59 protein-coding genes and 1 tRNA gene (1 of these 60 only partly in view) are annotated in these 54,947 nt (G+C 62.4%); 42 read left to right on the plus strand and 18 right to left on the minus strand.

Annotated features, from left to right (window positions below; genetic code table 11):
• Positions 1–74: 74 nt before the first annotated feature.
• The 30 genes from AC2FMN_RS02880 to AC2FMN_RS03025 all read left to right on the plus strand — a co-directional run bounded on the left by AC2FMN_RS02880 (position 75) and on the right by AC2FMN_RS03025 (position 28,798).
• A complete protein-coding gene (locus AC2FMN_RS02880; RefSeq protein ID WP_496686100.1) occupies positions 75–1,538 on the plus strand; it encodes an AMP-binding protein in 1,464 nt (487 codons plus the stop codon).
• Complete coding sequence (locus AC2FMN_RS02885) at positions 1,528–2,328, plus strand: hypothetical protein (protein ID WP_496678926.1); 801 nt, start codon at positions 1,528–1,530, stop codon at positions 2,326–2,328. The genes AC2FMN_RS02880 and AC2FMN_RS02885 overlap by 11 nt, the downstream gene beginning before the upstream one ends.
• Positions 2,325–3,929 carry a carboxyl transferase domain-containing protein gene (locus AC2FMN_RS02890; protein ID WP_496686102.1) on the plus strand — a complete coding sequence of 535 codons (1,605 nt, stop codon included), beginning with the start codon at positions 2,325–2,327 and terminating at the stop codon, positions 3,927–3,929. Before AC2FMN_RS02885 ends, AC2FMN_RS02890 begins: the two co-directional genes overlap by 4 nt.
• 13 nt (positions 3,930–3,942) lie before the next feature.
• Entirely contained in the window at positions 3,943–4,359 is a 417-nt protein-coding gene (locus tag AC2FMN_RS02895) for an ASCH domain-containing protein (RefSeq protein ID WP_496686105.1), read from the plus strand.
• 5 nt (positions 4,360–4,364) lie between these two features.
• On the plus strand, positions 4,365–6,296 hold the full coding sequence (locus AC2FMN_RS02900; RefSeq protein WP_496686106.1) for an acetyl/propionyl/methylcrotonyl-CoA carboxylase subunit alpha: 1,932 nt from the start codon (positions 4,365–4,367) through the stop codon (positions 6,294–6,296).
• A gap of 57 nt (positions 6,297–6,353) precedes the next feature.
• Positions 6,354–7,208: a hydroxymethylglutaryl-CoA lyase gene (locus tag AC2FMN_RS02905; RefSeq protein ID WP_005984063.1), complete on the plus strand. Its 855-nt coding sequence runs from the start codon at positions 6,354–6,356 to the stop codon at positions 7,206–7,208.
• 9 nt (positions 7,209–7,217) lie between these two features.
• The gene (locus tag AC2FMN_RS02910) at positions 7,218–8,006 is read left to right on the plus strand and encodes a crotonase/enoyl-CoA hydratase family protein (protein WP_496686108.1); all 789 of its coding nucleotides are present in this window, start codon (positions 7,218–7,220) and stop codon (positions 8,004–8,006) included.
• Between the two features lie 187 nt (positions 8,007–8,193).
• Positions 8,194–8,559 (plus strand): NADH-quinone oxidoreductase subunit A, encoded by a 366-nt coding sequence (locus AC2FMN_RS02915; RefSeq protein WP_093964903.1) that lies wholly within the window; start codon positions 8,194–8,196, stop codon positions 8,557–8,559.
• Positions 8,550–9,083, plus strand: coding sequence for a NuoB/complex I 20 kDa subunit family protein (locus AC2FMN_RS02920; protein ID WP_093964904.1), 534 nt, complete (start codon positions 8,550–8,552; stop codon positions 9,081–9,083). Before AC2FMN_RS02915 ends, AC2FMN_RS02920 begins: the two co-directional genes overlap by 10 nt.
• Before the next feature lie 12 nt (positions 9,084–9,095).
• Positions 9,096–9,701, plus strand: a complete 606-nt coding sequence (locus AC2FMN_RS02925; RefSeq protein ID WP_496686109.1) for an NADH-quinone oxidoreductase subunit C — start codon at positions 9,096–9,098, stop codon at positions 9,699–9,701.
• The gene (locus AC2FMN_RS02930; protein WP_068347518.1) at positions 9,702–9,875 is read left to right on the plus strand and encodes an NADH dehydrogenase; all 174 of its coding nucleotides are present in this window, start codon (positions 9,702–9,704) and stop codon (positions 9,873–9,875) included. It abuts the gene before it with no gap.
• Between the two features lie 213 nt (positions 9,876–10,088).
• Complete coding sequence (locus AC2FMN_RS02935) at positions 10,089–11,303, plus strand: NADH-quinone oxidoreductase subunit D (protein WP_496678951.1); 1,215 nt, start codon at positions 10,089–10,091, stop codon at positions 11,301–11,303.
• Positions 11,303–12,451 carry an NADH-quinone oxidoreductase subunit E gene (locus AC2FMN_RS02940; protein WP_496686111.1) on the plus strand — a complete coding sequence of 383 codons (1,149 nt, stop codon included), beginning with the start codon at positions 11,303–11,305 and terminating at the stop codon, positions 12,449–12,451. Before AC2FMN_RS02935 ends, AC2FMN_RS02940 begins: the two co-directional genes overlap by 1 nt.
• 32 nt (positions 12,452–12,483) lie before the next feature.
• Positions 12,484–12,711 (plus strand): DUF5337 domain-containing protein, encoded by a 228-nt coding sequence (locus tag AC2FMN_RS02945; protein WP_496678937.1) that lies wholly within the window; start codon positions 12,484–12,486, stop codon positions 12,709–12,711.
• 6 nt (positions 12,712–12,717) lie between these two features.
• On the plus strand, positions 12,718–14,016 hold the full coding sequence (gene nuoF, locus AC2FMN_RS02950) for an NADH-quinone oxidoreductase subunit NuoF (protein ID WP_496678939.1): 1,299 nt from the start codon (positions 12,718–12,720) through the stop codon (positions 14,014–14,016).
• Positions 14,017–14,021: 5 nt separating this feature from the next.
• Entirely contained in the window at positions 14,022–14,438 is a 417-nt protein-coding gene (locus AC2FMN_RS02955) for an MAPEG family protein (protein ID WP_496686113.1), read from the plus strand.
• On the plus strand, positions 14,438–14,815 hold the full coding sequence (locus tag AC2FMN_RS02960; RefSeq protein ID WP_496686115.1) for a hypothetical protein: 378 nt from the start codon (positions 14,438–14,440) through the stop codon (positions 14,813–14,815). Before AC2FMN_RS02955 ends, AC2FMN_RS02960 begins: the two co-directional genes overlap by 1 nt.
• Positions 14,812–15,318, plus strand: a complete 507-nt coding sequence (locus AC2FMN_RS02965) for a DUF5333 domain-containing protein (protein WP_496686118.1) — start codon at positions 14,812–14,814, stop codon at positions 15,316–15,318. The genes AC2FMN_RS02960 and AC2FMN_RS02965 overlap by 4 nt, the downstream gene beginning before the upstream one ends.
• Before the next feature lie 3 nt (positions 15,319–15,321).
• On the plus strand, positions 15,322–17,307 hold the full coding sequence (gene nuoG / locus AC2FMN_RS02970; protein WP_496686121.1) for an NADH-quinone oxidoreductase subunit NuoG: 1,986 nt from the start codon (positions 15,322–15,324) through the stop codon (positions 17,305–17,307).
• Positions 17,308–17,544: 237 nt separating this feature from the next.
• Positions 17,545–18,582, plus strand: coding sequence for an NADH-quinone oxidoreductase subunit NuoH (nuoH, locus tag AC2FMN_RS02975; RefSeq protein ID WP_496686123.1), 1,038 nt, complete (start codon positions 17,545–17,547; stop codon positions 18,580–18,582).
• Positions 18,583–18,584: 2 nt separating this feature from the next.
• Complete coding sequence (gene nuoI, locus AC2FMN_RS02980; RefSeq protein ID WP_005984030.1) at positions 18,585–19,079, plus strand: NADH-quinone oxidoreductase subunit NuoI; 495 nt, start codon at positions 18,585–18,587, stop codon at positions 19,077–19,079.
• The gene (locus AC2FMN_RS02985) at positions 19,076–19,498 is read left to right on the plus strand and encodes a carboxymuconolactone decarboxylase family protein (protein ID WP_496686126.1); all 423 of its coding nucleotides are present in this window, start codon (positions 19,076–19,078) and stop codon (positions 19,496–19,498) included. The genes nuoI and AC2FMN_RS02985 overlap by 4 nt, the downstream gene beginning before the upstream one ends.
• Positions 19,495–20,097 (plus strand): NADH-quinone oxidoreductase subunit J, encoded by a 603-nt coding sequence (locus AC2FMN_RS02990; RefSeq protein ID WP_496682814.1) that lies wholly within the window; start codon positions 19,495–19,497, stop codon positions 20,095–20,097. The genes AC2FMN_RS02985 and AC2FMN_RS02990 overlap by 4 nt, the downstream gene beginning before the upstream one ends.
• Positions 20,098–20,101: 4 nt before the next feature.
• Positions 20,102–20,407 (plus strand): NADH-quinone oxidoreductase subunit NuoK, encoded by a 306-nt coding sequence (nuoK, locus tag AC2FMN_RS02995; RefSeq protein WP_171096971.1) that lies wholly within the window; start codon positions 20,102–20,104, stop codon positions 20,405–20,407.
• Positions 20,408–20,413: 6 nt separating this feature from the next.
• Entirely contained in the window at positions 20,414–22,540 is a 2,127-nt protein-coding gene (gene nuoL, locus AC2FMN_RS03000) for an NADH-quinone oxidoreductase subunit L (protein WP_496686128.1), read from the plus strand.
• Positions 22,540–24,081, plus strand: a complete 1,542-nt coding sequence (locus AC2FMN_RS03005) for an NADH-quinone oxidoreductase subunit M (RefSeq protein WP_496682807.1) — start codon at positions 22,540–22,542, stop codon at positions 24,079–24,081. The genes nuoL and AC2FMN_RS03005 overlap by 1 nt, the downstream gene beginning before the upstream one ends.
• Positions 24,082–24,096: 15 nt before the next feature.
• On the plus strand, positions 24,097–25,539 hold the full coding sequence (gene nuoN, locus AC2FMN_RS03010; protein WP_496686131.1) for an NADH-quinone oxidoreductase subunit NuoN: 1,443 nt from the start codon (positions 24,097–24,099) through the stop codon (positions 25,537–25,539).
• A 54-nt stretch (positions 25,540–25,593) separates the two neighbouring features.
• A complete protein-coding gene (locus tag AC2FMN_RS03015) occupies positions 25,594–26,343 on the plus strand; it encodes a biotin--[acetyl-CoA-carboxylase] ligase (protein ID WP_496686133.1) in 750 nt (249 codons plus the stop codon).
• Positions 26,344–26,354: 11 nt separating this feature from the next.
• Complete coding sequence (locus AC2FMN_RS03020; RefSeq protein ID WP_496686135.1) at positions 26,355–27,134, plus strand: type III pantothenate kinase; 780 nt, start codon at positions 26,355–26,357, stop codon at positions 27,132–27,134.
• Entirely contained in the window at positions 27,131–28,798 is a 1,668-nt protein-coding gene (locus AC2FMN_RS03025; RefSeq protein WP_496686138.1) for a ribonuclease J, read from the plus strand. The genes AC2FMN_RS03020 and AC2FMN_RS03025 overlap by 4 nt, the downstream gene beginning before the upstream one ends.
• A gap of 7 nt (positions 28,799–28,805) precedes the next feature.
• On the opposite strand, the gene AC2FMN_RS03030 is transcribed toward AC2FMN_RS03025, so the two are convergent.
• A complete protein-coding gene (locus AC2FMN_RS03030) occupies positions 28,806–29,507 on the minus strand; it encodes an NUDIX hydrolase (RefSeq protein ID WP_496686140.1) in 702 nt (233 codons plus the stop codon).
• Positions 29,508–29,531: 24 nt separating this feature from the next.
• Positions 29,532–29,930 (minus strand): DUF983 domain-containing protein, encoded by a 399-nt coding sequence (locus tag AC2FMN_RS03035; protein WP_496686141.1) that lies wholly within the window; start codon positions 29,928–29,930, stop codon positions 29,532–29,534.
• Between the two features lie 219 nt (positions 29,931–30,149).
• Here AC2FMN_RS03035 and AC2FMN_RS03040 point away from each other — a divergent pair, with 219 nt between their 5' ends.
• From AC2FMN_RS03040 to AC2FMN_RS03055, 4 genes are read left to right on the plus strand one after another with little or no spacing between them, the layout of a single operon-like run.
• Complete coding sequence (locus tag AC2FMN_RS03040) at positions 30,150–30,617, plus strand: EF-hand domain-containing protein (protein ID WP_496686143.1); 468 nt, start codon at positions 30,150–30,152, stop codon at positions 30,615–30,617.
• 6 nt (positions 30,618–30,623) lie between these two features.
• Positions 30,624–31,241: an RNA polymerase sigma factor gene (locus AC2FMN_RS03045; protein WP_496686145.1), complete on the plus strand. Its 618-nt coding sequence runs from the start codon at positions 30,624–30,626 to the stop codon at positions 31,239–31,241.
• Positions 31,225–31,584, plus strand: a complete 360-nt coding sequence (locus AC2FMN_RS03050; RefSeq protein WP_496686148.1) for a hypothetical protein — start codon at positions 31,225–31,227, stop codon at positions 31,582–31,584. The genes AC2FMN_RS03045 and AC2FMN_RS03050 overlap by 17 nt, the downstream gene beginning before the upstream one ends.
• Positions 31,581–32,054, plus strand: a complete 474-nt coding sequence (locus tag AC2FMN_RS03055) for a periplasmic heavy metal sensor (protein WP_496686150.1) — start codon at positions 31,581–31,583, stop codon at positions 32,052–32,054. The genes AC2FMN_RS03050 and AC2FMN_RS03055 overlap by 4 nt, the downstream gene beginning before the upstream one ends.
• Positions 32,055–32,059: 5 nt before the next feature.
• Here the strand turns inward: AC2FMN_RS03055 and AC2FMN_RS03060 are convergent, their stop codons facing one another.
• The gene (locus AC2FMN_RS03060) at positions 32,060–33,454 is read right to left on the minus strand and encodes a diguanylate cyclase domain-containing protein (protein WP_496686152.1); all 1,395 of its coding nucleotides are present in this window, start codon (positions 33,452–33,454) and stop codon (positions 32,060–32,062) included.
• A gap of 87 nt (positions 33,455–33,541) precedes the next feature.
• Between AC2FMN_RS03060 and AC2FMN_RS03065 the strand changes: the two genes are divergently transcribed.
• The 5 genes from AC2FMN_RS03065 to AC2FMN_RS03085 all read left to right on the plus strand — a co-directional run bounded on the left by AC2FMN_RS03065 (position 33,542) and on the right by AC2FMN_RS03085 (position 37,923).
• On the plus strand, positions 33,542–33,826 hold the full coding sequence (locus AC2FMN_RS03065) for a DUF3572 domain-containing protein (RefSeq protein ID WP_496686154.1): 285 nt from the start codon (positions 33,542–33,544) through the stop codon (positions 33,824–33,826).
• Positions 33,827–33,852: 26 nt separating this feature from the next.
• On the plus strand, positions 33,853–34,542 hold the full coding sequence (locus AC2FMN_RS03070; RefSeq protein ID WP_496686157.1) for an HAD family hydrolase: 690 nt from the start codon (positions 33,853–33,855) through the stop codon (positions 34,540–34,542).
• Between the two features lie 123 nt (positions 34,543–34,665).
• The gene (locus tag AC2FMN_RS03075; RefSeq protein ID WP_496686159.1) at positions 34,666–36,225 is read left to right on the plus strand and encodes a trimethylamine methyltransferase family protein; all 1,560 of its coding nucleotides are present in this window, start codon (positions 34,666–34,668) and stop codon (positions 36,223–36,225) included.
• A gap of 121 nt (positions 36,226–36,346) precedes the next feature.
• On the plus strand, positions 36,347–36,934 hold the full coding sequence (locus AC2FMN_RS03080; RefSeq protein WP_496686162.1) for a heme NO-binding domain-containing protein: 588 nt from the start codon (positions 36,347–36,349) through the stop codon (positions 36,932–36,934).
• The gene (locus AC2FMN_RS03085; protein ID WP_496686164.1) at positions 36,934–37,923 is read left to right on the plus strand and encodes a diguanylate cyclase domain-containing protein; all 990 of its coding nucleotides are present in this window, start codon (positions 36,934–36,936) and stop codon (positions 37,921–37,923) included. Before AC2FMN_RS03080 ends, AC2FMN_RS03085 begins: the two co-directional genes overlap by 1 nt.
• Before the next feature lie 12 nt (positions 37,924–37,935).
• On the opposite strand, the gene AC2FMN_RS03090 is transcribed toward AC2FMN_RS03085, so the two are convergent.
• Genes AC2FMN_RS03090 through AC2FMN_RS03125 form a run of 8 tightly spaced genes read right to left on the minus strand, consistent with a single transcriptional unit; the run spans position 37,936 to position 45,384 of the window.
• Positions 37,936–38,631, minus strand: a complete 696-nt coding sequence (locus AC2FMN_RS03090; protein ID WP_496686166.1) for a CbiX/SirB N-terminal domain-containing protein — start codon at positions 38,629–38,631, stop codon at positions 37,936–37,938.
• 60 nt (positions 38,632–38,691) lie between these two features.
• Positions 38,692–39,624: an AEC family transporter gene (locus tag AC2FMN_RS03095; protein WP_496686169.1), complete on the minus strand. Its 933-nt coding sequence runs from the start codon at positions 39,622–39,624 to the stop codon at positions 38,692–38,694.
• A gap of 52 nt (positions 39,625–39,676) precedes the next feature.
• A complete protein-coding gene (locus AC2FMN_RS03100; protein WP_496686171.1) occupies positions 39,677–40,483 on the minus strand; it encodes an MBL fold metallo-hydrolase in 807 nt (268 codons plus the stop codon).
• Positions 40,480–41,295, minus strand: coding sequence for a TatD family hydrolase (locus AC2FMN_RS03105; protein ID WP_496686174.1), 816 nt, complete (start codon positions 41,293–41,295; stop codon positions 40,480–40,482). Before AC2FMN_RS03105 ends, AC2FMN_RS03100 begins: the two co-directional genes overlap by 4 nt.
• A complete protein-coding gene (locus AC2FMN_RS03110) occupies positions 41,292–42,413 on the minus strand; it encodes a DNA polymerase III subunit delta' (RefSeq protein ID WP_496686176.1) in 1,122 nt (373 codons plus the stop codon). Before AC2FMN_RS03110 ends, AC2FMN_RS03105 begins: the two co-directional genes overlap by 4 nt.
• On the minus strand, positions 42,410–43,051 hold the full coding sequence (gene tmk, locus AC2FMN_RS03115; RefSeq protein WP_496686178.1) for a dTMP kinase: 642 nt from the start codon (positions 43,049–43,051) through the stop codon (positions 42,410–42,412). The genes AC2FMN_RS03110 and tmk overlap by 4 nt, the downstream gene beginning before the upstream one ends.
• On the minus strand, positions 43,048–44,214 hold the full coding sequence (locus AC2FMN_RS03120; protein ID WP_496686181.1) for a D-alanyl-D-alanine carboxypeptidase family protein: 1,167 nt from the start codon (positions 44,212–44,214) through the stop codon (positions 43,048–43,050). Before AC2FMN_RS03120 ends, tmk begins: the two co-directional genes overlap by 4 nt.
• A gap of 15 nt (positions 44,215–44,229) precedes the next feature.
• Complete coding sequence (locus AC2FMN_RS03125) at positions 44,230–45,384, minus strand: SPOR domain-containing protein (protein WP_496686184.1); 1,155 nt, start codon at positions 45,382–45,384, stop codon at positions 44,230–44,232.
• Between the two features lie 205 nt (positions 45,385–45,589).
• Here AC2FMN_RS03125 and AC2FMN_RS03130 point away from each other — a divergent pair.
• Positions 45,590–45,679, plus strand: a tRNA-Ser gene (locus AC2FMN_RS03130).
• Positions 45,680–46,057: 378 nt separating this feature from the next.
• Here the strand turns inward: AC2FMN_RS03130 and AC2FMN_RS03135 are convergent.
• Genes AC2FMN_RS03135 through AC2FMN_RS03145 form a run of 3 tightly spaced genes read right to left on the minus strand, consistent with a single transcriptional unit; the run spans position 46,058 to position 48,377 of the window.
• Positions 46,058–47,737, minus strand: a complete 1,680-nt coding sequence (locus tag AC2FMN_RS03135) for a recombinase family protein (RefSeq protein WP_496686186.1) — start codon at positions 47,735–47,737, stop codon at positions 46,058–46,060.
• Positions 47,734–48,150 carry a DUF2924 domain-containing protein gene (locus AC2FMN_RS03140; RefSeq protein WP_496686188.1) on the minus strand — a complete coding sequence of 139 codons (417 nt, stop codon included), beginning with the start codon at positions 48,148–48,150 and terminating at the stop codon, positions 47,734–47,736. The genes AC2FMN_RS03135 and AC2FMN_RS03140 overlap by 4 nt, the downstream gene beginning before the upstream one ends.
• Positions 48,147–48,377: a DUF3489 domain-containing protein gene (locus AC2FMN_RS03145; RefSeq protein WP_496686191.1), complete on the minus strand. Its 231-nt coding sequence runs from the start codon at positions 48,375–48,377 to the stop codon at positions 48,147–48,149. The genes AC2FMN_RS03140 and AC2FMN_RS03145 overlap by 4 nt, the downstream gene beginning before the upstream one ends.
• Before the next feature lie 399 nt (positions 48,378–48,776).
• Here AC2FMN_RS03145 and AC2FMN_RS03150 point away from each other — a divergent pair, with 399 nt between their 5' ends.
• Positions 48,777–50,123 (plus strand): site-specific DNA-methyltransferase, encoded by a 1,347-nt coding sequence (locus AC2FMN_RS03150; RefSeq protein ID WP_496686193.1) that lies wholly within the window; start codon positions 48,777–48,779, stop codon positions 50,121–50,123.
• A gap of 41 nt (positions 50,124–50,164) precedes the next feature.
• Positions 50,165–50,869, plus strand: a complete 705-nt coding sequence (locus AC2FMN_RS03155) for an IS6 family transposase (RefSeq protein ID WP_496682741.1) — start codon at positions 50,165–50,167, stop codon at positions 50,867–50,869.
• A 206-nt stretch (positions 50,870–51,075) separates the two neighbouring features.
• Here the strand turns inward: AC2FMN_RS03155 and AC2FMN_RS03160 are convergent, their stop codons facing one another.
• The 4 genes from AC2FMN_RS03160 to AC2FMN_RS03175 all read right to left on the minus strand — a co-directional run.
• Entirely contained in the window at positions 51,076–52,686 is a 1,611-nt protein-coding gene (locus tag AC2FMN_RS03160) for a hypothetical protein (RefSeq protein ID WP_496686195.1), read from the minus strand.
• 52 nt (positions 52,687–52,738) lie between these two features.
• A complete protein-coding gene (locus tag AC2FMN_RS03165; RefSeq protein ID WP_496686198.1) occupies positions 52,739–53,998 on the minus strand; it encodes a DNA sulfur modification protein DndB in 1,260 nt (419 codons plus the stop codon).
• A gap of 329 nt (positions 53,999–54,327) precedes the next feature.
• Positions 54,328–54,774 (minus strand): hypothetical protein, encoded by a 447-nt coding sequence (locus AC2FMN_RS03170; protein ID WP_496686199.1) that lies wholly within the window; start codon positions 54,772–54,774, stop codon positions 54,328–54,330.
• Positions 54,771–54,947, minus strand: partial view of a phosphoadenosine phosphosulfate reductase family protein gene (locus tag AC2FMN_RS03175; RefSeq protein WP_496686200.1) — the end only. It continues 663 nt past the right edge of the window; 177 of the gene's 840 nt are visible here — the last part of the coding sequence; the start codon falls outside the window, past its right edge; it ends in the stop codon at positions 54,771–54,773. Before AC2FMN_RS03175 ends, AC2FMN_RS03170 begins: the two co-directional genes overlap by 4 nt.

Genomic DNA, 54,947 nt, shown 5'->3' on the forward strand with positions numbered 1-54,947 from the left:
ATCCATTGCATCCCACTAGACGCATACCAGGTTTGCACCGGGGTGGGGGCTGGGTGATTCCGCCCGGGTTGAACATGGCGCGTCAGTGCCTCTCGCAGCCAGCCGAGCAGGTGGCTATCCTTGATCTATCTTCTGTGGTTACGACCGAGATCACCTATGGTGAACTTGAACAAATGACCGATCGGCTGGCGCGCGGGTTGCTCCGCAGAGTGCAACCCGGCGACCGGGTCGGCGTGCTGCTCAGTCAGTCACCGTGGTGCGCGGCCGCGCATCTGGCCATCTGGAAGATCGGGGCAATCTCGGTGCCGTTGTTCAAGCTGTTCAAGCGCGATGCCCTGGCCTCGCGCATCGGCGATGCGGGGGCCGGGTATGTGCTGACCGACGGCGAGGGCGCAGATATGCTGGGCGATCTGGCGCAGCCGCTGATCGTGTCAGAACTGGGGGCGGACGGGCCCGCCGTGGATTTTGCTGACACCGGTCCCGAGGACCCGGCGGTGCTGATCTATACATCGGGCACGACGGGCAAGCCCAAAGGGGCGCTGCATGGGCACCGAGTGCTGACTGGGCATCTGCCGGGCGTGTCCATCAGCCACAACCACCTGCGTGCGGGCGACTGCCTGTGGACACCGGCCGACTGGGCCTGGATCGGCGGTTTGTTCGACGTCCTGATGCCGGGGCTGGCGCTGGGCATTCCGGTCGTCGCTGCGCGGCTCGACAAGTTCACCCCCGAGGCCTGCGCGGAGGTGATCAAGCGCGGCGGCGTGCGCAACGTGTTCTTTCCTCCCACGGCGCTGCGGATACTCAAGGCTGCGGATATAGATATCCCCGGCCTGCGGTCCGTGGCCTCGGGTGGCGAGCCACTCGGCGCGGAAATGTTGGCGTGGGGGCAGCGGGCCTTTGGCCTGACGATCAACGAATTCTACGGCCAGACCGAATGCAATATGGTCGTCTCGTCCTGTGCCGAGGATTTCCCCGCGCGCCCGGGCTGTATCGGCAAGCCAGTGCCGGGCCACGAGGTCGCGGTGATCGACGCCGCAGGCAAGCCGACCGACGCCGAGGGTGATGTGGCCATCCGGCGTGGCTCGGCCTCGATGCTGCTGGAATACTGGAACAACCCGCAGGCCACGGCCGAGAAGTTTCGCGGCGATTGGCTGGTCACCGGTGACCGCGGCGTGTGGGAGGGCGACTATCTGCGCTTTGTCGGCCGCGAGGATGACGTGATCACCTCGGCGGGATACCGCATCGGCCCGGCCGAGATCGAGGATTGCCTGCTGACCCATCCGGCGGTGGCCACCGTGGGCGTGGTCGGCAAACCCGACCCGCTGCGGACCGAGATCGTGAAGGCCTATGTGGTGCTGAAACCGGGGTCTGAGGCCTCGGAACAAGAGCTACAGGATTGGGTCAAGGACCGTCTGGCACATTATTCCTACCCGCGAGAGGTGGCTTTTGTGCAAGACTTGCCTTTGACCGTGACGGGGAAAGTCATTCGCAAGGAATTGAAACGTCGCGCGTCCGAGGAGATGTGCCATGGCAGATAAATCCAGCGTCCGGACCGGAGTCGAGTTCAGCGCGACCGTCATCGCGGTTATTGGGGCCTTTTGGGCCGGAAAGACCTATTTCGAAACCTGGATGCGCGACACGATCGACAAGGCGGTCGAAGAAAAGGTTGCCGTCATCGAAAAACTGCAAGTGGCTGATCTGCTGATTTTTTACGGCTACCCGGACGAGGCCATATCGGAATTGCGCAAGATCGCCGGTCGGGTCGCCAGGCTGGATGCCGAAGATAAACGCAGGATCGCGTTTTATGACAACTATCTGGATGCGGTGGCCGACTCGGAGGGCACACTGAAATACGAACCGGAAATCCGGATGCTGCACGACGTCTTCAGCAACGAGATGCAGACCGATGGCTGGCATGACGAGAAGCTGGCCTATGTCGCGATGTTCCTGCCTGAGGCGCAGGCGGATGACGGGTATTTCGGTCGTCAGGTCGTTGGGCGGCTCAAACTCGCGGTCAACCAATACGAGGCAGACGACGACTATGAGAGCCTTGGGAGCGCCTATCGCAACCTGTCGCTGGCCTATCTGTGCCGCGGAGAACAGGACAAGGCCGTCGAGGCGATGGAAATGGCGGCCGAGATGCAGCCGTTCGAATATTATTTCATGGTTCCGATGTGGGATCTTGAGGATTTCCTCGAAGAGCCGGAAATCAAGAAGCTGGACACCGTCTGCTCCAGCAACGTGTCGCAGGGCTATGCGCGCATCATGCAGAGCTTTGGCGTCAGCGAAAACCCCGTTCGCGAATTTCTGAGAGAGTATACCAGATGAAGCTGCGATCTTCCGCTTTGCCCTCGTCCGATGGCTTCAAGCAAAACCGTGCCGCGCACCTTGAGGCGTTGGCGCAGATCTCTGACGCCGCCGAGGCCGCGCGCATGGGCGGGGGCGAGAAATCGCGCGAACGCCATGTGTCGCGGGGCAAAATGCTGCCCCGGCGGCGGGTGGCGAACCTGCTGGACCCGGGCTCTCCGTTTCTCGAAATCGGCGCGACGGCGGCGCATGGCATGTATGACGGTGCGGCCCCTTGTGCCGGTGTCATCGCGGGCATCGGCCGGGTGCAGGGGCAAGAGGTCATGGTGGTCTGCAACGACGCCACCGTGAAAGGCGGCACCTATTATCCGATGACGGTCAAAAAGCACCTGCGCGCGCAGGAGATCGCCGAGGAAAACCATCTGCCCTGCATCTATCTGGTCGACAGCGGCGGCGCGAACCTGCCCAACCAGGATGAGGTCTTTCCCGACCGCGACCATTTCGGCCGCATCTTCTACAACCAGGCACGGATGAGCGCCAAGGGCATCCCGCAGATTGCTGTGGTGATGGGCTCGTGTACCGCGGGCGGCGCCTATGTGCCGGCCATGTCCGACGTCACGATCATCGTCAAGGAACAGGGCACGATCTTTCTGGCTGGCCCGCCGCTGGTCAAGGCGGCGACGGGCGAGGTCGTCAGCGCCGAAGACCTGGGCGGCGGCGACGTGCACACGCGCCTTTCGGGTGTGGCCGATTATCTGGCCGAGGATGATGCCCACGCGCTGGCTCTGGCCCGCCGGGCCGTTGGCTCGTTGAACCGGAACAAGCCGCAGACGGTGGATTGGGCCAGCCCCGAAGACCCGGCCTATGACCCCGAGGAAATCCTGGGCGTTGTTCCGGCCGATCTGCGCACGCCGTACGACATCCGCGAGGTGATCGCGCGCTTGGTCGACGGCTCGCGTTTTGACGAGTTCAAGCCTCGGTTCGGCGAGACGCTGGTGACCGGCTTCGCCCATGTCAAAGGCTGCCCCGTCGGGATCATCGCCAACAACGGCGTGCTGTTTTCCGAGGCCGCGCAGAAAGGCGCGCATTTCGTGGAACTGTGCAGCCAGCGCAAGATCCCGCTGGTTTTCCTGCAAAACATCACCGGGTTTATGGTGGGCCGCAAGTACGAGAATGAAGGCATCGCGCGCCATGGCGCCAAGATGGTGACCGCCGTGGCCACCACAAGCGTGCCCAAGATCACCATGCTGGTGGGCGGCTCTTTCGGGGCCGGGAACTATGGCATGGCGGGCCGCGCGTATCAGCCCCGTTTCCTGTGGACGTGGCCGAATAGCCGTATCTCGGTCATGGGTGGCGAGCAGGCCGCCGGTGTTCTTGCAACGGTCAAACGCGACGGGATCGAACGGCAGGGCGGCACATGGTCGGCCGAGGAAGAGGCCGAATTCAAACGCCCGACGCTCGAGATGTTCGAAGAGCAGTCGCACCCGCTCTATGCTTCTGCCCGGCTGTGGGATGACGGCATCATTGACCCGCGCAAAAGCCGCGACGTGCTGGCCCTGTCGCTGAGCGCCGCGTTGAACGCACCCATCGAGGACACGCGCTTTGGCGTGTTCCGGATGTAGAAGGGGCGGTTCGATGCTGGAAAGCTTGAAAGAAAGATATCCGGGGGCCGAGACCTTTCAGTTCGGCGACAGCCGGGCATTGTGCGACGACTTGCTGGCTCTGGTCCGCTCGGGGCGCAAGACCGCGACATGTGGCGCGTTGCGTACCTTTGCGGCGGGTGGCGAGGCAATGCCGCAGGTTGGCCGCCGCGACATCGCTTTGGACTGGGACGGACAGCCCGCGCTGGTCATCGAAACGGTCGATGTGACGGTCCGGCGCTATTGCGAGGTGGACGAGGCGTTTGCCCTGGCCGAGGGCGAAAACGACAGCCTGAAAGGCTGGCGCGAGGATCATCGTAGATATTTCGAAAGAAACGGCGGCTTCGACCCAAAGATGGAGTTGGTCTGCGAACGGTTTCGCCTTGTGGAAGATCTGGCAGGGAAAGGGTAACGGCCATGTTTGACAAGATCCTGATCGCCAACCGGGGCGAGATTGCCTGCCGGGTCATCGAAACCGCGCACAAGATGGGCGTGGCCTGCGTTGCCGTGTATTCAGATGCGGACGCGGCCGCCAAGCATGTGCAGATGGCGGATGAGGCCGTGCATATCGGCGGAGCGGCTCCGGCCGACAGCTATCTGAAAGGCGACGTGATCATTCAGGCCGCGCTGGACACCGGCGCGCAGGCGATCCACCCAGGGTACGGGTTTCTGTCCGAGAACCCCGATTTCGTAGATGCAGTTCAGGCGGCGGGCCTGATCTTCATCGGCCCTTCGGCGGATGCAATCCGCAAAATGGGTCTGAAGGATGCCGCCAAGGCGTTGATGGAGCAGGCTGGCGTCCCGGTCGTGCCCGGCTATCACGGCGATAACCAGGACCCCGAGCATCTGGCCGGTGCGGCCGACACGATCGGCTATCCGGTTCTGATCAAGGCGGTGGCCGGCGGTGGTGGCAAGGGGATGCGGCTGGTCGAGAAACCCGCGGATTTCGCGGCCGCCCTGGACAGTGCCCGGGGCGAGGCCAAGACCGCCTTTGGCAATGATGCCGTTCTGGTCGAGAAATTCGTGGCCAAGCCCCGCCACATCGAGGTTCAGGTCTTTGGCGACGGCACCCATGCCGTGCATCTGTTCGAGCGTGACTGCTCGCTGCAGCGCCGCCACCAGAAGGTGATCGAGGAAGCACCGGCCCCCGGAATGACGCCCGAGATGCGCGAAGCGATGGGCCAGGCGGGCGTGCGCGCGGCCGAGGCCATCGGCTACAAGGGCGCAGGCACCGTGGAGTTCATCGTCGATGCCTCGGACGGTCTGCGCCCCGACCGCTTCTGGTTTATGGAGATGAACACCCGCCTGCAGGTCGAACACCCGGTGACCGAAGCCATAACCGGCATCGACCTGGTCGAATGGCAGTTGCGGGTTGCGGCGGGGGAAAGCCTCCCAAAACAGCAGAGCGAGTTGTCGATCAATGGCCATGCCTTCGAGGCCCGGTTATATGCAGAAGACGTACCCAAAGGGTTCCTGCCCGCGACGGGCACTCTGACCCATCTGGAGTTTCCGCATGGCTGCCGCGCCGACAGCGGCGTGCGGGCGGGTGACACGATCAGCCCATGGTATGACCCGATGATCGCCAAGGTGATCGTGCACGGCCCGACCCGCGCGGTGGCGCTGGGACAACTGCACCGGGCGCTGCGCCAAACGCAGGTGGCGGGAACCGTCACCAACCTGTCTTTCCTGGGCGCACTGACCCGGCACGCCGGGTTTGCGGCAGGCGATGTCGATACCGGGTTGATCGGCCGCGATCTCGACGATCTGGTGCGCGAAACCGCCGTCACCCCGGCAATGACCGTTGCGGCCGCGATGGCCGCGACCGGACTGGACAAACCCGCCGAGGATACCGGGTTTACGCTCTGGGCCCCGCTGCACCGCGCGCTTCAGATGAAGCGCGACGGCGAGGTTCTGGAACTGGACGTCCAGGTCGCAGGGCCGGACCGACAGGACTGGCAGGTTAGCGGGACCAGCATGATCGCCGAACGGGTCAACGGCCGCTGGATCATCGACGGCCAGCCGATGCCGCCGGTTGCGATTGCGGGCCACGATGTCACCGTGTTCGACGCCTATGGCGTGAGTTTCGAGGTGCTGGACCCGCTGGACCGCGACGTCAGCGCCGCCGGTGACACCAAAGTGGTCGAGGCGCCGATGCCTGGGCTGGTCAAGGCGGTTTTTGCCGCGCCAGGACAGGCGGTGAAGGAGGGCGACCGGCTGGCCATCCTCGAGGCGATGAAGATGGAGCATTCGCTGCTGGCCGCCCGCGACGGTGTCGTGGCCGAGGTTCTGGCCGAGGCCGGATCGCAGGTCGAGGCCGGCGCGGCGCTGGTCCGGCTGGAAGACGACTGAAACCCTGAACGCCCGCCCTGAACGGGGCGGGCCGGGACTGAACAGGAGGGCACCGCCATGGCGGAACGTGTCGAGATTTTCGAAGTGGGGCCGCGCGACGGGCTGCAGAACGAAAAGCGCGAAATCCCGGTTTCCGAGAAGATCGCGCTGGTCGACTGTCTCAGCCGGGCGGGGTTCAGCCGGATCGAGGTGGCCAGTTTCGTTTCGCCCAAATGGGTGCCGCAGATGGCCGGCAGCGCCGAGGTGCTGGCCGGGATCACCCGCGCCCCCGGCGTGCGCTATGCCGCGCTGACCCCGAACATGCGCGGCTATGAGGACGCGCTGGCTGCCGGGGCGGATGAAATCGCGGTGTTTGCCTCGGCATCCGAGGGGTTTTCCAAGGCCAACATCAACGCAACCATCGCCGAATCCATCGAGCGGTTCGTCCCGATCCTCGAGGCGGCGCGCCATATCGACCTGCCGGTACGCGGCTATGTTTCCTGCGTGACCGACTGCCCCTATGACGGGCCGACGCCACCCGCCAAAGTGGCCGAGGTGGCCGACCTGCTGTTTTCGCACGGCTGTTACGAGATCTCGCTGGGCGACACGATCGGGCAGGGGACACCCGACAGCATCGCGCGGATGCTGCTGGCGGTGCGTGAATATGTGCCCGCGACCCGCTTGGCCGGGCATTTTCATGACACCAACGGGCGCGCGATCGACAATATCGACGCGTCTCTTGCGCTGGGCGTCCGGGTGTTCGACGCCGCCGTGGGCGGATTGGGTGGCTGCCCCTACGCACCGGGCGCGGCCGGGAATGTGGCCACCGAAGCCGTGGCCGCGCATCTGGAGCGGCTGGGCTATGACACCGGACTGGACGCCGCCGTGCTGAACGAAGCGGCGGAAATGGCCCGCGCAATGCGGGCGGGATAAGAGGCTGACATGTTTGAGACCATCTCGATCTCCACCGACCCGCGCGGGGTTGCCACGCTGACGCTGAACCGGCCGGAAAAACACAACGCGATGTCGTCGCAGATGATCGCCGAACTGACCCAGGCCGCCGCGCAACTGGGGAAAACCGACGACGTGCGTGTCGTAGTTCTGACCGGCGCGGGCAAGAGCTTCTGCGCCGGGGGTGACTTGGGCTGGATGCAGGCCCAAATGGCCGCCGATCCCGAGACCCGCTTTGTCGAGGCACGCAAGCTGGCCGAGATGCTGAACGCCCTGAACACCCTGCAAAAACCGTTGATCGGCGCGCTTCAGGGCAACGCCTTTGGCGGTGGCGTGGGCATGGCCGCGGTCTGCGACGTGGCCGTCGGCGTGGACAGCCTGAAGATGGGGCTGACCGAAACCCGGCTGGGGCTGATTCCGGCCACCATCGGCCCCTATGTCATCGCCCGCATGGGCGAGGCCCGCGCGCGGCGCGTGTTCATGTCGGCCCGTCTGTTCGACGCGGCCGAGGCGGTGGATCTTGGCCTGCTCGCTCGGGCCGTTCCGGCGGATGAGCTGGATGCCGCGATCGAAGCCGAAGTGCAGCCCTATCTGTCCTGTGCGCCGGGCGCCGTGGCCTCGGCCAAGGCGTTGGTTCGGGACCTCGGGCCGCGCATCGACGACGCGGTGATCGACCACACGATCCGGGCGCTGGTCGACCGATGGGAAACGGACGAGGCGCATGAAGGAATCAGCGCTTTCTTCGACAAGCGAAAACCTTCATGGAATAGTGAGGTTTGACCGTCCGCGACCATTTGAAGCCAAGGGCTTGCGCCAAGTGCAGCGCTGGGCGTTGGCAAGCCGAATATTCGGTGCCATGCGCGCTTGTGCTCGGTTGACCCTCTGACCCCGCGCGGATAGAGAATGTCCAGTCAACACGCCAATTGACGGCGCGTCTCGTTCGGGATGCGCAGGAAAGGAGCCACTCGTGGAAGAGCTGTTGCGGGAATATCTCCCGATCCTGGTGTTTCTGGCCGTCGCCGTGGGCCTTGGAATCGTCCTGATTCTGGCCGCCGTCGTTCTGGCAGTCCGCAATCCCGACCCCGAAAAGGTCAGCGCCTATGAATGCGGGTTCAACGCGTTCGACGATGCGCGGATGAAGTTCGATGTCCGATTCTATCTGGTTTCGATCCTGTTCATCATCTTCGACCTTGAGATTGCGTTCCTGTTTCCTTGGGCCGTGGGCTTCAAGGATATCAGCGATGTCGGCTTCTGGTCGATGATGGTGTTCCTGGGCGTTCTGACCATCGGCTTTGCCTATGAATGGAAGAAGGGGGCCTTGGAATGGGAGTGATGACGGGTGCAAACACCGCGGGCGTTGACAAGGAAGTCGCCACCCAGGCCCTGAACGCCGAGTTGCAGGACAAAGGGTTCCTGCTGACCTCGTCCGAGGACATCATCAACTGGGCGCGCACCGGCTCGCTGCACTGGATGACCTTCGGCCTGGCCTGCTGCGCGGTCGAGATGATGCACACCTCGATGCCGCGCTACGATGCCGAACGCTTCGGCATCGCGCCGCGTGCATCCCCGCGCCAGTCGGACGTGATGATCGTGGCAGGCACTCTGACCAACAAGATGGCGCCGGCTCTGCGCAAGGTCTATGATCAGATGCCCGAGCCGCGCTATGTCATCTCGATGGGATCCTGCGCCAATGGCGGCGGTTATTACCACTATTCCTATTCGGTGGTGCGCGGCTGCGACCGCATCGTTCCGGTGGACATCTACGTTCCCGGCTGCCCGCCGACCGCCGAGGCGCTGCTGTATGGTCTGTTGCAGTTGCAACGCAAGATCCGCCGCACCGGCACCATCGTGCGCTGAGGAGGAACCCTGATGAGCGAAGCACTCAAGGAACTTGGCGCACTGATCGAAATCAAGCGGCCCGACTGCGTCCTGTCATGGGACGTCAGCTTTGGTGAGTTGAGCGTCGATGTGGCCCCGTCGAACCTGATCGAATTCGTCGAGTATCTGAAGTCTGACCAGAACTGCAAATTCTCGACACTCGTCGACATCACCGCCGTGGACTATCCCGAGCGGGCCAAGCGGTTCGACGTCGTCTATCACTTCCTCTCGATGTATCAGAACCATCGCATCCGGCTGCGGGTCTCGGTCCGCGAGGACGAGATGGTGCCCTCGATCGTCGATGTGCACCCGTCCGCCAACTGGTTCGAGCGCGAAGTGTTCGACATGTTCGGCATCCTGTTCTCGGGCCACCCGGACCTGCGGCGCATCCTGACCGACTACGGGTTCCGGGGATACCCACTGCGCAAGGATTTCCCGACCACCGGTTACACCGAGGTTCGCTATGACGAGGCGCAGAAGCGCGTGGTCTATGAGCCAGTCTCGCTGGTTCAGGAATACCGCCAGTTCGACTTCATGAGCCCGTGGGAGGGTGCGAATTACATTCTGCCGGGGGACGAAAAGCAGGAGACCAAGTAAATGGGCGGCATCTGGTGGCTGATCCTTTCGGCGCTGACCATAATCCCGATGGTCAAGCTTCTGCCGTTTTTCGGGATCAACAAATACTGGGCGCTGGCCTGTCTGGTTCCCTTCGGCACGATCGCCCTTTTGTGGTGGATGGGTCTGAAGCTGCAGGAACTGGAGCGCCGCTGAGATGCTGACGATGCTTGGAGAACTGGTTGTAATTGGGGCTCTGGGCGCGTTGTTGGCCGGGGCGGCGGTGAAAGCGGCAGACGCCGAAAGGGTCCGGGTTCGGGCCGAGGCAAAAAAGAAAAACCGGGGGCGGCGCTGAGGCCCTCGCTTGCCGGACCGGTCCGGCACGAACGGAACAGCCGGGGTTGATCCCCGGACAGGAGAGACACGATGATGGATGGCGGCAAGGGCTTCGAAGACGCTCTGACGGGCGAACAGAAGATCCGCAACTTCAACATCAATTTCGGCCCGCAGCACCCTGCGGCCCATGGCGTTCTGCGTCTGGTGCTGGAACTGGACGGCGAGATCGTCGAACGCTGCGACCCGCATATCGGCCTGCTGCACCGTGGCACCGAAAAGCTGATGGAAAGCCGGACCTATCTGCAGAACCTGCCGTATTTTGACCGTCTGGATTACGTGGCGCCGATGAACCAGGAACACGCCTGGTGCTTGGCCATCGAAAAGCTGACCGGGGTCGAAGTGCCGCGCCGCGCCTCGCTGATCCGGGTTCTGTATTCCGAGATCGGGCGCATCCTGAACCACCTGCTGAACGTGACCACGCAGGCGATGGACGTGGGCGCGCTGACCCCGCCGCTATGGGGCTTCGAAGAGCGCGAAAAGCTGATGGTGTTCTATGAGCGCGCCTGCGGCGCCCGCCTGCACGCCGCCTATTTCCGCCCCGGTGGCGTTCACCAGGACCTGCCGCCCGAACTGCTTGACGATATCGAGGCCTGGAGCCATGCTTTCCCCGCTGTTCTGGATGATATCGACGGCCTGCTGACCGAGAACCGCATCTTCAAACAGCGCAACTGCGATATCGGTGTCGTAACCGAGGATGACATCCAGAAATACGGATTCTCGGGCGTGATGGTGCGCGGATCGGGCCTGGCCTGGGACCTGCGACGCGCGCAACCCTATGAATGCTACGACGAATTCGAGTTCCAGATTCCCGTCGGCAAGAATGGGGACTGCTATGACCGCTATCTCGTCCGCATGGAGGAGATGCGCCAGTCGGTGTCGATCATTCGTCAGGCCATCTCCAAGCTGCGCGACTGCCCCGGAGACGTTCTGGCGCGCGGCAAGATCACCCCGCCGAAACGCTCGGACATGAAGACCTCGATGGAAAGCCTGATCCATCACTTCAAGCTGTACACCGAAGGCTTCCACGTTCCGGCGGGCGAAGTCTATGCCGCCGTCGAAGCGCCCAAGGGCGAGTTCGGCGTCTATCTGGTCGCCGACGGCACCAACAAGCCGTACCGCGCCAAGCTGCGCGCGCCGGGCTATCTGCACCTGCAAGCCATGGACCACGTCGCCAAGGGCCACCAGCTGGCCGACGTCGCCGCCATCATCGGCACAATGGATGTCGTATTTGGAGAGATTGACCGCTAATGCTCCGCCGCCTGCACCACGAACAACCCGAAAGCTTTGCCTTCACGCCCGCCAATCTGGACTGGGCCAAGGCTCAGATTACCAAGTACCCCGAGGGTCGTCAGGCCAGCGCGGTCATCCCGCTGCTGTGGCGCGCGCAAGAGCAGGAGGGCTGGCTCAGCCGCCCGGCCATCGAATATGTGGCCGAGATGCTGGACATGTCCTATATCCGGGTGCTTGAAGTTGCATCCTTCTACTTCATGTTTCAACTGCAACCAGTTGGTTCCGTTGCGCATATTCAGGTTTGCGGCACCACGTCCTGCATGATCTGCGGGGCCGAGGATCTGATCGCGGTCTGCCGCGAAAAGATCGCGCCCAAGCCTCATCAGCTGTCGGCGGACGGCAAGCTGAGCTGGGAAGAGGTCGAATGCCTGGGGTCATGCTCGAACGCGCCGATGGCGCAGATCGGCAAGGACTACTACGAGGATCTGACCGCCGAGAGCTTTGCCCGCATCATCGATGATCTGGCTGCCGGCAAGGTGCCGGTTCCGGGGCCGCAGAACGGCCGCTATGCTGCCGAGCCCAACGGCGGCTTGACCAGCCTGAAAGAGTACGAGGCCGGCAAGTCCAAGTACAATGCCAGCGTTCAACTGGCCGCCGATCTGGGCGATACGGTCAAGCCCATCGATGGGACCGAGGTTCCGATCCTGACGCCATGGCTGGGCAAGGACGGCAAGGCCGCCGGCGCGAAAGCCGCGCCCAAGCCGCCCAAGGCGGCGGACCCGGGCAAGCCCGCGGCCCGTCAGGCCGCGCCCAGGAAATCCGCCAAGGCCGAGCCATCTTCGCCCGAGGGCGCCGCAGCTAGGCCCGCAACCGCCGAGACTCAGCCCGAAACGCTGACTGGTCCTCGTGGCGGCAAACCCGACGATCTGAAGCTGCTGAAGGGCGTAGGCCCGAAGCTCGAGCAGACGCTGAACGAACTGGGCTTTTACCACTATGACCAGATCGCGGCCTGGACGCCCGAACAGGTGGCCTGGGTAGATGCACGGTTGAAATTCAAGGGCCGGATCGAACGCGACGGCTGGATCGAACAGGCGGCCAAGTTGGCGGCCGGCGAGGAAACCGAATTTGCCAAACGTGCCAAGAAAGAAGGCACTTACGAAGACTGAGAGACGGTGCCCGATACGGGCATCGGAGTGTGATGGACAAGGACAAGGAACAGGCCATCGCCCGCAAGGGCCGACATATCGGCGTGGTCATCGCGGTGACCATGCTGATGTGGCTTGCCGTGACCCTGTTCATCGGCCCGGCGCTGGAACTGCCGGGACGCTATGCGCTGCTGTTTGATTTCGCCGCGATCGCGGCTTTCATCTATGCGGGCGTCAACATTTTTCAACTCTGGCGCATGCGTCAGGACAGCCAAAGGTAACACGCGATGCTGAAGGATCAGGACCGGATCTTTACCAACATCTACGGGATGCACGAGCGCACGCTGAAGGGCGCCCAGGCCCGCGGGCATTGGGACGGCACCGCTGACCTGATCGCTAAAGGGCGCGACTGGATCATCCAGACGATGAAGGATTCGGGATTGCGCGGGCGTGGCGGCGCGGGCTTTCCGACCGGTCTGAAATGGTCGTTCATGCCAAAAGAAAGCGATGGCCGTCCGTCTTACCTTGTTGTGAACGCTGACGAATCCGAACCGGGCACCTGCAAGGACCGCGAGATCATGCGCCACGATCCGCACACGCTGATCGAAGGCTGCCTGATCGCGTCGTTCGCGATGAACGCGCATACCTGCTACATCTACATCCGGGGCGAGTACATCCGCGAGCGCGAGGCGCTGCAGGCCGCCATCGACGAGGCCTATGATGCCGGCCTGCTGGGCAAGAACGCCGCCGGCTCGGGCTGGGATTTCGACCTGTTCCTGCACCACGGCGCCGGCGCCTATATCTGCGGCGAGGAAACCGCGCTGCTGGAAAGCCTCGAAGGCAAGAAGGGCATGCCGCGCATGAAGCCGCCGTTCCCGGCGGGGGCGGGTCTGTATGGCTGCCCGACCACGGTGAACAACGTGGAATCCATTGCCGTCGTGCCCACGATCCTGCGCCGCGGTGCCGACTGGTTCGCCGGTTTCGGCCGCCAGAACAACGCGGGCACCAAGCTTTTTGCGATCTCGGGTCACGTCAACAACCCCTGCGTGGTCGAAGAGGCGATGTCGATCAGCTTCGAAGAATTGATCGAGACCCATTGCGGCGGCATCCGCGGTGGGTGGGACAACCTGTTGGCCGTGATCCCCGGTGGCTCGTCCGTGCCTTGCGTGCGCGGCGAGAACATGCGCGATGCGATCATGGATTTCGACTATCTGCGCAACGATCTGGGCTCGGGGCTTGGAACGGCGGCTGTGATCGTGATGGACAAGTCCACCGACATCATCAAGGCGATCTGGCGCCTATCGAAATTCTACAAGCACGAAAGCTGCGGCCAGTGCACGCCCTGCCGCGAAGGCACGGGCTGGATGATGCGCGTGATGGATCGCCTTGTCCGCGGCGAGGCCGAGCTGGAAGAGATCGACATGCTGTTCGAGGTGACCAAGCAGGTCGAAGGCCACACGATCTGTGCACTGGGGGACGCGGCCGCATGGCCGATCCAGGGCCTGATCCGCAACTTCCGCGAAGAAATCGAAGACCGCATCAAGGCCCGCAAATCGGGCCGTATGGGTGCGATGGCGGCGGAGTAGATCCGATGGAAGTATATTCTGAATACTCGCACACGATTGCCGCGCTGGTGATCTTTACGCTGGTGGTCCTGCTGCTGGCGCCGTTCTCGGCGCTGGCCAAGCAGGGCAAGGGCCTGGCGCCAGGGGCGACGCCGGAACAGAACTATGCCGACAGTGCCTATCGTCTGAACCGCGCCTATCTTAACGGAACCGAAACTCTGCCCGCGTTCCTGACCGTGACTCTGGCGGCCATGCTGCTGGGGGTCAGCCCGGTCTGGGTGAACTGGCTGGCCTCGATCGCCTTGGTGGCGCGTCTGGTGATGCTGGTGGTTCATATCCGCGGCATTGGCAAACCGCACAGCGGCCTGCGAAGCGTTCTGTACGTTGTGGCCTGGGCATGCATGGCTGTGCTGGGCGTCATGGCTTTGGTGGCGGCGATCTGATGGCAAGGCTGATCCCTATTGTTGCCCGTGGTAGGGCCATTGCTCCGTTGACCGGTGTTTTGGCGGTTCTTGCGGTGCTGTCGGCCTGCGGTGGCAAGGCCGAGGATCGGGTGCTGTTCGATGGGCAGGCATTTCGCGCCAAAGCGAAGGCGGTCGACAAGAAAAGGTCGCCGGCCGATTTCACCGTGACGGTCAAGGGCGTGTCGGCTTCGTTGGACGGCGCGCGCGAAGCGGGGCGCTATGAGGCCACGCGGTTCTGTGTGCAGAATTTCGGGTCTTCCCGCATCGCCTGGAAAATCGGACCGGATGCCGAGCCGCAGACTCTGCGGATCGACAATGACAGCCTGACTTTTGCCGGGAAGTGTCAGCGGCCATGACCCATGCCATGTCATATCAGGTTCCGGCAGGCCGCGCGTTATTGCATAGCGGTCGAGGGAAGTGTCGTCTTGGGGAACCCAAGACGAAAGGATATGTCATGAAAGCTGCGAAACTTGCCGCCGTTGCCTGCGTCGTCGCGCTGCCTGCCGTGGCCGGAGCCAAACCGCCCTTGCGCGAAGTTAAAGAGATCGACGACTCGCTCTACTACATCGCCATCGCCAACGAGATTTCAGAAATCTGCCCGACAATCAGCGGGCGTCGTCTGAAGGCAATAGGCGTGATGTGGGGGCTGCGATCCAAAGCGAACCAGCTGGGATATTCGGATGCCGAGATCCGGGCCTATGTGGAATCGGATGCAGAAAAGGCGCGGATGCGCGCCAAGGGCGAGGCATACCTGGCTCAGAACGGCGTAAGCTATGCCAACACCGAAACTTTCTGTGCGCTGGGGCGCAGGGAAATCGAAAGAAACAGCGCCATTGGCGTGTATTTGAGGGCGAACTAGACCATGTCTGACCTCCGCAAGATCGTGATCGACGACAAGGAAATCGAAGTCGATGGTGCCATGACCCTGATCCAGGCCTGTGAACAGGCCGGGATCGAAGTGCCGCGTTTCTGCTATCACGAGCGCCTGTCGATCGCAGGCAACTGCCGCATGTGCCTTGTCGAGGTCGTGGGCGGCCCGCCCAAGCCCGCCGCCTCGTGCGCCATGCAGGTGCGCGATCTGCGCCCGGGGCCGGAAGGCCAGCCGCCGGTAGTCAAGACCAACTCGCCCATGGTCAAGAAGGCCCGCGAAGGCGTGATGGAGTTTCTGCTGATCAACCACCCGCTGGATTGCCCGATCTGCGACCAGGGCGGTGAATGCGATCTGCAGGATCAGGCGATGGCCTATGGCATCTCGGCCAGCCGGTTTCGCGAGGCCAAGCGCGCGGTCGACGATCTGGATCTTGGGCCGCTGGTGGGCACCGCCATGACCCGCTGCATCAGCTGCACCCGTTGCGTCCGCTTCACCACCGAGGTGGCGGGGGTCGATCAGATGGGGCAGACCGGTCGGGGCGAAGACGCCGAGATTACGACCTATCTGAACCAGACGTTGGACTCGAACCTTCAGGGCAACATCATCGACCTGTGTCCGGTGGGCGCGCTTACTTCCAAGCCTTATGCGTTCACCGCCCGTCCGTGGGAGCTGACCAAGACCGAATCAATCGACGTGATGGATGCTCTGGGCTCGAACATCCGGGTTGACACCAAGGGCCGCGTCGTGATGCGCATTCTGCCACGCAACCATGACGGCGTGAACGAAGAGTGGATTTCCGACAAGACACGCTTTGTCTGGGACGGGCTGCGCCGCCAGCGGCTGGACACGCCCTATATCCGCGAGAACGGCCTTTTGCGCCCGGCCAGCTGGACCGAGGCGCTTGCGGCCGCGGCGGACGCGATGAAGGGCAAGACCGTGGCCGGCCTGGTCGGCGACCTGGTTCCGGTCGAGGCCGCCTTTGCCCTGAAGCAGATGATCGAAGGGCTGGGTGGTAAGGTCGAGTGCCGAACCGACAATGCCCGCCTGCCCATCGGCAACCGCTCGGCCTATGTCGGAAACGTGGCGATCGAAGAGATCGACACCGCGAAAGAGATCATCCTGATCGGCACCAACCCGCGGCACGAAGCCCCGGTGCTGAACGCGCGCATCCGCAAGGCGTGGCTGGCCGGGGCTACGGTCAAGGTGATCGGTCCGGCGGTGGATCTGACCTATGATTATGACCATTTGGGTGAGGACCGCGCGGCTCTGGCGAAGGCAAAGGCAGGCAAGGATGCCATCGTGATCGTCGGGCAGGGCGCCGTGACCGAGGCCGACGGCCTAGCCGTTCTGGCTGCGGCCCAGGCCTTGTCGGGCCGCCTGTTCGTGCTGCACACAGCTGCGGCGCGGGTTGGTGCGATGGATGTGAGCGCCGTCACCGAAGGAGGAATCGAGGCAGCGATCGATGGGGCCGAGGTGATCTACAACCTCGGGGCCGACGAAATCGAGATCGAGGACGGCCCCTTCGTGATCTATCAGGGCAGCCACGGTGACCGCGGTGCCCACCGCGCCGACATCATCCTGCCCGGAGCCGCCTATACTGAGGAAAACGGGCTGTTCGTGAACACCGAAGGTCGCCCGCAATTGGCGATGCGCGCCGGGTTCGCCCCGGGCGAGGCCAAGGAGAACTGGGCGATCCTGCGGGCGCTTTCAGCCGAGCTGGGGCAGGCGCTGCCCTACGACTCGCTGGCGCAGCTGCGCACGGCGCTGGTCGCGGCGGTGCCGCATCTGGCGCAGATCGACCAAGTGCCCGAGAACGAAATGCAGCCGCTCGAGGCCGGGCCGTTGGGGCAGGCGACCTTCCGAACTGTGATCAAAGATTTCTATCTGACCAACCCAATCGCGCGGGCGTCGCAGCTGATGGCAGAGCTTTCGGCGCTGGCCAAGGCGCGCGGCAACCAGAAGATCGCGGCGGAATGAGTCTGGCGGCGTTCATACGGCAGAACAACGGCGCGCCGTTGCCCGCCGGCTCGTATGACGGGGCGGCGGCCGCGTCGTGTGCGCGACCGTTGAAACGGAAGAAAAAAGGTGGCGTACGGGCGGCGGATGCTGTTTACACCGACACGCCAAACCAACCGCTTGCGGTGCGAGTCTCTGGCCGTCGGGCTGGGCTTGGCGGCCACGGCGGCAAACGGAATACCCACGGTGTGAGGACCAATGGCTGAATTCTTTGACACCCCGGGCGGAATAGCCCTGATCATACTGGCACAGGTGCTGGCCGTCGTCGCCTTCGTGATGATCTCGCTGCTGTTCCTGGTCTATGGCGACCGCAAGATCTGGGCGGCGGTCCAGATGCGTCGCGGCCCCAACGTCGTGGGCGCGTATGGTCTGCTGCAATCGGTGGCGGATGCGCTGAAATACGTGGTGAAAGAGGTGGTAATCCCCGCCGGGGCTGACCGGACGGTGTTTATCCTGGCGCCTCTGACATCCTTCGTGCTGGCCATGATCGCTTGGGCGGTGATTCCGTTCAACGATGGCTGGGTGCTGTCGGATATCAACGTGGCCATCTTGTACGTTTTCGCCGTATCCTCGCTCGAGGTTTACGGCGTGATCATGGGGGGCTGGGCGTCGAACTCGAAATACCCGTTCCTCGGGAGCCTGCGCTCGGCCGCGCAGATGATTTCCTACGAGGTTTCGATCGGCCTGATCATCATCGGGGTGATCATCTCGACCGGCTCGATGAATTTTGGCGACATCGTGCGGGCGCAGGACGGCGCGTTCGGGTTCTTCAGCTGGTACTGGCTGCCGCATTTCCCGATGGTGTTCCTGTTCTTCATCTCGGCGCTGGCCGAAACCAACCGCCCGCCCTTCGACCTGCCCGAGGCGGAATCGGAACTGGTTGCCGGCTACCAGGTGGAATATTCGGCCACGCCCTTCCTGCTGTTCATGGCGGGCGAATACATCGCCATCTTCCTGATGTGCGCGCTGACTTCGCTGCTGTTCTTCGGCGGCTGGCTGTCGCCGATCCCGGGCCTGCCGGATGGCGTGCTGTGGATGGTCGCCAAGATGGCGTTCTTCTTCTTTCTGTTCGCGATGGTCAAGGCGATCACGCCGCGCTACCGCTATGACCAGCTGATGCGGCTGGGCTGGAAAGTTTTCTTGCCGTTCAGTTTGGTTTGGGTGGTCTTCGTGGCTTTTGCAGCAAAATTCGATTGGTTCTGGGGCGCGTTTGCCCGCTGGAGCGTAGGAGGCTGACAATGACCCAGATCGACTATACCCGTGCGGCCAAGTATTTCCTGCTGCAGGACTTCTGGCAGGGTTTTAAGCTGGGGATGAAGTATTTCTTCGCCCCCAAGGCCACGGTGAACTATCCGCATGAAAAGGGCCCGCTGTCGCCCCGGTTCCGGGGCGAACATGCTCTGCGTCGTTATCCGAACGGCGAGGAACGCTGTATCGCCTGCAAGCTGTGTGAGGCGATCTGCCCGGCCCAAGCCATCACCATCGACGCCGAACCGCGCGAAGACGGCAGCCGCCGCACCACGCGTTATGACATCGATATGACCAAGTGCATCTATTGCGGCTTCTGCCAGGAGGCCTGCCCGGTCGATGCGATCGTCGAAGGGCCGAATTTCGAATTCGCCACCGAGACCCGCGAAGAGCTGTTCTATGACAAGCAGAAACTGCTAGAGAACGGCGACCGCTGGGAAGCCGAGATCGCCCGCAACCTGGAACTGGACGCGCCGTACAGATGAGTGATCCGGTCAAGAACCCATTCGAGCAGATGCTGAAACAGGCACATGACATGGCCAAGGCGTTCAACCCGGCGCTCGAGAGCTATTCGCCCGTCGACGCGATGCGCGGCTTCGAGGCGCTGTGGCCGACCATGCCCAAAGAGGTCATGGAGATGATGTTCGGCAACACCGTCAATCCGGGCGGACTGGATGCCAAGACCCGCCTGTTGCTGACGCTGGCGGGGCTGACCTGTCAGGGCGCGCAGGCCGATACGGCCGTGCGCCAAACGGTGCGCCATGCCATCGAGGCAGGGGCCAAGAAACAAGAGATCGTGGAAACGATCGGTCAAATGTCGGTCTTTGCCGGCATCCCGGCCGTGACCCGGGCGCTGGAACTGGCGCAGGAGGCCATGGGCGAAAACGAGGATGATGACCAATGAGCGTATTTGCCTTTTACCTCTTTGCCATCAGCGCCATCACCGGCGGGCTGTTCACCGTGATCAGCCGGCAGCCGGTGCATTCGGTGCTGTGGCTGATTTTGGCCTTCCTGTCGTCTGCGGGGCTGTTCGTGCTGCTGGGGGCGGAATTCGTCGCCATGCTGCTGATCATCGTCTATGTCGGCGCGGTGGCGGTGCTGTTCCTGTTCGTGGTGATGATGCTGGACGTGGACTTTGCCGAGCTCAAGGCCGAGATGGCGCGCTACATGCCTTTGGCCCTGCTGATCGGTCTGGTCATCCTGATGCAGTTCGTCATGGCCTTTGGCGCCTGGGACAGCGCACAGGGCGCGGCGGCCAACCTGGCCCAGCCGATCCCGGCCGATCGCCACAACACCGAAGCGCTGGGTGTCATCCTTTACGATCAATACTTCCTTCTGTTCCAACTGGCGGGCCTGATCCTGTTGGTGGCCATGATCGGTGCCATTGTACTGACGCTGCGCCACCGCCAGGACATCAAGCGGCAGGACATCATCGCCCAGATGATGCGCGACCCGGCCAAGGCGCTGGAGTTGAAGGACGTGAAACCGGGGCAGGGACTTTGAGACCATGATCGGACTTGAGCACTATCTTACCGTCGCGACGACGCTGTTCGTCATCGGCATCTTCGGTCTCTTTCTGAACCGCAAGAACGTCATCATCCTGCTTATGAGCATCGAATTGATGCTGCTGGCGGTAAATATCAACCTCGTGGCGTTTTCCAGCTTTCTCGGCGATCTGGTCGGGCAGGTGTTCACGCTGTTTGTGTTGACCGTGGCCGCGGCCGAGGCGGCGATCGGGCTGGCTATTCTGGTCTGCTTCTTCCGCAACCGCGGCACTATTGCGGTTGAAGACGTCAACATGATGAAGGGGTAAGGGATCATGGAAACCACAATCCTCTTTGCCCCGCTCGTGGGCGCGCTGATCTGCGGCTTTGGCTGGAAATTCATCGGCGAAAAGGCCGCGCTGTGGACGGCCACGGGCCTGCTGTTCCTGGCCTGTCTGCTGTCGTGGATCGTCTTCTTCAGCTTTGATGGACAGACCCAGCAGATCGAGATCATGCGCTGGATCGAAAGCGGCTCGCTGTCGACCTCGTGGGCCATTCGTCTGGACCGGCTGACCGCGATCATGCTGATCGTGGTCACTACGGTGTCGGCGCTCGTGCACCTTTATTCGTTCGGCTACATGGATCACGACCCGCAGTGGCGCGAGGGCGAAAGCTACAAGCCGCGCTTCTTTGCCTATCTGTCCTTCTTCACCTTCGCCATGCTGATGCTGGTAACGGCGGACAACCTGGTCCAGATGTTCTTTGGCTGGGAAGGCGTGGGCGTCGCATCCTACCTGCTGATCGGTTTCTACTACCGCAAACCTTCGGCCAATGCGGCGGCGATGAAAGCGTTCATCGTCAACCGTGTGGGCGACTTCGGCTTTGCGCTGGGGATTTTTGCGCTGTTCTTCCTGACCGACAGCATCAACTTCTCGGATATCTTTGCTGCCGCACCCCAGCTGGCGGAAACGCAGCTGACTTTCCTGTGGGGCGAATGGTCTGCGGTCGAGGTCGTCTGCGTGCTGCTGTTCATCGGTGCGATGGGCAAATCTGCGCAGTTGATCCTGCACACCTGGTTGCCGGACGCGATGGAGGGCCCGACGCCCGTGTCGGCGCTGATCCACGCCGCCACCATGGTGACGGCCGGTGTGTTCCTGGTTTGCCGTATGTCGCCGCTGATGGAGTTCGCGCCGGGTGCGACCGGGTTCGTCACTGTGCTGGGGGCCTCGACCGCGTTCTTTGCCGCGACCGTGGGTCTGGTGCAGACCGACATCAAGCGCGTGATCGCCTATTCGACCTGTTCGCAGCTGGGATACATGTTCGTGGCCGCGGGCGTGGGCATGTATTCGGCGGCGATGTTCCACCTGTTCACGCATGCCTTCTTCAAGGCGCTCTTGTTCCTTGGTGCGGGCTCGGTGATCCACGCCATGCATCACGAACAGGACATGATGAACTATGGCAACCTGCGCAAGAAAATCCCCTATACCTTCTGGGCGATGATGATCGGCACGCTGGCCATCACAGGCGTCGGCATCCCGCTGACCACGATCGGCTTTGCCGGCTTCCTGTCCAAGGACGCCATCATCGAAAGCGCCTATGCCGGCGGGTCGGCCTTTGGCTTCTGGGCGCTGGTGATCGCCGCCGCGATGACCTCGTTCTATAGCTGGCGCCTGATCTTCCTGACCTTCTATGGCGAGGAGCGGGGCGACAAGCACACGCATGAGCACGCGCATGAAAGCCCGATGGTCATGCTGGTGCCGCTGGGTGTTCTGTCGCTGGGCGCCGTGTTCGCGGGCATGATCTGGTACAACAACTTCTTCGGTCACGCCGATCAGGTGGGCAAGTTCTATGGCATTCCGGTTGCCGAGGCGCATGCCGAGGCCGGTGACCATGCCAAGGCCGATGATCATGGCGACGACACGCATGCCACAGAATCTCATGACGACGAAGCTGCGCACGGTGACAAGGCCAAGGGCGGCGACCACCACTATGCTTTTGTCGGCAAACCGGGCGAGGGCGCGCTGTACATCGCGCCGGACAACCATGTTTTGGACGACGCGCATGCTGCGCCGAAATGGGTCAAGATCTCGCCGTTCATCGCAATGGTTCTGGGCTTTGGACTGGCCTACCTGTTCTACATCGTGAACCCGGCGCTGCCGAGCCGCCTGGCCGAGAACCAGCGTCCGCTGTACCTGTTCCTCAAGAACAAGTGGTACTTTGACGAAATTTACGACGCGATCCTTGTCAAACCGACCGTGGCCCTGGGCCGGTTCCTGTGGAAGGGCGGTGACGGCAAGGTGATCGACGGTTTCCTGAACGGAGTAGCAATGGGCGTCGTTCCCTTCTTCACCCGCCTCGCAGGCAAGGCACAGACGGGCTACATCTTCACTTACGCCTTCTGGATGGTTCTGGGCATCGCAGCCCTGGTCACCTGGATGTCGATCGGCGGAGGCGCACACTGATGGACAATATCCTATCCATTGTCACATTCATTCCGGCCATTTCCGCCGGTCTGATGGCGCTGTTCCTGCACGGGAAGGATGCGGCAGCTCAAAGCAATGCCAAGTGGATCGCGCTGGTAGCAACCACGGTCACCTTTCTGGTCTCGATCGGTATCTATACCGAGTTCGACCCCTCGAACACCGGCTTTCAAATGGTGGAAGAGGGCGAATGGCTGATGGGCCTGAAATACAAGATGGGCGTGGATGGCATCAGCGTTCTGTTCGTGCTGCTGACCACCTTCATCATGCCGCTGACCATCCTGGCCAGCTGGAACGTGACCGACCGGGTCAAGGAATACATGATTGCCTTCCTGCTGCTGGAAACGCTGATGCTGGGCGTATTCATGGCTCTGGACCTGGTGCTGTTCTACCTGTTCTTTGAGGCCGGGCTGATCCCGATGTTCCTGATCATCGGGATCTGGGGCGGCAAGGACCGGATCTATGCCAGCTTCAAGTTCTTCCTCTATACCTTCCTCGGCTCGGTTCTGATGCTGGTGGCGATGGTGGCGATGTATGCCGACGCTGGCACCACCGACATTGCCGCGCTGATGACGCACCAGTTCTCGTCCGAGAGCTTCAGCGTGCTGGGCGTCCACATCGTCGGCGGCATGCAGACCTTGCTGTTCCTCGCGTTCTTCGCGTCCTTCGCAGTGAAGATGCCGATGTGGCCCGTGCACACCTGGCTGCCTGACGCCCACGTTCAGGCGCCGACGGCGGGCTCGGTCGTGCTGGCGGCGATCCTGCTGAAGATGGGTGGCTATGGCTTCCTGCGCTTCAGCTTGCCTATGTTCCCCGTCGGCTCGGCCGTGATGACCGATCTGGTCCTGTGGCTGTCGGCCATCGCCGTGGTCTACACCTCGTTGGTGGCGCTGGTGCAGGAGGACATGAAAAAGCTGATCGCCTATTCCTCGGTCGCGCATATGGGTTTTGTGACCATGGGCATCTTCGCCGCCAACCAGCAGGGCATCGACGGGGCGATCTTCCAGATGCTCAGCCACGGTTTCATCTCGGCCGCGCTGTTCCTTTGCGTTGGCGTGATCTATGACCGGATGCACACCCGCGACATCGAGGCCTATGGCGGCCTGGTGATCCGCATGCCGGCCTATGCGCTGGTGTTCATGCTGTTCACCATGGCAAATGTGGGCCTGCCGGGCACCAGTGGGTTCATCGGCGAATTCCTGACGCTGATGGGCACTTTCCAGGTCAACACCTGGGTGACAGCAGTGGCGGCCAGCGGTGTGATCTTCTCGGCAGCTTATGCGCTGTGGCTGTATCGCCGCGTGGTCTTTGGCGACCTGATCAAGGAAAGCCTCAAGTCGATCACCGACATGAGCACACGCGAACGCCTGATCTTTGCGCCGCTGATCGTCATGACCATTCTGCTGGGGGTCTACCCGTCACTGGTCACGGACGTGATCGGCAATTCGACCGCCGCGCTGATTTCGAACTATGACACGGCTCTGGCCGCGGCCGAGGCCGCGACCCAGGTCGCCTCGCACTAAGGGAGCTTTGGAGACATGATCCAGGCTGATCTGATTGTAATCCTGCCGGAAATCATTCTGGCGATCTATGCGATGGTGGCGCTGATCGGGGCGGTCTACACCTCGAAAGACGCGCTGGCCCCCGTGCTGATCTGGGCCACGGCGGGACTGATGGCCGTGCTGGCCTTCTGGATCGCGGCAAACGGTGAGGGCACGAACGTAGCCTTCAACGGAATGTTCGTCGATGACGGGTTCTCGCGCTTTGCCAAGGTTGCCATCCTGTTGTCGGCGGCCGCGGTTCTGGTCATGAGCCAGGACTATATGGCGCGCCGCAATATGCTGCGGTTCGAATATCCCCTGCTGGTGGCGCTGGCAGCGGTCGGCATGATGATGATGGTCAGCGCGGGCGATCTGATGTCGCTATACATGGGGCTCGAGCTGCAGTCTCTCTCGCTGTATGTCGTGGCCGCGCTGCGTCGCGACAGCGCCAAATCGACCGAGGCGGGCCTGAAATATTTCGTGCTGGGCGCGCTCAGCTCGGGCCTGCTGCTGTTCGGGGCGTCGCTGGTCTATGGCTTCTCCGGGACCACGCTGTTTTCGGGGATCGTGTCTACGGTGCATCATGGCGAGGTCTCGGTCGGCCTGCTGATCGGGCTGGTTCTGCTGATCTCGGGGCTGGCGTTCAAGGTGTCGGCCGTGCCGTTCCATATGTGGACGCCGGATGTCTACGAAGGCTCGCCCACGCCGGTCACGGCGTTTTTCGCCACTGCGCCCAAGGTTGCGGCCATGGGTCTGTTCGCGCGGGTGCTGCATGACGCCTTTGGCGGCGCGGTCGCCGACTGGCAGCAGGTGATCGTCCTGCTGTCGGTCCTGTCGATGCTGTTGGGCGCCATCGCGGCCATCGGTCAGCGCGACATCAAGCGGCTGATGGCCTATTCGTCGATTGCACATATGGGCTATGCGCTGATCGGTCTGGCGGCGGGCACGGCGCTGGGGATCAAGGCGATGCTGATGTATCTGGCGATCTACGTGACCATGAACATCGGCACCTTCGCCTTCATCCTGATGATGGAGCGCGACGGCAAGCCCGTGACCGACATCGACGCTCTGCGCCAGTTTTCTAAGCGTGACCCGGGCAAGGCGCTCGCCGTTCTGATCCTGATGTTCAGCCTGGCGGGTGTGCCGCCGATGCTGGGTTTCTTTGCCAAGCTGGGCGTCTGGCAGGCCGGTGTCGATGCCGACCTGATCGGGTTGGTCATCGTTTCGGCCATCTCGTCAGTCATCGGTGCGTTCTATTATCTACGGATCGTGTTCTACATGTATTTCGGGGACGAGAACGAAGACCCGATCGACACTCGGTCGTCGCCCGTTCTGTGGGCGGCGCTGATGGGGTCGGCGGCGCTGATGTTAATCGGCGTATTCTATCAGTTCGGGATCGAGGGCGCGGCCACCGCCGCCGCGGCAACGCTTGTCAACTGATCTGCTGTCCGTACGAAACAGAGGGGCTCGGTCGCAGGACCGGGCCTTTTTGCGATGAGTGACTGGCCCAAGGGATACGGCCTGCACGTCGTGCAGGAGGTGGACAGCACTTTGAACGAGGCCACCCGTATCGCGCCCACCGCAACCGGGCCGGTCTGGATCATGGCGCATCACCAGACGGCCGCGCGCGGACGCCGGGGCCGGGTCTGGGCCAATCCCAAGGGGAATTTGGCCGCAACCTTGCTGATGCGCCCCGAAGGCAACCCGGAACAGGCGGCGCTGCGCAGCTTTGTTGCGGCGCTTGCGCTGTTCGATGCTGTGGTCTCGGTGACCGGGCGGGCGGCGGGGATGTCGCTGAAATGGCCCAATGACGTGCTGCTGAACGGCGGCAAACTGGCGGGCATTCTGTTGGAAAGCACGGGGCAGGGGCGCGGCGTGTCGCATCTGGCGATCGGCATCGGGGTGAACCTGGCTGACGCTCCTGCGCCCGACACCGTCGAGCCCGGCGCGCTGCGACCGGTCTCGCTGCTGTCGGAAACCGGCGCTCAGGTCCTGCCCGAGGATTTCCTGACGGAACTGGCCGCCGCCTATGCCCGATATGAGGCGCAGTTCAGTACCTATGGATTCGAGCCCATCCGCACGGCCTGGCTGTCTCGTGCCGCAAAGCTGGGCGAGGTCATCACGGCCCGTACCGCCACGTCCGAGACCGTCGGAACCTTTGAAACGGTGGACGCGGGCGGCAACCTTGTCCTAAACACCGCCAAGGGCCGAGTCAGCATTCCGGCGGCAGACGTCTATTTCTGAAAGGGGCGCAGATGCTTCTGGCCATTGATTGCGGCAATACCAACACCGTGTTCTCGATCTGGGATGGCGAGAAATTCCTGTGCACCTTGCGCACCTCGACCCACCATGCGCGCACGGCCGATGCCTATTTCACCTGGTACTCGACTCTGGTGAAACATTACGGGATCGAGGCCGACATCACCGATGTCATCATCGCCTCGACCGTGCCGAGGGTGGTGTTCAACCTGCGCGTCTTTGCCGACCGGTTCTTTGGATGCCGGCCGTTGGTCGTGGGCAAGCCCGATTGCCTGCTGCCGGTTCCGCCGCGGATTGATGAAGGCACGATTCCCGGCCCGGACCGGCTGGCCAATGCCGCGGGTGCCTTCGACCGTCATGGCGGCAACGTCGTGGTGGTGGATTTTGGCACCGCCACCAATTTTGACGTGGTCGCGGCTGATGGCGCCTATGTCGGCGGCGTGATCGCGCCGGGGGTGAACCTCAGCCTCGAGGCGCTACACCAAGGCGCTGCCGCGCTGCCGCATATCGATGTGTCGCGGCCCGACAAGGTGATCGGTACGAATACGGTTGGCTGTATCCAGTCGGGGGTGTATTGGGGATATTCCGGCCTGATCGAAGGCCTGATCGCCCGTATCAAGGCCGAATACGGCATGCCGATGAAGGTTGTCGGAACCGGCGGCCTAGCCCCGCTGTTCGATCAGGCCGATGTGGGTTTTGACGCAATTGAAGATGATCTGACGATGCACGGTCTAACCGTGATCCATCGCTACAACAAGGAAAATGGCTCGGCATGAGCAGTGAACGACTGATCTATTTGCCGCTGGGCGGCGCGGGTGAAATCGGCATGAACGCCTATGTCTACGGATATGGCGCGCCCGGCGAGGAACGGTTGATCCTGGTCGATCTGGGCGTGACCTTCCCCGACATGGACACCACGCCGGGCGTCGACCTGATCTATGCCGACATCTCGTGGCTGAAAGAACGCGCCGACCGGCTCGAGGCGATTTTCATCACCCACGCACACGAAGACCATGTCGGCGCCGTGGCGCTGTGCCATGAAATGCTGGGTGCGCCGATCCATGCGCGGGCATTCACCGCCAACATCGCCCGCAAGAAGATGGAAGAGGCTGGCCACCCCGAGGATGCGGTGCGCACCGTTTCGGCCTGGCCCGAGCAGGTCAAAGCCGGGCCTTTCACCGTGGGGTTCCTGCCGGTGTCGCACTCGATCCCCGAAAGCGCCGCGCTGGTGATCGACACGCCCGCCGGGCGCATCGTACATTCGGGTGACTTCAAACTGGACACGAACCCCGTGGTCGGCGAGCCCTTTGACGAGGCCCTGTGGGCCGAGGTGGCAAAACCCGGCGTCAAGGCGCTGGTCTGCGACAGCACGAACGTGTTCTCGCCCCATCCCGGCCGGTCGGAATCCGAGGTCGGGCCCGCCATCACTCAATTGGTCGAGCAGGCCAGCGGGATGGTCGTGGCAACCACCTTCGCCTCGAACGTGGCGCGGGTGAAAACCCTGGCCGAGGCCGGCCACCGGGCCGGGCGGTCGGTCGTGCTGCTGGGTCGGGCCATGCGGCGGATGATCGAAGCGGCCACCGAAACCGGGATTCTGACCGATTTCCCGCGCGTGGTCAGCGCCGAAGAGGCGTTGGACCTGCCGCGCCAGAACCTGATGCTGATCGTCACCGGCAGCCAGGGGGAACGCCGTGCGGCCAGCGCACAGCTGGCGCGTGGCAAATACCGGGGGATCGAGCTGAAAGAGGGCGACCTGTTTCTGTTTTCATCCAAGACCATTCCGGGTAACGAACGCGGCGTGATCCGCATCATGAACCAACTGAGCGAGAAAGGCGTGGACGTCGTCGATGACAGCAATGGGCTGTATCATGTATCCGGCCACGCCAACCGTCCGGATCTGGAACGGGTGCATGCGCTGATCGACCCGCAGGTGGTCATCCCGATGCATGGCGAACACCGGCACTTGCGCGAACATGCCAAGCTGGCCGAGGCCGGTGGACGGGCTGGTGTGCTGGCCGTCAACGGCACCATGCTGGACCTGTCGGGGAACGCGCCGCAGGTGGTCGACTATGTCGAAACCGGGCGCACGTACCTGGACGGATCGGTCAAGATCGGGGCACTGGACGGTGTGGTGCGCGACCGCATCCGCATGGCGCTGAACGGGCATGTGATCGTGACCGTCATCCTGGACGAAGACGACGAGCCCCTCGGCGAGCCCTGGTGCGATACGATGGGCCTGCCGGAAACCGGCGCGTCGCGTGCCGGGCTGGTCGAGGTGCTGGAAGAGGACCTGAATCAGTTCCTGATGCGGGCCGACGTCAAGACGCTGCGCGACGACGACAAGCTGGAAGAGGCCATGCGCCGCATCGTGCGCCAAAGCGCCCAGATCGAGATCGGCAAGAAGCCCGAAGTGACTGTGGTGATCAGCCGGATGAAGTGATCTGGCCTCAGCCCGTTTCGGGCATCGGGCGGCCTTTGAGACGCTGGAACAGGCTGGCTTCCTCGTTGTTGAGGAAGAAGGGCACCGAAGCTGGCGGGGCCGGGTCGGTGACCCGTGCTTCGACCTCGGCCAGCACCACCTCGGTGATGAAGGGCAGGTCGAAATCGCGGGCCTGATCCAGCGGGATCCACTGCAGGTGCGACAGCTCGTCCGAGGCTTGGCTGAAGTCGTCCGGGTCGTTGGCGATGGCGTCGGCATCCACCAAGAAGAACCGCGCGTCGAACCGGCGCGGCCGGCCCGGTGGCGTGACTGCCCGGAACACGAACTGCAAGGGCTGCGCCGAAGGCAGGAACCCGCGCTCAGCGAAGCTGATCCAGTCCTGCGGGGCAGGTCCGGGCCATTGCCCGGGAACCCCCAGGATCAGGCCGGTTTCTTCCCACAACTCGCGGATCGCGGCTGCTGCCAATGCTGTCTGCAGGCCGTTGGGGGCCTGATCGGCAAGGCGTTGGTGGCAGATATTTGGCAGGGGCGCGGCCAGCGGCACACGGGCATCCTCGGGGTCGACCGCGCCGCCGGGAAACACGAACTTGTTCGGCATGAAGGCCGCGGCTGCGCCGCGCTGGCCCATCAGGATCGCCGGCTTTTCATGGCGATCGCGCAGCACGATCACGGTTGCTGCGTCGCGAATGGCAGATTTGTCTACGGTCATGTTCGGATCAAGCCCGCGGCCAAATCATTTCGAGTCGCCGAACCCGTGCATCCGCCGAGCCCATTGAAACCCGACGACTGCGCCCTTGAGTCGCGGCAGCAGATACAAGGACAACGCCACACAGCCCACCGAGAACATCAGCGCCATGGTCAGCGGGTCCGGCCGGAAGTGGACATAGGACACGTGCAACGCCGGGGCCAGCAGGTGGCCGACGATCAGGATCGTCAGATAGGCCGGGCCGTCATCCGCCCGGTGGTGGAACAGGTCCTGACCGCACTCGTTGCAGGTGTCATTCACCTTCAGATAGCTGTGCAACAGCTGCCCTTTGCCGCAATTTGGACATTTGCAACGGAACCCCTTTACCAAGGCCGGCCAAGTTGGCCGATCGTCATGGGCCATGATTTCCACAGTTTGGTCTGTCATCTTGATACTCGCGCTCGGATTTGGATGAATATTGCGCTTGTTTGGGCCGCCCGGAAAGGGGGGTGCGTCGCTTTGCGCGTGCCGTTTCCGAATATATGACCCCGCAATCCGAATTTTTCGACAAAAAATTTTCGTCAGCGCGACGGAAACCCCACGGCGCGGCGTTTGAACAGATGTAAGCAGCGGCACAGGGCCGCGGCAACATAAGGGAACCGAGCAATGAAAAGCGCAAAATTCATCTCTGCCATCGTTCTGTCTGCGGTTGCGATCACCGGGACATCGGCTTTGGCGAAAGGTCCGCGGGATCATGCCCCCATCAGTTTCCAGGACCTGGATGCGAACGGTGACGGCCAGGTGACCAAGGCCGAGATGGAAGAACATCGCACGCAAAAGTTCACCACGATGGATGCAGATGGGGATGGCAAGCTGAGCGTCGAGGAAATGCAGGCCGCGGCACAGGCCAAAGCCAACGCGCGCGTGACGGACATGTTCGCGCGTCATGATGCCGACAAGGACGGCTTTTTGACCGAGGATGAGTTGCCCAAGCCGCGCCGGGCTGACAAGATGTTCGACCGGATGGACGCGGACGGGAACGGCTCGCTGTCCGAAGAGGAGTTCGCGGATGCGCAGCACCGTATGGGACGACCACACAGGAAAGGTGGTCGCCCGGGCGCAGACAACAAGTGATGTGGGATGGAGGATCTGACCTCCTCAGCGCAGACGTTCCGCGGCGACCGGGTCGCCGCGGAAGACCTGAGCGACGAGCGGTTGCTGAGGTTGTTCGCCGATGGCGACGCGGCGGCGGCGCGGGTGCTTACCGATCGGCTGGGGCCGCGCTGTTTCTCGGTGGCCTTGCGCATGTTGAACAACCGCGCCGAGGCCGAAGACGTGACCCAAGAGGCGATGATGCGCCTTTGGAAGGTCGCGCCGGATTGGGTGCCGGGGCAGGCAAGGGTTTCAACCTGGCTGTACCGGGTGACCCTGAACCTGTGCATCGACCTGCGTCGCAGAAAGTCGGCGGACGCGCTCGACGGTACCCCTGAACCCCAGGATGACAGCGCGGGCGCTGTCGAACGGATGCAGCAGAAGGCCCGGTTGGACGCCCTGAACGGGGCCTTGGCGCAATTGCCGGAACGCCAGCGTCAGGCAGTGATTCTGAGGCATATCGAAGAATTGTCGAACCCCGAGATTGCCCAGATCATGCGAATCTCGGTCGAAGCGGTGGAAAGCCTGGTGGCGCGGGGAAAACGGACGCTGACAGCAATCCTGTCGGGTCGACGAGAGGAGTTGGGATATGACGACTTCAGATAATGACACGGATCTGGACCTGCTGTTCGCCGAGGCGCGGCGGAGCAGCCCTGAATTGCCGGACGATCTGGCCGTTCGCATCCTGACCGATGCCGAGGCGGTACGTCTTGAACGGTCGCGACCGGCCGTGCCCGCAGACCGTGGTCTGATCCGCAGCCTGTACGACGGGCTGGGCGGGTGGCAGGGTCTGGGCGGGCTGATGGCTGCAAGCGTCGCAGGGGTCTGGGTGGGGTTTGCCGCGCCCTCGTACCTGCCTGATCCGGCAAGCTACTTCGTATCGCAGGACACATCCTACTTGGTGGCGAATATGGGGTTGGAACCCACCTTTCTGGAGGAATTGGAATGACCGAAACCGTCAAGCAACCGCGCCGCTGGATGACCATTCTTCTGGTGGCCTCGTTGGGTCTGAACCTGTTGGTTGCCGGTGTGTTGCTGGGCGCCGTCCTGCGGTTCCGTGGCGATCATGTCGATGTCCCCCCAGGGTTCGGGCCGGCTCTGTTCCGGGCTCTTCCCGAAACTGACCGAAAAGCCTTGCGAGATGAATTGTTCGATGAGCACAGGCGCGGGGCCAGGCAACGCGCCCAGGATTTTGCCGAGCTGGGCGAAGCCCTGCGCGCAGTTCCTTTCGATCCGGTCTTGGTCGAGAACGTTCTGAAAGAGCAGGCGGCCACAACTGCCCTGATCCAGTCGAACTTACAGAAAAAATGGCTGTCGCGTGTGACGAAAATGACCGACGCCGAGCGGAAGGCCTATGCCGATCGTCTCGAACAGGTGGTCAAGGATCGACGCTCGCGCAAGCCCGGTCGCGAACACTAGCCCCGTCAGGCGGCGCTCAGGCTCACTTGGTTGCGACCAGACCGTTTGGCGGCGTAGAGGGCTTGATCGGCGCACTTGATCAGACTGAGCGCTGCGCCGGGACTCTCAGCAATCGGATTGGTGTGTGGGTCGCACAGTTTCAGGCCGACGCTGACTGTAACGGTCAGCCGCGTGGGCACATCAGGCAGGACAAAATGCGTGGCAGAAATGCGGGTGCAGATCTCGTCCGCTTTTCTTTTGGCCTCGGCCTCGGTGGTGTCGGGCATCCCGATCAGAAACTCTTCGCCGCCGATCCGGGCCAAAAAGGCGCCCGCGCCCAGGCTGCGCTTCATACGCTTCGCGGCCTCGATCAAAATCTGATCGCCGGCAGCATGGCCGAACCGATCATTGATCGATTTGAAATGATCCAGGTCGGCAAGCATGATCGCATAGCTCCGGCCGGTTTCCCTCGATCGCGCCATGATCCGGGCCAGAGCAGACAGTGCGAACCGGCGGTTGTTCAGCCCGGTCAGAGGGTCGATCAGAGAGTCTTCCAACCCGCGCCGAAGCGCCGCCCGCATGTGATCGTCCTGCGCTTTTCGCGCGATCAGCGCGCCGATCCGCAGCAAAACCTCGTGCGCGCAGAACCCGCCCATGCAGATCGCGTCGGCGCCCCGGTCCAGCGCGTCGGCGGCAAGAGCCGCGTTGTCATCCGCGATGACGCCGATCACCGCGGTCTTGCGGGTACCGTTGCGTGACTTGAGGTCGGTCAGAAGGTTCAAGCCCTGAGCGTCGCGATCCAGGTCCACGACGATGGCGTCCGGGATCGAACCCGACAGCAAGCCGCGCAGGTTGGGAATGGTGTGGGCCGAGATCGTCTGACCGGATAGCTCAGCCAGCGCGCGGCGCCATATCGCACCCCGTGAAGCCGAGCGAGCCAGAACGGCGATCCGGTCGGTGCGGGTACGCGCGACAAACGGGTCGGGCGCCTCGGAAAAGCCGATGGATTGCACGTCATTCCTGCCGCGCAGGTCCTGCGTTTCGGCGCGTGCACGCAGCAGGCTGCGGACTCGTGCCAATAGGTATGTGTCCTTGAAGGGATACGGCAGAACGTCGTCGAGCCCGTCCGAAAGGGCGCGCAACCGGGCGGTCTTATCATTCTGCTGCGCGATCGCGACGACGGGAACATCACGAAGCTGTGGATCGCACTGGACCAGTTTCTTCACCTCCGATGCGGTGCCGTCCGGCAATGTCATCGCCGTCAGAACCAGATCGGGCTGTACACGCCGAACCAAGGCGGGCAGGCCAGCCAGCTTGTTGCCCTGCGCCACCTGATACCAGGCAGCCGTCAGCTGCACCTTTAGCATGATGCGATTGGTCGAGACCCCATCAAGAACCAGGATGGTTCCCTGCACGGACATGGCTTTCACCGTTGGTTGAATGTGTTGCCAAAGTGTTTATGACTCTGGTTAACAAACCCTTTCCAACTGCCGCCGTTCGAGAGATTTATGACGATATCCTTCGAAAATGCCGAGACGCTGGCGTTGAATGCGCTGGGTTGGCTTGCCGGCAATGACGATTTGCTGCCAGTTTTTCTGGGTTCGACGGGGGCGTCGATCACAGATCTTCGTGACCGCGCCGCAGAGCCTGAATTCCTGATGTCTGTGCTCGAGTTTCTGATGCTTGACGATTCGTGGGTCATGGCGTTCTGTGACGACAATTCCGTGCCCTATGACAGTCCGGCGCAGGCCCGGACGGCCCTGGCGGGAGGGGCCGATATTCACTGGACGTGACCGGGCCTGAATCTGGAGAAAACGACATGCAGATCGAAGCCCTGGTGTTCGACAAAGACGGAACTCTGTTCGACTTTGCGGCCACTTGGGGCGCGTTCGGCGCGGCTGTTCTGCGGCGGCTGGGCGGCGGCGACGACGCGCGCGCCGCGCGGTTGGGCGAGGCGATCGGATTTGATCCGGTGCGCGGTACCTACGCGTCCGACAGCATCGTGGTCGCGGGTACGATCGATGAGATCGTGGATGTACTGGCCCCGCAACTGCCCGAATGGTCGCGGGCCGGTCTGATCGAGATGCTCAATGCCGAATCCGCAGGCGCGACGCAGGTCGAAGCGGTTGCCCTGGCCCCGTTTCTGCGCGGTCTGAAACAGGCCGGCAAAAGGCTGGGCGTTGCCACGAATGACGGCGAGATGCCTGCACGCGAACACTTGGCTTCGGTCGGGGTCAATCATCTGTTCGACTTCGTCGCGGGTTATGACAGCGGCTACGGCTTCAAGCCCGCTCCGGGCCAGTTGCTGGCCTTTGCCGAACATATCGGCGTTGCGCCGTCGCAGACCGCCATGGTTGGTGACAGCCTGCACGACATGCAGGCCGGTCGGGCGGCCGGCATGACGACGATCGGTGTGCTGACGGGCATGGCCTCGGCGCAGGACCTGGCGCCTCTGGCCGATGTGGTTCTGCCGGATATTGGGCATATTCCGGCCTGGCTGGGGATTTGACCGGAACGGGAGCCAAAAAATTCGGCGTTTCATGATTTGAAACCGACCATCTCTGTCGCAGACAGAGCGGCTCAACGGCCGACTTCGGGGCTTGCTTGAGAAAAGCCATCGCCGGAGGACCACATGGCCGACACCAGGACTCAGAGGCGCCGCAGCGGCGGGCGCGCAGGTGCCGCCGCCCGCAGGGGCGCCGCCGTCATCGACCAGATGCCGTGGAACCCGCCGATCAATATAGACCACCCTACTGAACCGCTGCCGCCCGAGGGAGTCGAAGCCATCCATGACGGCGCGATGCGCATTCTCGAGGAAATCGGGATCCAGTTTCTGAACGAAGAGGCCATCGCGATCTTTCGTCAGGCCGGTTGCGCGGTCGATGGCGATATCGTGCGGATGGGCCGCGACTTTGTGATGGAGATGGTCGGCAAGGCGCCGTCCACCTTCACCATCACGCCACGCAACCCGGACCACACGATCGAGATCGGCGGCAAACGGCTGCTCTTCGGAAACGTCTCCTCGCCGCCCAACTACTGGGACATGGAAATCGGCAAGAAGGTGCCCGGCAATCGCGAGATGTGCCGAAACCTGTTGAAGCTGACGCAGTATTTCAACTGCATCCACTTCGCAGGCGGCTATCCGGTCGAGCCAGTGGACATCCACGCCAGTGTGCGACACCTGGACGTGCTGTACGACAAGCTGACACTGACCGACAAGGCCATGCACGCCTATTCTCTGGGCAAGGAGCGGGTCGAGGACGTGATGGAGATGGTCCGTATCGCCGGCGGCCTCAGCCACGAGGCGTTCGAGGCGACGCCCCGGATGTACACCAATATCAACTCGACCTCGCCCCTGAAACATGACCACCCGATGATCGACGGCTGCCTGCGGCTGGCGCGACGGGGGCAGGCGATCGTGGTGACGCCGTTCACGCTGGCCGGGGCAATGGCGCCGGTCACGCTGGCCGGTGCGGTGGCGCAGTCGGTGGCCGAGGCACTCAGCGCGATCGCCCTGTTCCAGTATGTTCGCCCCGGCATTCCTTGCGTGATCGGCACCTTCACGTCGAATGTCGACATGAAGTCCGGGGCACCGGCCTTCGGAACACCGGAATACATGCGCGCGACACAGATGACTGGACAGATGGCGCGGTTCTATGGGCTGCCTCTGCGGTCTTCGGGGGTGTGCGCCGCCAACGTACCGGACGGGCAGGCGATCTGGGAGACCTCCAATTCTCTTTGGGCAGCGGTTCAGTCGGGGACCAACATGGTCTATCACGCCGCCGGCTGGCTGGAGGGCGGACTGATCGCCAGCCCCGAAAAGTTCATCATGGATTGCGAGATCCTGCAGCAGATCCAGCGCTACATGCAGCCCGAACTGTGCGCCACGGGCCCGGATGAAATCGCACTGGATGCGATCCGGTCGGTCGGCAACGATGGTCACTTCTTTGGCATCCAGCACACGCAGGACCGCTATACCACGGCCTTCTATCAGCCGTTCCTGAGTGACTGGAAGAACTATGAAGGATGGGAGGCCGCCGGCGGCATCTGGACCGCCGAGCGCGCGCACCTGCTGTTCAAGGAGATCATCGGCAGTTTCGAAGCCCCCCCCATGGATGCGGCCATCCGCGAGGAGCTGGCCGATTTCGTGGCCCGACGCAAAGCCGAGGGCGGGGCGCCGACGGATTTCTGAACACTCTGCATTCGTATCAGGTTGAGATTATTCTGCATTTGCAGAAACTTGGCCGCGCGGATTCGACCTTTGTTAAGATTTCTGGGCTGTGATCGGACTCATACCAAGTCTGAGGCTGTTCATGCACGGATTGATAAACAAGGCCATTCAGTCGTTTGTCTGTGCGACCTACGGGCGCGAGTGCTGGCTGCGTGCCACCGCGGTGGCCGAGCTTGGCTTCGTCGAGTTCGAGGCCATGCTGGTCTATGACCGCGACAAGTCCTATCGCCTGCTCGATGCGCTGTGCGCCGAATTGAAGCGTGCGCGCGACGAATTTCTCGAGGATCTGGGCACCTATCTCGTGTCTCACCCCAACATGGAGGGGTTGCGGCGTCTGTTGCGGTTTGGCGGCGTCACCTATGTGGAATTCCTGCACTCGCTGGACGATCTGTCGGATCGGGTGCGCCTGGCGGTGGCCGATCTGACGCTGCCCGCTCTGGAATTGATCGAGTGTTCGCCCAACGAGTTCGAACTGCACTGTCAGCCCGGGCTGGACGGCTATTCCTGCGTCCTGACCGGCCTTTTAAGGGCGATGGCCGATGACTACGGCGCGCTGGTGTTTCTGACGCGCACTGGCACGAATGAAAAGGGAATCGACATCATTTCCATGACCCTTGTCGAAAGCGCATTCGCCGAGGGCCGAAATTTCGATCTGGGGGCGCCAAGCTGATGTTGGATCACGATCAACTGGGGGTGTTGTTGGGAACCCTGTGCCCCATGTTCGTCCTGCTGGGTGGCGACGGAACCATCCGCCAGGCTGGGCCGACCCTGCAAAAGCTGCGTTCTGACCGGCCGATGCCGGGGCGCGCTTTCCTTGACGTTTTCGATCTGGTTCGCCCCCGGTCCATTACGTCGTTCCGCGACCTGATGGCAAGCGAAGGTGTGAAACTTTCGGTGAAATTTCGCGACGAGCCGCGAACGGCGCTCAAGGGCCTTGTCTCGCCGTTGCCGACAGGCGGGGCGGTCATCAACCTGTCATTCGGAATCTCGATCCTGGACGCGGTCCGCGACTATGCGCTGACAAGTTCGGACTTTTCGGGCACCGATCTGGCGATCGAACTGCTCTACCTGGTCGAGGCAAAATCGGCCGCTATGGAGGCGTCACGGTCTCTGAACCTGCGGTTGCAAGGCGCAATGCTGGCAGCGGAGGAGCAGGCCTATACCGACACGTTGACCGGTCTCAAAAACCGACGGGCAATGGACCACATTCTTGAACATCTCGTGTCCAGCAAGGCGACTTTTGCGCTGATGCACCTGGACCTCGATTTCTTCAAGGCCGTGAATGACGAACTGGGACACGCCGCCGGCGACCATGTTCTGAGTGAAGCCGCGCGCATCATGCTGGAAGAAACCCGCAACGACGATACGGTGGCCCGCATCGGCGGGGACGAGTTCGTACTGATCTTTCGTGGTCTGTCTGACCGAGACGTCCTGCAGCGCATCGCGGAACGGCTTATTTCACGGCTTCAACAGCCGATCGACTATCAGGGCCAGACCTGCGCTATTTCCGCAAGTATCGGCACCGCGCTCAGCGCGCAGATCCCGTCGGTGACGCCGGCCAACATTCTCAATGCAGCGGATATGGCCCTGTACGAGGCCAAGCGCAGCGGCCGGGGCTGCCACCGCTTCTATTGCGAGCAGGAAAAGGCCGGGCACTGAGCGCGACCGGTTTTACCGCGTGACCTCGGCCTCCAAGACCGTGGCAATGCGGTGTTTGACGGCACCCAGCTCACCCACGACCGGCAGTTGCAGCCCGCGGAAACCCGCGCGAGCCAGCTCGGTCGGCACATCGTCCAGAACATGTCCGCCCGTACAGGCAAAGAACGGTAGGCACAGTGCGGTTTCGCGGGTGCCGCAGGCAGCCTCGGATATCGACGGCGCCTCTTCGACAAAGCCCGTTCGAACCGACTGAAAAGATATCAAACCGGCCAGTTTGTCTGCAAAGCTGTTGGCAACAACCGACGGGTTTCGGCTGCGGCCTGACCCGTGTGCGGCGATCACCAGGTCCGTCTCGGCCGCTCGCCAGCCGCGCTGGTCCAACTGCTCGGACAGGGCCGTGGCCACGATCCGGGGCAAGTCCGGGTCGGTTCCCAGCGGGTCGAGTATCCGCACATCGCGGCCGTCCACACGTTTGGGCAGGGCGCTGGTCACGAACCAGCCTTTCGCCATGAACAGCGGATAGATCGCCACTGCGTCGGTCAGGCCGTCCAGAACCTGCTCCAGCGCCCCCGGCGCGGCCAGCGTGGCCGAGGTTACATGGACCTGATCCGTCAACTGGTCGATTTCGTCGGCGAGCCGCGCCAAAGCCGCCTCGGCCGGAGCCGGATCCGAGGGTTGCCCGTGGGCGACGATGACGGCGTTCAGCATTGCGGTCTCCTGTCTTGCTCGGGGTTATGTGCGGCGCGCGACGTCGAAGTCAATCCGGCCTCAGCCCAAAACCACCAGCCACATCCAGACCGTCAGGATCGACGCCGCGGTTCCTATCAGCACGGACGAGGCGGCGACGCGTTTTGCGCGCCCATAGATGTTGGCAAAAATATAGGCGTTGAACCCCGGCGCCATCGCCGCGTTCAGAACGCCCGAGCGGAACAGGTCCTGCGGCAGGGCGGTCGCAGTTCCGAACAGCCAGACGAGGCTGGGATGCAGGATCAGCGACACGCAGCAGACATAGCCGATGGTCCGCAGATCGCCCTCGGGGCGATACATGACCAGCACGCCGCCCAGCGCGAACAGCGCGCCGGGCAGGGCAGCGCGGGTGATCAACCCCAGAGCCTCGTCCACGACCGCCGGGATGGCCAGACCCGTCAGGTTCACAATGAACCCAAGCGTGATGCCCAGGATGAGGGCGTTCTTGAACATCGTCGACAGGACGGACCTGACCATACGCAGGCCGCCTTGGCCGCGATTGCGGATGAACTCCATGACCGAGATGCCGACGCAGTAGCAGAACGGCGAATGGAAGGCGATGATGGCATAGTTACCGGTCAGGTTGTTCGCGCCATAGGCGCGCTCGGTGATCGGCAGGCCCAGCAGGACCGAGTTCGAGAACAGGCAGCAGAAGCCGATCGCCACGCAGTCTTCCCAGTCTCGCCCGAAGATGAACCGGGCGCCCAGCATGCCCGCGACAAAGCACAGACCCGCGGCCGAATAGAAGCTGCCCAGCAATCGTGGGTCGAAGCTGGCGCTCAGGTCCAGATGGGCGATGGCCAGAAACAGCAGGCACGGGATTGCAAAGCCTTGGGTGAATTTCATCAACCCGTCGACATGGTTTTCCTTGAAATAGCCCAGGCGGGTCGCAGCATATCCGGCGCCGATGACCAGGAAGACTGGTAAAATGACGTCGATCAGGCTTTGCAGCATCTCACGGTTCGCCTCGGTTCGTTATGCGTCGTGCCTGTCGCGACGGGGGTGGTCATGCGCCCGGCAACGGCTGTTCGATCATCAATCCGTCATGGGCGGGGGTTACATGGTCGGGGGTTTCCCTGTCGACCGTGGCATAGTCCAGATCGATGTGCATGTTGGTCAGGATCGCCCGCTTGGGCTGCAACCGTTCGATCCAGCCCAGGGTCTTGTCCAGATGGGCATGGGTCGGATGCGGGCTGCGGCGCAGAGCGTCGATCACCAGGCAGTCCAGGCCTTCCAACTCGGGCCAGGCGTCGTCATAGATCTCGGCCACGTCCGGCAGATAGGCCAGATCACCGATCCTGAACCCCAGCGCGTCGATCGAGCCATGGTTGACCTTGAAGGGCCGGAACGGGATCGGCCCGCCGGGTCCGTCAACCGCGAACGGGCCATCGATGGTCTTGAGGTCGAGGATCGGCGGGTACGGCGACCCCTCGGGCTGGATGAAGGCATAGCCGAACCGCCCCAGCAGCGCGTTTTGCGTGTCGCCGTCGGCCCAGACCCGGACTCGGCTGCGCATGTTGAACACGATCATGCGCAGATCGTCGATGCCATGCACATGGTCGGCGTGCGAGTGGGTATAGACCACACCGTCCAGCCGCCCGGTGCCGGTATCCAGCAGTTGGCTGCGCATGTCGGGCGAGGTATCGATCAACACCGAGGTCGTGCCGTCCGGGCCGTCGCGTTCGACCAGCATCGAGCAACGGCGGCGGCGGTTGCGCGGGTTTTCGGGATCGCATTCGCCCCAGTGTCCGCCCAGGCGCGGCACCCCGCCGGACGAGCCGCAACCAAGGATCGTGCAGCGCAGCGTGGTCATGCGGCGGCCTCGTGGGCGGCGGCCTTGGTGAACAGACGGTCGAAATTGGCCTGGGTGCGGGCCGCGAAATCGGCATAGTCCAGCCCGAACAGTTCGGCGCCGACGCGGGCGGTGTGGGCGGTGAAAGCCGGTTCGTTGCGTTTGCCGCGATGAGGCGGCGGGGCAAGATAGGGGGCGTCGGTTTCTACCAGAATTCGATCAATGGGCGCGGCGGCGAAGATTTCGCGCAGTTCGTGGCTTTTGGGAAAGGCCGCGATGCCCGACATCGACAGGTAGAACCCCAGATCCAGCGCCGCCTGGGCCAGTTCGGCCGAGGAGGAAAAGCAATGCATCACACAGGAATAGGGCGCGTTGCGAAACTCGGCGCCCAGAATGTCGGCCATGTCGGAATCGGCTACGCGGGCGTGGATGATCAGCGGCAGCCCGGTGCGCTGGGCGGCCTCGATATGGATGCGCAGCGACTTTTTCTGAACCTCGGCGCTGTCCGCGGTATAGTGATAGTCCAGCCCGGTTTCGCCGATGCCCACGAATTTCGGGTGCGCGGCCAGTGCGACCAGCTCGTCGACAGTGGCCATCGGCTCTTCGGCGGCACTCATGGGGTGGGTGCCGGCGGCATAGAACACCGGGGCATGCGCCTCGGCGATGGCGCGTACGGCCGGTTCGTTGCGTAGGCGGGTGCAGATCGTGACCATGCGGGTCACGCCGGCCTGTCGCGCGCGCGTGATTATCTCGTCCAACTGGCCCTCGAAGTCGGGAAAGTCCAGGTGGCAGTGACTGTCGGTGATCGCGGGTGGGGGGCTGGTGTCGTTCATCTGCTCGGGCCGGCGGAGTCCTGTATCTTGAACACCGTATCTAGGACCAGAGCGGCAGGGTCAAGGTTCACCGCCTGACCGTGACGGGCCCTTGCGGATACGGCCGCGGCAACCTCGGCCCACCGGCGGGCCATCTGCGGCGAATTCGACAGCCGCCGGAGCGTTTCCGACTCGTTCGGTGCGGCCTCGGGGCTGGGGGGTGCGCCGGTTGCGCCGGTCAGGGCCAGGCGCGACAGCGCGATGTCGATCAGGTTCAGCAGCAGGTCGAACCGGTCCGCCGCTCCGCGCTGCGCGGCAGCCTCGGCCAAGGCCAGAGCGCGTTGCCGGTCCAGCCGGGGGAGGGTGCCTAGAATGCCGATCACTTCGGCATAGATGTCAAGCCCGCCCAGGTTCAGCAGCCGGACTGCCTCGCCGACCGAGCCCGCCCCCAGGGCGGCCAGATGGTCAGGGTTGGGCGGCAGGTCGGCACCGGCCTGAGCCAGCGCCGCCTGCATGTCCGACGGCGACAGCGGCGACAGGCGCAGGGTCCGGCAACGCGACCGGATCGTCGGCAGCAGCCGCGAGGGCTGGTGCGAGACCAGTAGCAGCGTGGTACGGGCCGGCGGCTCTTCGAGCATCTTCAGCAGAGCGTTCGCCGCACTGGCGTTCATGTCGTCGGCCGTATCCACGATCACGACACGGCGCCCGCCATCGGCGGCGGACAGCCCGAAAAAACGGCCGAGCTTTCGGATATCCTCGACCACGATTTCGTTGCGCATCTTGTCCTTTTCGTTCACCGAGCGGGTCACGACCGCAAGCCCGGGTTCAGCCCCGGCCAGCATGCGATGGGCCACCGGATGATCGGGCGCGATGTCCAAAGATGTGGGAGCCGGAGGGGCTTCGAACAGCCCGTCCTCCTGCGGGGCCGGGGTCGCCAGAAGGAAGCGGGCGATGCGCCAGGCCAGCGTCGCTTTGCCCACGCCACGCGGCCCGGTCAGAAGCCAGCCGTGATGCAGCCGCCCCGAGGCGAACGCCGACAGGAATTCGCGTTCGGCCGCGTCCTGACCGAACAGTTGTTGCGTCTGACGCGGGTGCGGCGCGCCGGGCACCTGATCCGGGGGAAGAATGTCGTCGGTCATGTCTGTTGCAGGGGGCGCAAGGTCTGATGCACGATGTCCGCCACGTCGCGGGCCACGCTGTCGACGTCGCGGTTGCCGTCGATGACGCGGAACCGGTTCGGAAACTCTTTGGCAAGATCCAGAAAGCCCCCGCGCATCCGGCGTTGCAGGTCGGGACCGAAATCCTCGAACCGTTCTTCGGCGCCCTGCCGGCCCTTGGCCCGGGCCAGGCCGGTGTCTGGGTCCATGTCGATCAGCAGGGTCAGATCGGGTTCGCGCCGGATCATCAGGGCGTGCAACTTGTCCACCAGCGCGCGCAGATCGCCGCGCGACAGGCCCTGATACATCCGGGTGCTGTCCGCGAACCGATCGCAGATCACAATCTTGCCTGCCGCCAGGGCCGGCTCGATGGTACGCTCCAGATGGTCGCGGCGTGCGGCGGTGAACAGCAGGATCTCGGTTTCCGCCGACCAGCGGTCGGGGTCGCCCTCAAGCACCAGCCGACGGATCTCCTCGGCGCCGGGTGAGCCGCCGGGTTCGCGGGTCAGCACCACGTCATGGCCTGCGGCGCGCAGGGCTTCCGCCAGCAGACGTGCCTGGGTGGATTTGCCCGATCCGTCGATTCCTTCGAAGGTCAGGAAAAGCCCGCGCCCGCTCACATCGACTCCAGCGGGGAATTGATAACATCCTTCAGCACGATGCCGCCAACTGCCATCAGACGCACCACGAATCCGCCCAGCGGTACGTCCTGGGACGCATAAAGAGGGCGGCGGATCTCGGGCAGGCCTTCGGGCTTGACCACCAGTTCGGCCAGGTGCTGGCCTCTCCGGATCGGGGCGTTTACCGGCCCCTGATAGACCACTTCGGCCGGAACGTTCTGGTCGCCCAGCACCGGGAACAGCAGGGTCAGGTCGCCATCTGGCACCAGGCCAACGGTCTTCTGGGCGCCCATCCAGACCTTGGCCTGGGCTATCGGCGTTTCGGCGGTGGCAACTTTCCTCTCGACAAAATTTCGAAACGACCAGTTAACCACGGCCTCGGCCTCCTCTGCGCGGCGGGCGGTGCTTTCCAGCCCGGACAGAACGAAGATCACTCGCCGGTCGCCCTGCTGGGCCGATCCGACAAGGCCATAGCCGGCCTCTTGCGTGTGGCCGGTCTTCAGCCCGTCAGCGCCGATGTCGAGCTTGAGAAGCGGGTTGCGGTTATTGACGTTCGACGGTGCGCGCCCGTCGAATTCAAAGGTTTCCTCTGCGAACAGCGGGTAATATTCCGGGAAATCGGTGATCAGGCGGTCCGCCAGGATGGCCAGATCCTTGACCGACATCATTTGACCGGCCGCGGGCCAGCCGTTGGAGTTGGCGAAGGTCGAGTTGGTCATGCCAAGTTGCTTGGCGCGCTGGGTCATGTAGCGGGCAAAGCCCGCCTCTGTTCCGTCCGGGCTGAGCGCTTCGGCAATGACGACGCAGGCATCGTTGCCCGACAGCACGATGATGCCCCGCAGCAGGTCCTCGACCCGGACGCGGTCCTGCGTGTTCAGGAACATGGTCGACCCGCCATAGCTCATGGCGTGTTCCGACACCGGCAGCTTTTCATCCAGCGTCAGGCGGCCGTCGCGCAGCGCCTCGAACGCCACATAGAGCGTCATCAGCTTGGACATCGACGCGGGCGGCAGCGGCTCGTCGGCATTCTTGGCCAGCAGGACCGTCCCAGTCGTCTGGTCCATCACATAGGCCGCCCGCGCCGAGGTGTCGAAGGCCAGAGCGGGCAGCGCCGCCAGCATCAGGCCGATGGCAAGAAGGAGGGTTCGAATCAAAGTCGGCATCTTGGGCCTCCCTGTCTATTTCGCGGCGATGAAGGCGTCGGAGAACCCGAGATCCTTCATGTCGCCGAGGATTGCGCGGCGTTCCGCCCTTGTGGCAGCCGGACCCACGAGAACCCGCCAGACCTGTTTGTCGCCCGAAGTCACTTGTTGAACCTGTGCCGACAGGCCGTTCTTGCTGACCTTGTCAGCGGCGGCTTTGGCATTTGCCTCTTCGCTGAACGTCCCGATCTGCACAAAGGGTTTTGTCAGGTTTGAACTGGCCGATTCCGAGCCGGTGCTGGCTGGTGTGGCTTCGGAGGCCTCGATCGCGGCAGCTGCGCCGGCAATCGGGTCCAGCGGGGTCTCCGTGATTTCATCCTTGGGCTTTTTCTGCCACCATTTTCGCTTGGCCGGTTTCTCGGCCGGCGGGGTCACGACGGGGTCGGCCAGGGTGGCGGTCGCGTCAGAGGCGGGGGGCGCCTGCTGGGGCGCCGTCGCGGCAACGGCCGCAGCGCCCGCCGCCACTTCGGCTGCCGCACCGGTCGCAGCGGTTTCGTCGGGTTTCTTCTTTTGCCACCATTTCCGCTTTGCGGGTTTTTCTTCCGGCGCAGTAGTCGCCTCCGAGTCGGTCTTGTCGGGCGTCTCGTCCTTGGTTGCGCTGTCTGCGGCGTCCGCGGCGACATCTTCAGCCGGTTCCGCTTCGGGTGCCGGGGGTTCGACCACCTCGCGGCGCAGAGCCACCACGGTCAGGCGCGCCGGCGCGCCAGCCAGCAACCCGAGTTTCTCGGCTGCCGCCGAGGACACCTGCAGCGCCGGACCGGGCAGATTCCGTTCGCGCCGGAACAACGCGCCCGTAACCGACTTGTCATTGGCCGTATTCGTGATTTTGACTCGTTCGGGTTGGGCTACGTTGGGGTGGGCCACCCAGACGCCACCCAGTGACGGGCGTCCGTCCCACAGGCCGGCCTCGGTCACCTGAAAAACGTCCGGTGCTTCGACGTCGCGTTGCGAGGGGCCTGCTATGTCCGGAAGAAGCTCGGTTGCTCCGCCGTTGGGCTGTCCATCGGGCTTCGGCTTGCTTGCCTGGCCGCCAGCCAGCAGCGCCTCATCACAACCGCTCAACGCCACCAAAGCCATTATCGCAACAGCCGCCGTCCACCGGCCAAAGCGTGTCTGTGTCGCAGTTTCCATGTTTTGCGTTCCCTTGCCTGTATGGCCGGGTCGGACCCCGTCCTAGCTGCCGCCTTCTGGTTCTGTTGCCAGTATGCCGCAACCATATCGCGCGGATCATAGCCCGCGTGTATCGGCAAGAAAAGACAGAGGAACCGGGCTCGGCAAGAAATCCCTCTTTTTGCTTGCCACGGCCGGGTCTTGGCCTTAGACCGCTGCCAGCGCCGGGGAGGTGGCAGAGTGGTCGAATGCGGCGGTCTTGAAAACCGTTGGGCGTGAGAGCGTCCCCAGGGTTCGAATCCCTGTCTCCCCGCCACCCAGTCCCGTCTCACTTCATTGATACTTTCTTTCCGGGATTTCTGTCGAGACTTCAGCGGTTTACCATACCCGTTTTCTATCAGAGACGATCTAGCAAGCACAACTAGGGCACGGTTCTGACGCCAGTCTCAGTTCCGTATTTTCGCGGGGTCGCTTTGGGCGGATTTTCCCTGATAACAAGGAGTTTACAGGGAATTTCGGCATTTTTGGCGGAAATTCCTGATTTCGCCTTTGTGATAATGGCGTGATATCAATGATTTACGCCCCAAATTCCCTAAGCTGTGGAACAGGGAATTTTTTCACGGTAACAGGGAAGTTCTGCGTCGGAACAGGGACGTCACACCGGGTATCAGGGAAGCCGGAATTTCGGCGAGTTTCAGAAGCCGAAGATGCGCTCCTGCTCCGCCCAATCCAGCGGGTGGGTGACGCTGACCAGGCGCTTGAGGGTAAGCTCCGGCGGCTGGCTGCCGTCGAGAATCGCGGCCTGGATCTTCGGCGACAGGAAGGCGAGTTGGGCGCGGGTGCGGATGAAGGTGGCGGGTACCTGTTCCCGGCGCGCGATATTGACCAGCTGGACGCCACTTTTCAGATTGCGGACCCAGCCATGGGCGCGGATCAGCATGGAGCGGAGATGCGGATCCGGGTGAGGCTGCACATCGCCGGCGATGATCTTGGCTTCGACGCCGCGGCGTCGCAGGTCGAAAGGCGCTTCGATTCTGAGCAGGTCCGGGTTCAGACCGTCTGGCGAATGGCCAAGCGTGCTTGCCAGGGCCTTGCCGTCCAGGTCGAGGCAGATCCGCCCGCGCTTGAGCGTGCCAGAGGCAAGCAGGCCGGCGCAAATCGTTCCGCCGGTGTCGCGGAGCCGGGTGGCCAGTTTTGCGACCGCGGACTTGATTACAGATGCGGACCCGGCCTCCGGCTGCGCGAGGATCCGGTGCGATGCGGATGCCTCCTGCAGATGTGTGATCACGATGTTGCAAACCGCCGTCTCCAATGCTGGTCCTGACAATCGCCAACCGGTGGGATCCGTGCCCCCGGAGATCAGCCTGTTGGAGACGTAGTAGCGTAGCCGTCGGCCCTTGCGGGTGGTGTGGGTCGGGGTGAGCCAATCGCCGGTGTCATCTCGCAGCTTGCCGGTCAGCCAGGCGCCGGGGGCCGTCCCTCTGGATGGAGTATCGGGTGAGGGTTGCGCGCGGGACCGTTGTGAGGCTTGCCGCATCCTCTCCTGCACCCGTTCCCACAGGTCCTCGTCGACGATCGCCGGGTGCTGGCCGGGCCAGAGCTTGTCCTTGTGGCGGATCTGGCCGCGATAGACCGGGTTGCGCAGCAGGTAGTAGATCTGGCCGCGCGACAGCAGGCGATTGCCCCTGACGGTGCCATCAGCTCGGACAACCCGTTTCGAGCGCAATCCCTCGGCAGCGGCCCGCTCCGCCACCCGGCGCAGGCAGCGCAGTTCCGCGTAGAGATCAAAGAGGCGCCGGACGGTGCTGGCCTCTTCCTGGTTCACCACCAGCGTGCGGGCTTTGGGATCAGGGTGGCGGTCGTAGCCCAGGGGCAGGTTGCCGCCCATCCAGAGGCCTTTCTTCTTGGAGGCGGCGATCTTGTCGCGGATGCGCTCGGCCGTCACCTCGCGTTCGAACTGGGCAAAGGACAGCAGCACGTTCAGGGTCAGTCGGCCCATGGATGACGAGGTGTTGAAGGCCTGCGTCACCGAGACGAAGGAGCAGTTGGCCTGTTCGAGCCGCTCGACGAGTTTGGCGAAGTCGGTGAGTGAGCGGGTCAACCGGTCGATCTTGTAGACCACCACCATGTCGATGCGCCCGGCATCGATCTCTTCCAGAAGCCGCTGCAGGGCAGGGCGTTCGAGCGTGCCGCCGGAGATGCCGCCATCGTCGTATCGCTGCGGCAGCAGTGACCAGCCCTCGTGACGCTGGCTGGCGATATAGGCGGCGCAGGCCTCGTGTTGCGCATCCAGCGAGTTGAAGTCCTGGTCCAGCCCGTCCTCGGAGGACTTGCGGGTGTAGATGGCGCAGCGGACTTTGCGACGCGGGCTCATCTGGCGCCCTTTTCGGTGAGACCGAAGAAACGGGGCCCGGACCAGTGCGCCCTGGTGATCTCGCGGGCGATGGCCGAGAGCGAGCGGTAGGACCGCCCGTTCCAGGCAAAGCCGTCCTCGGTGACATCGACCACATGGGTCACCCCGTTCCATTCGCGCAGCAGGCGTCCCCCGGGTTTGAGGGCCGGGGGCGTCGGCCGTGGCTTTTGGTCCGCCCCCTTGTCCAGCGCGGCCGTTACCTTCCGGGAGAGCCCGCCATGACGGCGGGCCTGCAGTTCGAAGGCGAGGAAGCGGCGTAGGAAGGGCTGGCTCAGCATTGCCGGGGCAGGGCGGTCGAACAGCTGCTGCCAGAGCAACAGCAAGCCCTTCCGATCCATCGCTTCCAGCTCGGCGATTTCCGCTGGGAAGGTCATGCCTGCGCCTCCGCCTCGGCAACGAGGTGGTAGGTGGCCGGCGCGCCCGGTTTGTCCGATGCGCGGCGTTCGATCGTTGCGCCTTTCTTGCGCAACATGCTGAGGGCGGCCCGGGCCGAGTGTTGCTGCCAGCCGGTGGCCTTGCAGATGTCCGCGAGGCTGGCACCTGCGGGGCGGCGAAGCAGGGCTTGCACCCTATCGGTCTTGGTGTGTTTGGTTTTGGGCATGTCTGGTCTCCTCGTGTTCAGGGGGGCGGGATGCCGTGCCCCGGTACCGAGGTGAGCCCGAACATGTCGGGCGTGGGACCAGTGATGCGTGGTTCGCGCCGGTAGTCCAGCCTGAATCCGCTGGCGCTAACGAAGAATCGTAGGTGTCGTAACGCGCGGTAAATAAACAAAAAACTTGCTTCTTGCTGGCTGGGTGACTATCTTCGGGGTGCCTCACGCAGGGCCTTCATATCCTGCCAGAAGCACTCACCGGGCCCGAACGCCCAAAGGGAGCATCGAAAGAGGCAATGAACCGGATCGCTGGATCCGGGGAGTTGCTGTTCATGCTCTCTCCGATTTCCCCGATGCGATCCATTTTTTCCCCGGCTGTTGCGACAGCCCAGATGAATGGAGGCGCGCATGCGTACTCAACCCAAGACCCCCGATGCCGCGGCATCGACCACCCCTGTCTGGATGGCCGAAAAGGTTGTGCAGACGCCGATTGCAGACCTCAAGCCTTACGCCAACAACAATCGCGTTCACACGGCAAAGAGCATCGACAAGCTGAAAGCCTCGGTACGACAGTTCGGCTTCGTCACCCCGATCCTGGTCGATGGCGACGGCGTGATCATTGCCGGTCATGGCCGGTTCGAGGCGGCGAGGGCGCTGGGGCTCCGGACGGTGCCGACCGTGGTGGCCGGTCACCTGAGCCCGGCCGAGGTGCGCGCCCTGCGCATCGCCGACAATAGGCTCGCGGAACTGTCCGACTGGAACCAGGCGGCGCTGCAGATCGAGTTTGCCGAGCTGATGGACCTGAGCCTGGATGGCGAGCTGGAGTTCGGTCTCGACATCACCGGCTTCGAGGTGGCGGAGATCGACCTCCTCATCGGCGGTGCCGGTGACACGGATGCGCGTCAGCCGGAAACCGTTGAAGAGCCGAACCCGGCACAAGTCGCCATCACCCGGCCCGGCGACATCTGGCTGCTCGGGGATCACCGCATCCTCTGCGGCAATGCATTGGAAGCGGACGGCTATGCCTCTGTGCTGGATGGTGATGTGCCGCGCATGGTCTTCACCGACCCGCCCTACAATGTGCCGGTGCAGGGGCATGTGCGCTTGGGCAAGGATGGCAGCCACCGCGAGTTCGCCATGGCCTCGGGCGAGATGACCGACACGGAGTTCCGCGGCTTTCTCCAGACGTTCCTGACCCATGTCGTGGCCAATCTGCCTGCGGGCGGCATCGCCATGGTCTGCATGGACTGGCGCCACATCGAGGACCTGATCGCAATGGGTAAGGCCGGCGGTCTCGACCTCATCAATCTCTGCGTCTGGAACAAGACCAATGGCGGAATGGGCAGCCTCTACCGCTCCAAGCACGAGATGGTCTGCATCTTCAAGAAGCCGGGTGCGCGGCACATTAACAACGTGGAGCTGGGCAAGCATGGCCGCAACCGCACCAATGTCTGGGACTATGCCGGGGTCAACAGCTTCGGCAAGGGGCGCGAGGCCGATTTGGCCGATCACCCCACGGTCAAGCCGACGGCGCTGGTGGCGGACGCGATCATGGATGTGAGCCATCGTGGCGACGTGGTGCTGGATGCGTTCGGCGGGTCCGGCGCCACGCTGCTGGCGGCCGAGAAGACCGCGCGCCGGGCGCGGCTGATCGAGTTGGACCCGGCTTACGTCGATGTCGCCATCCGTCGCTGGCAGGAGATGACGGGTGAACAGGTCGTGCATGCGGTCACCGGCGAGGGCATTGTCAGATAAACCGGCTTGAGACGGGTGGGGCGGATTTGTAGCGCCCAGCCATGACCAAACGATCCCCGTTTCGCTATTTCAAAACCAGCCCCGAGATCATCCGGCTGGCGGTGATGCTGTATGTTCGGTTCCCGCTGTCGCTCCGGAACGTGGAAGATTTGCTACACGAGCGGGGCATCGACGTGAGCCACGAGGCCGTTCGGTTTTGGTGGCACAGGTTTGGCCCGATGTTCGCGGCCGAGATCCGGAAACGGCGGACCGAAGGCATGCGTTCGAGCCGCTGGCGCTGGCACCTCGACGAGATGTTCGTGAAGATCAATGGCGAACGCCATTACCTATGGCGAGCTGTGGATCACGAAGGCGAAGTACTGGAAAGCTTCGTTACGAAGAGGCGTGACAAGAAAGCTGCGCTGAAATTCCTAAGAAAAGCAATGAAAAGGCACGGCCGCCCCGAAGTGATCGTGACCGACAGACTCAGAACCTATGGCGCCGCCCTGAAGGAAATCGACGCTGGCCATCGCCGGGAAACGGGGCGCTGGTTGAACAACCGTGCTGAGAATTCACACTTACCATTTCGACGACGGGAACGGGCGATGTTGCGCTTTCGGCGGATGCGAAGTCTGCAGAAATTCGCCGCCGTTCACGCTTCCGTCTACAATCATTTCAATCAGGAACGCAGCCTCACCTCCCGAGCCAACTTCAAGCAAAACCGCGCCGCTGCTCTCACTGAGTGGCGCAATCTCTGCGCGGCATAAGGAACAGCAATCCTGCCCTTGCCGAGACTGGTTAGAATCTGTCTGACAGCACCCTCAGGGCGGATATTCTCCGGACCTCATGACTGCGCGTGTTTGGTGAATAGCTTGTAGGGGTATGGAATTAAGCCGTTTTTCCGAGGCTGGCCTCATCGCTTCGATGACGGTGGCACTCGCCCAAGATGACACTAGGACCGAACACTCGCCGACTATGTGGCTCCGGTTCTGCGGTGCGCTGGCAAGTGGTCAATGACTGTCCGCTGGGTATCTGGCTCCCAGAAATAGTAGATCCTGAGGCATCTTTTAGGATCGCGCACATTGCCACCGTTTTTCAGGTGCCAGTCGACGACATGGCGGCGACCATTCCACTCCGCTTCGTACTCATCGCCCCCACAGAGGGCATTGCGAATCCCACTTTCTATAGCTGCATCGCGGAGAGTACCTCCTCCGTCAAGCCGGCGGTCGTAGTGCTCTGAAGCCAACCAAGAGACGCATCGTGCCACAAGCGCCACGTCCTCGAACTCCGGTGCCCTCACCATGCGTCGTGCTGCCGGTGTGAGAGCGATACGGTCGGGATAGGTCTGATCTAGCCAGTCCAGAAACTCAGGCCACTCCTGCGGAATGGGTGGTTCTGTAGTTGGGGTATCGCCACCCCTTGCGAGTACGTGCTTGAGTTGTCGAACTTGGTACAGAAGCGCGCGGTTCTCCCGCTCTGCTTCCTGTGCGCGTGCCTCGGCAGCTTCTGCGACCTCGATGTAGCTGTCGATCTCCTTGTCTTTTTCCTCCACCTGCTTCTCTAGGCTATCGACCAGTTCCTGTGCTGTTTCCAACAGCTCGGCTTCCGGAGCCTCTGCCTCTCTCACCCGATCGGTCCGCAACCTCCGGCTCGCGGTCCTGACCATCGTAAAGTCGAGCACAGAGCGCCCAAGCCTCGTGTTGGTCACGCTAAAGTCAGCAGCTGTTTTCCTGAGCCAAACTGCGCAAGCTGCGGAGCCCTCTTCGGACGCAAGGTGTTCGGCCAGAAACAGACGGTGTCTGTAGGGGTCGTCGGCAGGTGAGAAACCCGGCATGTAGACACGGACCGCGCCACCGAAGACTGAACGAAAACGTCCGAAACGTCTCGTCAGAATCCATGTCAGATCGGCAGGTACGCGTACGACTCGGGCAATGCCGGCGGTAGCCTTGGCGATGACTTCGTCGGCGATCAAAGTGCGATCCGAGACGCCTTCCGGCATTGTCACCACGAACAACGGGAGCCTGCGCTCGGGGTCCTCCAGGTGATCGCAAAGATCCTCCGCAGCGTTCTCGCTCTCGATCGCTCGGGGAATCGATCCGAGAACACGGCCGCCTCGGACGAGGCCCGGTCCTTCAATCAGCTGCAGGACGAGACCAGGGACATGAGGCTCGATCTGGAAATCGCCCTCATTGGTGCTGGTTATGAGCCTCAGACTGACATGTGGCCGCTCACCAAGCTTGCCGCCGATCACAACCTCAGTGGACCACACCCGCCCAGCTACATCTTTGTCGGGATCCTCGGCGCGCAGCGCCCAAAGGTCCGTGTCATCGGTCTCGATCCGCACCGCCGAACTGTTTCGGCCTCCACGAGGAAGGTCGAAGTCTCGCATTTCCCAAGCTTCTAGCGGAAGCGCCCCCCCGGCGCGCTTCTTCGCCCACGCGAGGACCGCGCGCCGGGCCTGTTCTGTCGCGGCACCGAAGTCGTCGCCGTCAAGCTGAGCAGCAATCCGCAGGATTTCAATGTCGCGGACGGCACGGGGCATCCGCGCTGCAAGCGGCGCAAGGAACTCAGAAATCTGGCTCATAACAAAGCCACTTTGAGTACGAAGACTCCTTTTGCTGAAGGCAATCGATGTATCATGCGATTGGTGCGGGCAGCTTTGTACCAGGAGTGTCGAAAAGCTCTTCGTATTGCTTAGCAAGCGTCGCGAGTTCAACCTTCTCGAGTCGCTCTCCAAGATAGTATCCAATGAAGCGCGCCCCGAATTTTCGTGCCTGCTGTCCCGTGATGACCTTATCACCGTTCATTAGAACTCGCTGCCAAATAGAGTTCGCCACAGTCCAATCAGCTTTATTAACTCGCGCGTAAATCTCATCAGAGGAAAGGCGGGTTCCTGCGTCATCTGGCTCCGCGAGCCTGACGATTGCTTCAATTAGAGCTAGCTGCACAATCGGCTTTCCCAGAACGTAATCTGCTCGGAACTGCTTCCGCTTATCGTCCCCAGAATCTGTGGGATCCATCAAGGGTGCATTGAGATCGTTCATCTTCTCTACGAAGTCCTTCCAGAAGCCGTGTGCCGCGGTTTTCAGCACCTTTTGTTCAGCTTCTGGAGGCAGGGATGTTCTATCAATTTTCTTGTTTACCCCCAAACTACTCTCCAAGACAGCACCCGTCGCTTCATAAAGCGTGCTGAGAGTTGTGAACTCCGGGGCGGACTTCCCAAGCGTGTTTGATTTAAAGTTGACGATTCTATCGCTAAGATGGGCGTGAACAATTTCCCTTGTAATCACAGCGACAACATCGTCATCCGCCGTAATCAGATTGTCCGATTTTGAAGTTGCCTTTGCGTAGCGATTTACCTTGTTAAATATCTTGCGGGCTTTGGCTGTATCATGCTTTATCATGATGCAGGTGCAGGTATCAGCTCCAACCTCTATAGAGGGATCTAACCCCGAAATCTCCGCGCCTTTTTCGTCCCGCCCTGTTATTGCGAACTTGATGGCCGTGAGCCGGTGCTGTCCATCAAGGGGCACGAACACTTCATCACCTTGAAGGATCAAGAAGCCAAACTCACTTATTCCTTTTTGATAGTGCTTTGGGACGGATTTAATTATTTCGCTCAGTGGCTCAAATTCAACATCATCGCCATTATATATATCAACTATGAAGGCGCCGAAAAAACGGTCAGGGTCGCTAGCCAAGTACGGAGCAATATGCTCCTTGACTCGCTTGAAATTCACTTCTCGCTGAAATCTTTCCTCCATGGTGAAATCTTCCCACCCATCTAGCTCTTTTGGAAGCCGGAGGGTCCTTTCGAGTTGGCTGGCTGGCATAGTTACGATAAAGAACTCCGTAGAGCCGAACTTTCCGCGCATCGCTGGGAGGGTAGTTGTCATCAGTGGTCACTCCTATTTCGTCCTGTTGGTTCGTGGGGCATAGAGCGCGATGAACTTCCGCTCGAGACTGTGAATCGAAGATCTATTTTCAATTGGCTTAACCGCAAATTTAATATCTTTTGAGAACGCTCGAAGCCAGTCCTTGAGGTCGGGGTTGTGGCAGTTGATGAAGTGGTCCATTAGCCTCTTCTTGATTGGCTGAAATTCAGCCTTGCCAATGTATAGACATATTTTGTTGTACCAAAGCCCATAAACACCAAAGGCATCCTCAGGCAATCTCTCTATATTGCGTTGCGTAAATGGGCGCGATATGGTATTAGGATTGCAGCTCATGATTCAACAATATACTTTGCCATTTTCTGGTCGCTTTCCTTGCGCACCCAAAATTCGAGTCCAAGGAAGCGATTGTTATTCTCTTCAACAAGTGCCGACAGCGCTAGAGATAAGCTCTTGGAGCCAATCATGAGTTCGTAGGATCGCCTCTTCTTTTTTTCAAATACTGCGACGGCGACTTGATATCCAAATTTGGTGAGCACCGCGTAAGGCTCGGACGTCACGAGCAGCAGCCGAGGTTCGACATCGATTTTGATGCGTTCGGTAGGGCGCTCAACAGATGTGGATGTATTGGTCATTCGAAAACCTCTAAGAGGTCCTTCAATTGCATCAATGCTCTTAAAGTCTTGAGCATCTAACGCGGTACTGACTACCTCGCCCACGCTGACGCTCGGCTTCTCCGTGAAGTGGCGCAAGTGTGGCGGGCTGGAAACTATGGTCACTTGTGGCAGACTATGCATGTTGCAGCGACCTCCGGAGTGCCATAGGCGTCATCGATCTCGATGTCGTCGATGTTTGCGCGCAGCGGATTCTTCGGGCGGCGGGCTTTTGCGCGCGCTAGGCGCTTCTCGTAGTCATCCTCAATCTGCTTTATTCGCTCCGGTTGCTCTAGTTC

The organism is Ruegeria sp. BHSC037, from assembly GCF_059613045.1.

Excerpts from the sequence above, each read along its gene's own strand:
- AC2FMN_RS02880 (WP_496686100.1), top strand. The coding sequence starts at position 75 with ATGGCGCGTCAGTGCCTCTCGCAGCCAGCCGAGCAGGTGGCTATCCTT.
- AC2FMN_RS02885 (WP_496678926.1), top strand. The coding sequence starts at position 1,528 with ATGGCAGATAAATCCAGCGTCCGGACCGGAGTCGAGTTCAGCGCGACC.
- AC2FMN_RS02890 (WP_496686102.1), top strand. The coding sequence starts at position 2,325 with ATGAAGCTGCGATCTTCCGCTTTGCCCTCGTCCGATGGCTTCAAGCAA.
- AC2FMN_RS02895 (WP_496686105.1), top strand. The coding sequence starts at position 3,943 with ATGCTGGAAAGCTTGAAAGAAAGATATCCGGGGGCCGAGACCTTTCAG.
- AC2FMN_RS02900 (WP_496686106.1), top strand. The coding sequence starts at position 4,365 with ATGTTTGACAAGATCCTGATCGCCAACCGGGGCGAGATTGCCTGCCGG.
- AC2FMN_RS02905 (WP_005984063.1), top strand. The coding sequence starts at position 6,354 with ATGGCGGAACGTGTCGAGATTTTCGAAGTGGGGCCGCGCGACGGGCTG.
- AC2FMN_RS02910 (WP_496686108.1), top strand. The coding sequence starts at position 7,218 with ATGTTTGAGACCATCTCGATCTCCACCGACCCGCGCGGGGTTGCCACG.
- AC2FMN_RS02920 (WP_093964904.1), top strand. The coding sequence starts at position 8,550 with ATGGGAGTGATGACGGGTGCAAACACCGCGGGCGTTGACAAGGAAGTC.
- AC2FMN_RS02925 (WP_496686109.1), top strand. The coding sequence starts at position 9,096 with ATGAGCGAAGCACTCAAGGAACTTGGCGCACTGATCGAAATCAAGCGG.
- AC2FMN_RS02930 (WP_068347518.1), top strand. The coding sequence starts at position 9,702 with ATGGGCGGCATCTGGTGGCTGATCCTTTCGGCGCTGACCATAATCCCG.
- AC2FMN_RS02935 (WP_496678951.1), top strand. The coding sequence starts at position 10,089 with ATGGATGGCGGCAAGGGCTTCGAAGACGCTCTGACGGGCGAACAGAAG.
- AC2FMN_RS02940 (WP_496686111.1), top strand. The coding sequence starts at position 11,303 with ATGCTCCGCCGCCTGCACCACGAACAACCCGAAAGCTTTGCCTTCACG.
- AC2FMN_RS02945 (WP_496678937.1), top strand. The coding sequence starts at position 12,484 with ATGGACAAGGACAAGGAACAGGCCATCGCCCGCAAGGGCCGACATATC.
- nuoF (WP_496678939.1), top strand. The coding sequence starts at position 12,718 with ATGCTGAAGGATCAGGACCGGATCTTTACCAACATCTACGGGATGCAC.
- AC2FMN_RS02955 (WP_496686113.1), top strand. The coding sequence starts at position 14,022 with ATGGAAGTATATTCTGAATACTCGCACACGATTGCCGCGCTGGTGATC.
- AC2FMN_RS02960 (WP_496686115.1), top strand. The coding sequence starts at position 14,438 with ATGGCAAGGCTGATCCCTATTGTTGCCCGTGGTAGGGCCATTGCTCCG.
- AC2FMN_RS02965 (WP_496686118.1), top strand. The coding sequence starts at position 14,812 with ATGACCCATGCCATGTCATATCAGGTTCCGGCAGGCCGCGCGTTATTG.
- nuoG (WP_496686121.1), top strand. The coding sequence starts at position 15,322 with ATGTCTGACCTCCGCAAGATCGTGATCGACGACAAGGAAATCGAAGTC.
- nuoH (WP_496686123.1), top strand. The coding sequence starts at position 17,545 with ATGGCTGAATTCTTTGACACCCCGGGCGGAATAGCCCTGATCATACTG.
- nuoI (WP_005984030.1), top strand. The coding sequence starts at position 18,585 with ATGACCCAGATCGACTATACCCGTGCGGCCAAGTATTTCCTGCTGCAG.
- AC2FMN_RS02985 (WP_496686126.1), top strand. The coding sequence starts at position 19,076 with ATGAGTGATCCGGTCAAGAACCCATTCGAGCAGATGCTGAAACAGGCA.
- AC2FMN_RS02990 (WP_496682814.1), top strand. The coding sequence starts at position 19,495 with ATGAGCGTATTTGCCTTTTACCTCTTTGCCATCAGCGCCATCACCGGC.
- nuoK (WP_171096971.1), top strand. The coding sequence starts at position 20,102 with ATGATCGGACTTGAGCACTATCTTACCGTCGCGACGACGCTGTTCGTC.
- nuoL (WP_496686128.1), top strand. The coding sequence starts at position 20,414 with ATGGAAACCACAATCCTCTTTGCCCCGCTCGTGGGCGCGCTGATCTGC.
- AC2FMN_RS03005 (WP_496682807.1), top strand. The coding sequence starts at position 22,540 with ATGGACAATATCCTATCCATTGTCACATTCATTCCGGCCATTTCCGCC.
- nuoN (WP_496686131.1), top strand. The coding sequence starts at position 24,097 with ATGATCCAGGCTGATCTGATTGTAATCCTGCCGGAAATCATTCTGGCG.
- AC2FMN_RS03015 (WP_496686133.1), top strand. The coding sequence starts at position 25,594 with ATGAGTGACTGGCCCAAGGGATACGGCCTGCACGTCGTGCAGGAGGTG.
- AC2FMN_RS03020 (WP_496686135.1), top strand. The coding sequence starts at position 26,355 with ATGCTTCTGGCCATTGATTGCGGCAATACCAACACCGTGTTCTCGATC.
- AC2FMN_RS03025 (WP_496686138.1), top strand. The coding sequence starts at position 27,131 with ATGAGCAGTGAACGACTGATCTATTTGCCGCTGGGCGGCGCGGGTGAA.
- AC2FMN_RS03030 (WP_496686140.1), bottom strand. The coding sequence starts at position 29,507 with ATGACCGTAGACAAATCTGCCATTCGCGACGCAGCAACCGTGATCGTG.
- AC2FMN_RS03035 (WP_496686141.1), bottom strand. The coding sequence starts at position 29,930 with ATGACAGACCAAACTGTGGAAATCATGGCCCATGACGATCGGCCAACT.
- AC2FMN_RS03040 (WP_496686143.1), top strand. The coding sequence starts at position 30,150 with ATGAAAAGCGCAAAATTCATCTCTGCCATCGTTCTGTCTGCGGTTGCG.
- AC2FMN_RS03045 (WP_496686145.1), top strand. The coding sequence starts at position 30,624 with ATGGAGGATCTGACCTCCTCAGCGCAGACGTTCCGCGGCGACCGGGTC.
- AC2FMN_RS03050 (WP_496686148.1), top strand. The coding sequence starts at position 31,225 with ATGACGACTTCAGATAATGACACGGATCTGGACCTGCTGTTCGCCGAG.
- AC2FMN_RS03055 (WP_496686150.1), top strand. The coding sequence starts at position 31,581 with ATGACCGAAACCGTCAAGCAACCGCGCCGCTGGATGACCATTCTTCTG.
- AC2FMN_RS03060 (WP_496686152.1), bottom strand. The coding sequence starts at position 33,454 with ATGTCCGTGCAGGGAACCATCCTGGTTCTTGATGGGGTCTCGACCAAT.
- AC2FMN_RS03065 (WP_496686154.1), top strand. The coding sequence starts at position 33,542 with ATGACGATATCCTTCGAAAATGCCGAGACGCTGGCGTTGAATGCGCTG.
- AC2FMN_RS03070 (WP_496686157.1), top strand. The coding sequence starts at position 33,853 with ATGCAGATCGAAGCCCTGGTGTTCGACAAAGACGGAACTCTGTTCGAC.
- AC2FMN_RS03075 (WP_496686159.1), top strand. The coding sequence starts at position 34,666 with ATGGCCGACACCAGGACTCAGAGGCGCCGCAGCGGCGGGCGCGCAGGT.
- AC2FMN_RS03080 (WP_496686162.1), top strand. The coding sequence starts at position 36,347 with ATGCACGGATTGATAAACAAGGCCATTCAGTCGTTTGTCTGTGCGACC.
- AC2FMN_RS03085 (WP_496686164.1), top strand. The coding sequence starts at position 36,934 with ATGTTGGATCACGATCAACTGGGGGTGTTGTTGGGAACCCTGTGCCCC.
- AC2FMN_RS03090 (WP_496686166.1), bottom strand. The coding sequence starts at position 38,631 with ATGCTGAACGCCGTCATCGTCGCCCACGGGCAACCCTCGGATCCGGCT.
- AC2FMN_RS03095 (WP_496686169.1), bottom strand. The coding sequence starts at position 39,624 with ATGCTGCAAAGCCTGATCGACGTCATTTTACCAGTCTTCCTGGTCATC.
- AC2FMN_RS03100 (WP_496686171.1), bottom strand. The coding sequence starts at position 40,483 with ATGACCACGCTGCGCTGCACGATCCTTGGTTGCGGCTCGTCCGGCGGG.
- AC2FMN_RS03105 (WP_496686174.1), bottom strand. The coding sequence starts at position 41,295 with ATGAACGACACCAGCCCCCCACCCGCGATCACCGACAGTCACTGCCAC.
- AC2FMN_RS03110 (WP_496686176.1), bottom strand. The coding sequence starts at position 42,413 with ATGACCGACGACATTCTTCCCCCGGATCAGGTGCCCGGCGCGCCGCAC.
- AC2FMN_RS03120 (WP_496686181.1), bottom strand. The coding sequence starts at position 44,214 with ATGCCGACTTTGATTCGAACCCTCCTTCTTGCCATCGGCCTGATGCTG.
- AC2FMN_RS03125 (WP_496686184.1), bottom strand. The coding sequence starts at position 45,384 with ATGGAAACTGCGACACAGACACGCTTTGGCCGGTGGACGGCGGCTGTT.
- AC2FMN_RS03135 (WP_496686186.1), bottom strand. The coding sequence starts at position 47,737 with ATGAGCCCGCGTCGCAAAGTCCGCTGCGCCATCTACACCCGCAAGTCC.
- AC2FMN_RS03140 (WP_496686188.1), bottom strand. The coding sequence starts at position 48,150 with ATGACCTTCCCAGCGGAAATCGCCGAGCTGGAAGCGATGGATCGGAAG.
- AC2FMN_RS03145 (WP_496686191.1), bottom strand. The coding sequence starts at position 48,377 with ATGCCCAAAACCAAACACACCAAGACCGATAGGGTGCAAGCCCTGCTT.
- AC2FMN_RS03150 (WP_496686193.1), top strand. The coding sequence starts at position 48,777 with ATGCGTACTCAACCCAAGACCCCCGATGCCGCGGCATCGACCACCCCT.
- AC2FMN_RS03155 (WP_496682741.1), top strand. The coding sequence starts at position 50,165 with ATGACCAAACGATCCCCGTTTCGCTATTTCAAAACCAGCCCCGAGATC.
- AC2FMN_RS03160 (WP_496686195.1), bottom strand. The coding sequence starts at position 52,686 with ATGAGCCAGATTTCTGAGTTCCTTGCGCCGCTTGCAGCGCGGATGCCC.
- AC2FMN_RS03165 (WP_496686198.1), bottom strand. The coding sequence starts at position 53,998 with ATGACAACTACCCTCCCAGCGATGCGCGGAAAGTTCGGCTCTACGGAG.